Annotated in this window: 55 protein-coding genes and 4 tRNA genes (1 of these 59 running past the window's edge); 29 read left to right on the top strand and 30 right to left on the bottom strand. The window is 43.6% G+C overall.

All coding sequences use genetic code 11. The features are described 5' to 3' along the window. The 3 genes from Aba26S_RS21425 to Aba26S_RS12475 all read left to right on the top strand — a co-directional run. The coding region (locus tag Aba26S_RS21425; protein WP_252322553.1) for a hypothetical protein at positions 1 to 77 on the top strand (77 nt) is incomplete at its 5' end. Then, complete coding sequence (gene rnt, locus Aba26S_RS12470) at positions 62 to 736, top strand: ribonuclease T (RefSeq protein ID WP_052500224.1); 675 nt, start codon at positions 62 to 64, stop codon at positions 734 to 736. The genes Aba26S_RS21425 and rnt, both read left to right, overlap by 16 nt. Next, positions 720 to 789: transfer RNA gene (locus Aba26S_RS12475), tRNA-Glu, on the top strand. The genes rnt and Aba26S_RS12475 overlap by 17 nt, the downstream gene beginning before the upstream one ends. 43 nt (positions 790 to 832) lie before the next feature. Here the strand turns inward: Aba26S_RS12475 and Aba26S_RS12480 are convergent. Both Aba26S_RS12480 and Aba26S_RS12485 read right to left on the bottom strand, forming a co-directional pair. Then, a complete protein-coding gene (locus Aba26S_RS12480) occupies positions 833 to 1,768 on the bottom strand; it encodes a hypothetical protein (protein WP_004657391.1) in 936 nt (311 codons plus the stop codon). Between the two features lie 177 nt (positions 1,769 to 1,945). Beyond that, complete coding sequence (locus Aba26S_RS12485; RefSeq protein WP_043972377.1) at positions 1,946 to 3,556, bottom strand: hypothetical protein; 1,611 nt, start codon at positions 3,554 to 3,556, stop codon at positions 1,946 to 1,948. Between the two features lie 230 nt (positions 3,557 to 3,786). On the opposite strand from Aba26S_RS12485, the gene Aba26S_RS12490 reads away from it, so the two are divergent. Beyond that, positions 3,787 to 4,125, top strand: coding sequence for a hypothetical protein (locus Aba26S_RS12490; RefSeq protein WP_005238340.1), 339 nt, complete (start codon positions 3,787 to 3,789; stop codon positions 4,123 to 4,125). Positions 4,126 to 4,154: 29 nt separating this feature from the next. On the opposite strand, the gene Aba26S_RS12495 is transcribed toward Aba26S_RS12490, so the two are convergent. From Aba26S_RS12495 to Aba26S_RS12515, 5 genes are all read right to left on the bottom strand, one after another. Next, on the bottom strand, positions 4,155 to 5,099 hold the full coding sequence (locus Aba26S_RS12495) for a cation diffusion facilitator family transporter (protein WP_043972379.1): 945 nt from the start codon (positions 5,097 to 5,099) through the stop codon (positions 4,155 to 4,157). A 129-nt stretch (positions 5,100 to 5,228) separates the two neighbouring features. Continuing rightward, entirely contained in the window at positions 5,229 to 8,396 is a 3,168-nt protein-coding gene (locus Aba26S_RS12500; RefSeq protein WP_043972381.1) for an efflux RND transporter permease subunit, read from the bottom strand. Beyond that, positions 8,386 to 9,621 (bottom strand): efflux RND transporter periplasmic adaptor subunit, encoded by a 1,236-nt coding sequence (locus tag Aba26S_RS12505; RefSeq protein WP_043972383.1) that lies wholly within the window; start codon positions 9,619 to 9,621, stop codon positions 8,386 to 8,388. Before Aba26S_RS12505 ends, Aba26S_RS12500 begins: the two co-directional genes overlap by 11 nt. After that, on the bottom strand, positions 9,621 to 11,039 hold the full coding sequence (locus tag Aba26S_RS12510) for a TolC family protein (RefSeq protein ID WP_005238334.1): 1,419 nt from the start codon (positions 11,037 to 11,039) through the stop codon (positions 9,621 to 9,623). The genes Aba26S_RS12505 and Aba26S_RS12510 overlap by 1 nt, the downstream gene beginning before the upstream one ends. A gap of 54 nt (positions 11,040 to 11,093) precedes the next feature. Continuing rightward, positions 11,094 to 11,474, bottom strand: coding sequence for a cation efflux protein, CzcI-like (locus tag Aba26S_RS12515; protein ID WP_202948693.1), 381 nt, complete (start codon positions 11,472 to 11,474; stop codon positions 11,094 to 11,096). 152 nt (positions 11,475 to 11,626) lie between these two features. Between Aba26S_RS12515 and Aba26S_RS12520 the strand changes: the two genes are divergently transcribed. Both Aba26S_RS12520 and Aba26S_RS12525 read left to right on the top strand, forming a co-directional pair. Beyond that, positions 11,627 to 12,319, top strand: coding sequence for a hypothetical protein (locus Aba26S_RS12520; protein ID WP_043972386.1), 693 nt, complete (start codon positions 11,627 to 11,629; stop codon positions 12,317 to 12,319). A gap of 307 nt (positions 12,320 to 12,626) precedes the next feature. Then, complete coding sequence (locus tag Aba26S_RS12525; RefSeq protein ID WP_005238327.1) at positions 12,627 to 13,004, top strand: tetratricopeptide repeat protein; 378 nt, start codon at positions 12,627 to 12,629, stop codon at positions 13,002 to 13,004. A 44-nt stretch (positions 13,005 to 13,048) separates the two neighbouring features. On the opposite strand, the gene ettA is transcribed toward Aba26S_RS12525, so the two are convergent. Further along, entirely contained in the window at positions 13,049 to 14,710 is a 1,662-nt protein-coding gene (gene ettA, locus Aba26S_RS12530) for an energy-dependent translational throttle protein EttA (RefSeq protein WP_043972389.1), read from the bottom strand. A gap of 301 nt (positions 14,711 to 15,011) precedes the next feature. Here ettA and Aba26S_RS12535 point away from each other — a divergent pair, with 301 nt between their 5' ends. Both Aba26S_RS12535 and Aba26S_RS12540 read left to right on the top strand, forming a co-directional pair. Further along, a complete protein-coding gene (locus Aba26S_RS12535) occupies positions 15,012 to 16,289 on the top strand; it encodes an O-acetylhomoserine aminocarboxypropyltransferase/cysteine synthase family protein (RefSeq protein ID WP_005238315.1) in 1,278 nt (425 codons plus the stop codon). A gap of 248 nt (positions 16,290 to 16,537) precedes the next feature. Further along, positions 16,538 to 17,425 (top strand): SDR family NAD(P)-dependent oxidoreductase, encoded by an 888-nt coding sequence (locus Aba26S_RS12540; protein WP_043972392.1) that lies wholly within the window; start codon positions 16,538 to 16,540, stop codon positions 17,423 to 17,425. A gap of 69 nt (positions 17,426 to 17,494) precedes the next feature. Here the strand turns inward: Aba26S_RS12540 and Aba26S_RS12545 are convergent, their stop codons facing one another. Continuing rightward, complete coding sequence (locus Aba26S_RS12545; RefSeq protein WP_043972395.1) at positions 17,495 to 18,592, bottom strand: SDR family NAD(P)-dependent oxidoreductase; 1,098 nt, start codon at positions 18,590 to 18,592, stop codon at positions 17,495 to 17,497. A 107-nt stretch (positions 18,593 to 18,699) separates the two neighbouring features. Here Aba26S_RS12545 and Aba26S_RS12550 point away from each other — a divergent pair, with 107 nt between their 5' ends. Together Aba26S_RS12550 and Aba26S_RS12555 are read left to right on the top strand one after the other, a co-directional pair. Next, positions 18,700 to 19,077 carry a MerR family DNA-binding protein gene (locus Aba26S_RS12550; RefSeq protein WP_043972397.1) on the top strand — a complete coding sequence of 126 codons (378 nt, stop codon included), beginning with the start codon at positions 18,700 to 18,702 and terminating at the stop codon, positions 19,075 to 19,077. A 498-nt stretch (positions 19,078 to 19,575) separates the two neighbouring features. Further along, a complete protein-coding gene (locus Aba26S_RS12555) occupies positions 19,576 to 20,868 on the top strand; it encodes an MFS transporter (protein WP_005238311.1) in 1,293 nt (430 codons plus the stop codon). A gap of 66 nt (positions 20,869 to 20,934) precedes the next feature. Here the strand turns inward: Aba26S_RS12555 and Aba26S_RS12560 are convergent, their stop codons facing one another. Next, positions 20,935 to 21,696: an HD domain-containing protein gene (locus Aba26S_RS12560; protein WP_005238310.1), complete on the bottom strand. Its 762-nt coding sequence runs from the start codon at positions 21,694 to 21,696 to the stop codon at positions 20,935 to 20,937. Between the two features lie 399 nt (positions 21,697 to 22,095). On the opposite strand from Aba26S_RS12560, the gene Aba26S_RS12565 reads away from it, so the two are divergent. Then, on the top strand, positions 22,096 to 23,403 hold the full coding sequence (locus Aba26S_RS12565; RefSeq protein ID WP_043972399.1) for a CitMHS family transporter: 1,308 nt from the start codon (positions 22,096 to 22,098) through the stop codon (positions 23,401 to 23,403). Between the two features lie 49 nt (positions 23,404 to 23,452). On the opposite strand, the gene Aba26S_RS12570 is transcribed toward Aba26S_RS12565, so the two are convergent. Further along, complete coding sequence (locus tag Aba26S_RS12570) at positions 23,453 to 24,337, bottom strand: LysR family transcriptional regulator (protein WP_043972401.1); 885 nt, start codon at positions 24,335 to 24,337, stop codon at positions 23,453 to 23,455. A 107-nt stretch (positions 24,338 to 24,444) separates the two neighbouring features. Here Aba26S_RS12570 and Aba26S_RS12575 point away from each other — a divergent pair, with 107 nt between their 5' ends. Beyond that, on the top strand, positions 24,445 to 25,200 hold the full coding sequence (locus tag Aba26S_RS12575; RefSeq protein WP_043972454.1) for an SDR family oxidoreductase: 756 nt from the start codon (positions 24,445 to 24,447) through the stop codon (positions 25,198 to 25,200). A 49-nt stretch (positions 25,201 to 25,249) separates the two neighbouring features. Here the strand turns inward: Aba26S_RS12575 and Aba26S_RS12580 are convergent, their stop codons facing one another. The 3 genes from Aba26S_RS12580 to Aba26S_RS12590 form a co-directional block, all read right to left on the bottom strand. Further along, entirely contained in the window at positions 25,250 to 25,567 is a 318-nt protein-coding gene (locus Aba26S_RS12580; protein ID WP_043972403.1) for an AzlD domain-containing protein, read from the bottom strand. After that, a complete protein-coding gene (locus Aba26S_RS12585) occupies positions 25,564 to 26,277 on the bottom strand; it encodes an AzlC family ABC transporter permease (protein ID WP_043972455.1) in 714 nt (237 codons plus the stop codon). Before Aba26S_RS12585 ends, Aba26S_RS12580 begins: the two co-directional genes overlap by 4 nt. 77 nt (positions 26,278 to 26,354) lie before the next feature. Beyond that, on the bottom strand, positions 26,355 to 27,185 hold the full coding sequence (locus Aba26S_RS12590; RefSeq protein WP_043972405.1) for an AraC family transcriptional regulator: 831 nt from the start codon (positions 27,183 to 27,185) through the stop codon (positions 26,355 to 26,357). A gap of 312 nt (positions 27,186 to 27,497) precedes the next feature. Between Aba26S_RS12590 and Aba26S_RS12595 the strand changes: the two genes are divergently transcribed. After that, positions 27,498 to 28,421 (top strand): DUF2167 domain-containing protein, encoded by a 924-nt coding sequence (locus Aba26S_RS12595; protein ID WP_043972408.1) that lies wholly within the window; start codon positions 27,498 to 27,500, stop codon positions 28,419 to 28,421. Continuing rightward, positions 28,422 to 29,165, top strand: coding sequence for a hypothetical protein (locus Aba26S_RS12600; RefSeq protein ID WP_043972411.1), 744 nt, complete (start codon positions 28,422 to 28,424; stop codon positions 29,163 to 29,165). 31 nt (positions 29,166 to 29,196) lie between these two features. Here Aba26S_RS12600 and Aba26S_RS12605 read toward each other — a convergent pair whose 3' ends face one another. Both Aba26S_RS12605 and Aba26S_RS12610 read right to left on the bottom strand, forming a co-directional pair. Continuing rightward, entirely contained in the window at positions 29,197 to 29,685 is a 489-nt protein-coding gene (locus Aba26S_RS12605) for a hypothetical protein (protein ID WP_043972414.1), read from the bottom strand. Between the two features lie 107 nt (positions 29,686 to 29,792). Further along, positions 29,793 to 32,144: a Tex family protein gene (locus tag Aba26S_RS12610; RefSeq protein WP_043972418.1), complete on the bottom strand. Its 2,352-nt coding sequence runs from the start codon at positions 32,142 to 32,144 to the stop codon at positions 29,793 to 29,795. A gap of 395 nt (positions 32,145 to 32,539) precedes the next feature. Between Aba26S_RS12610 and ompR the strand changes: the two genes are divergently transcribed. From ompR to Aba26S_RS12625, 3 genes are all read left to right on the top strand, one after another. Then, the gene (ompR, locus tag Aba26S_RS12615; RefSeq protein WP_004657337.1) at positions 32,540 to 33,304 is read left to right on the top strand and encodes a two-component system response regulator OmpR; all 765 of its coding nucleotides are present in this window, start codon (positions 32,540 to 32,542) and stop codon (positions 33,302 to 33,304) included. 17 nt (positions 33,305 to 33,321) lie between these two features. After that, positions 33,322 to 34,779, top strand: a complete 1,458-nt coding sequence (locus tag Aba26S_RS12620; protein ID WP_005238291.1) for an ATP-binding protein — start codon at positions 33,322 to 33,324, stop codon at positions 34,777 to 34,779. 293 nt (positions 34,780 to 35,072) lie between these two features. Further along, positions 35,073 to 36,587 carry an acetyl-CoA hydrolase/transferase family protein gene (locus tag Aba26S_RS12625; protein ID WP_005275734.1) on the top strand — a complete coding sequence of 505 codons (1,515 nt, stop codon included), beginning with the start codon at positions 35,073 to 35,075 and terminating at the stop codon, positions 36,585 to 36,587. A gap of 47 nt (positions 36,588 to 36,634) precedes the next feature. On the opposite strand, the gene Aba26S_RS12630 is transcribed toward Aba26S_RS12625, so the two are convergent. From Aba26S_RS12630 to Aba26S_RS12645, 4 genes are all read right to left on the bottom strand, one after another. Continuing rightward, a complete protein-coding gene (locus Aba26S_RS12630; RefSeq protein WP_043972423.1) occupies positions 36,635 to 37,372 on the bottom strand; it encodes a class I SAM-dependent methyltransferase in 738 nt (245 codons plus the stop codon). A gap of 97 nt (positions 37,373 to 37,469) precedes the next feature. Then, positions 37,470 to 37,545, bottom strand: a tRNA-Phe gene (locus Aba26S_RS12635). Positions 37,546 to 37,685: 140 nt separating this feature from the next. Next, a tRNA-Phe gene (locus tag Aba26S_RS12640) sits at positions 37,686 to 37,761 on the bottom strand. Positions 37,762 to 37,871: 110 nt separating this feature from the next. Beyond that, on the bottom strand, positions 37,872 to 38,249 hold the full coding sequence (locus Aba26S_RS12645) for a GNAT family N-acetyltransferase (protein ID WP_005238285.1): 378 nt from the start codon (positions 38,247 to 38,249) through the stop codon (positions 37,872 to 37,874). 104 nt (positions 38,250 to 38,353) lie between these two features. Here Aba26S_RS12645 and hisB point away from each other — a divergent pair, with 104 nt between their 5' ends. The 5 genes from hisB (at position 38,354) to hisA (ending at position 41,834) form a co-directional block, all read left to right on the top strand. Beyond that, positions 38,354 to 38,947, top strand: a complete 594-nt coding sequence (gene hisB / locus Aba26S_RS12650; protein ID WP_000194096.1) for an imidazoleglycerol-phosphate dehydratase HisB — start codon at positions 38,354 to 38,356, stop codon at positions 38,945 to 38,947. Further along, on the top strand, positions 38,947 to 39,564 hold the full coding sequence (hisH, locus tag Aba26S_RS12655) for an imidazole glycerol phosphate synthase subunit HisH (protein ID WP_043972426.1): 618 nt from the start codon (positions 38,947 to 38,949) through the stop codon (positions 39,562 to 39,564). Before hisB ends, hisH begins: the two co-directional genes overlap by 1 nt. 176 nt (positions 39,565 to 39,740) lie before the next feature. Further along, positions 39,741 to 40,274 carry a DUF805 domain-containing protein gene (locus tag Aba26S_RS12660; protein WP_043972429.1) on the top strand — a complete coding sequence of 178 codons (534 nt, stop codon included), beginning with the start codon at positions 39,741 to 39,743 and terminating at the stop codon, positions 40,272 to 40,274. A gap of 90 nt (positions 40,275 to 40,364) precedes the next feature. Then, positions 40,365 to 41,036 carry a 3'-5' exonuclease gene (locus tag Aba26S_RS12665; RefSeq protein WP_043972431.1) on the top strand — a complete coding sequence of 224 codons (672 nt, stop codon included), beginning with the start codon at positions 40,365 to 40,367 and terminating at the stop codon, positions 41,034 to 41,036. 66 nt (positions 41,037 to 41,102) lie between these two features. Next, on the top strand, positions 41,103 to 41,834 hold the full coding sequence (gene hisA / locus Aba26S_RS12670) for a 1-(5-phosphoribosyl)-5-[(5-phosphoribosylamino)methylideneamino]imidazole-4-carboxamide isomerase (protein WP_005238277.1): 732 nt from the start codon (positions 41,103 to 41,105) through the stop codon (positions 41,832 to 41,834). Between the two features lie 44 nt (positions 41,835 to 41,878). Here the strand turns inward: hisA and Aba26S_RS12675 are convergent, their stop codons facing one another. Next, positions 41,879 to 42,430 carry a helix-turn-helix domain-containing protein gene (locus tag Aba26S_RS12675; protein WP_043972433.1) on the bottom strand — a complete coding sequence of 184 codons (552 nt, stop codon included), beginning with the start codon at positions 42,428 to 42,430 and terminating at the stop codon, positions 41,879 to 41,881. Positions 42,431 to 42,526: 96 nt separating this feature from the next. Between Aba26S_RS12675 and Aba26S_RS12680 the strand changes: the two genes are divergently transcribed. Continuing rightward, positions 42,527 to 43,435, top strand: coding sequence for a DMT family transporter (locus Aba26S_RS12680; protein ID WP_005238272.1), 909 nt, complete (start codon positions 42,527 to 42,529; stop codon positions 43,433 to 43,435). Between the two features lie 58 nt (positions 43,436 to 43,493). On the opposite strand, the gene Aba26S_RS12685 is transcribed toward Aba26S_RS12680, so the two are convergent. Continuing rightward, complete coding sequence (locus Aba26S_RS12685; protein WP_043972435.1) at positions 43,494 to 44,753, bottom strand: monooxygenase; 1,260 nt, start codon at positions 44,751 to 44,753, stop codon at positions 43,494 to 43,496. 12 nt (positions 44,754 to 44,765) lie between these two features. Then, complete coding sequence (locus tag Aba26S_RS12690; protein WP_043972438.1) at positions 44,766 to 46,016, bottom strand: SfnB family sulfur acquisition oxidoreductase; 1,251 nt, start codon at positions 46,014 to 46,016, stop codon at positions 44,766 to 44,768. A 353-nt stretch (positions 46,017 to 46,369) separates the two neighbouring features. Between Aba26S_RS12690 and Aba26S_RS12695 the strand changes: the two genes are divergently transcribed. Then, entirely contained in the window at positions 46,370 to 47,770 is a 1,401-nt protein-coding gene (locus Aba26S_RS12695) for an LLM class flavin-dependent oxidoreductase (RefSeq protein WP_043972441.1), read from the top strand. Between the two features lie 33 nt (positions 47,771 to 47,803). Here Aba26S_RS12695 and Aba26S_RS12700 read toward each other — a convergent pair whose 3' ends face one another. From Aba26S_RS12700 to Aba26S_RS12710, 3 genes are read right to left on the bottom strand one after another with little or no spacing between them, the layout of a single operon-like run. After that, on the bottom strand, positions 47,804 to 48,199 hold the full coding sequence (locus Aba26S_RS12700) for a hypothetical protein (RefSeq protein ID WP_005238265.1): 396 nt from the start codon (positions 48,197 to 48,199) through the stop codon (positions 47,804 to 47,806). 22 nt (positions 48,200 to 48,221) lie between these two features. After that, a complete protein-coding gene (locus tag Aba26S_RS12705; protein WP_005238263.1) occupies positions 48,222 to 48,839 on the bottom strand; it encodes a DUF1294 domain-containing protein in 618 nt (205 codons plus the stop codon). 9 nt (positions 48,840 to 48,848) lie between these two features. Next, positions 48,849 to 49,799: a homoserine kinase gene (locus tag Aba26S_RS12710; RefSeq protein ID WP_043972443.1), complete on the bottom strand. Its 951-nt coding sequence runs from the start codon at positions 49,797 to 49,799 to the stop codon at positions 48,849 to 48,851. Positions 49,800 to 49,900: 101 nt separating this feature from the next. Here Aba26S_RS12710 and hisF point away from each other — a divergent pair, with 101 nt between their 5' ends. Continuing rightward, a complete protein-coding gene (hisF, locus tag Aba26S_RS12715) occupies positions 49,901 to 50,659 on the top strand; it encodes an imidazole glycerol phosphate synthase subunit HisF (protein ID WP_005238260.1) in 759 nt (252 codons plus the stop codon). Positions 50,660 to 50,965: 306 nt separating this feature from the next. Here the strand turns inward: hisF and Aba26S_RS12720 are convergent, their stop codons facing one another. Continuing rightward, positions 50,966 to 51,619, bottom strand: coding sequence for a sterol desaturase family protein (locus Aba26S_RS12720; protein WP_043972445.1), 654 nt, complete (start codon positions 51,617 to 51,619; stop codon positions 50,966 to 50,968). A 115-nt stretch (positions 51,620 to 51,734) separates the two neighbouring features. Between Aba26S_RS12720 and Aba26S_RS12725 the strand changes: the two genes are divergently transcribed. Further along, a complete protein-coding gene (locus Aba26S_RS12725; RefSeq protein WP_043972447.1) occupies positions 51,735 to 52,742 on the top strand; it encodes an AraC family transcriptional regulator in 1,008 nt (335 codons plus the stop codon). A 176-nt stretch (positions 52,743 to 52,918) separates the two neighbouring features. Beyond that, positions 52,919 to 53,608: an aquaporin Z gene (gene aqpZ / locus Aba26S_RS12730; protein ID WP_005238248.1), complete on the top strand. Its 690-nt coding sequence runs from the start codon at positions 52,919 to 52,921 to the stop codon at positions 53,606 to 53,608. 50 nt (positions 53,609 to 53,658) lie between these two features. Here the strand turns inward: aqpZ and Aba26S_RS12735 are convergent, their stop codons facing one another. The 3 genes from Aba26S_RS12735 to Aba26S_RS12745 form a co-directional block, all read right to left on the bottom strand. Further along, a complete protein-coding gene (locus tag Aba26S_RS12735; protein ID WP_016651382.1) occupies positions 53,659 to 53,901 on the bottom strand; it encodes a hypothetical protein in 243 nt (80 codons plus the stop codon). Positions 53,902 to 53,972: 71 nt separating this feature from the next. Next, positions 53,973 to 55,046, bottom strand: coding sequence for a DNA/RNA non-specific endonuclease (locus Aba26S_RS12740; RefSeq protein WP_010589714.1), 1,074 nt, complete (start codon positions 55,044 to 55,046; stop codon positions 53,973 to 53,975). A 158-nt stretch (positions 55,047 to 55,204) separates the two neighbouring features. Next, a complete protein-coding gene (locus Aba26S_RS12745) occupies positions 55,205 to 57,085 on the bottom strand; it encodes a potassium transporter Kup (RefSeq protein ID WP_005238242.1) in 1,881 nt (626 codons plus the stop codon). A gap of 125 nt (positions 57,086 to 57,210) precedes the next feature. On the opposite strand from Aba26S_RS12745, the gene Aba26S_RS12750 reads away from it, so the two are divergent. Then, positions 57,211 to 57,300, top strand: a tRNA-Ser gene (locus tag Aba26S_RS12750). 183 nt (positions 57,301 to 57,483) lie between these two features. Next, a protein-coding gene (locus Aba26S_RS12755; RefSeq protein WP_043972449.1) for an integrase arm-type DNA-binding domain-containing protein crosses the window boundary here: on the top strand, positions 57,484 to 57,671 show its 5' portion. The gene runs 988 nt beyond the window's last position; the window shows 188 of its 1,176 coding nt (coding positions 1-188); its start codon is at positions 57,484 to 57,486; its stop codon lies beyond the right edge, outside the window.

Raw genomic sequence — 57,671 nt, forward strand, 5'->3', positions numbered from 1 at the left:
AATCTTTTGATTACCTAGAAGATCAGAAAATTATCCCACTTCATGCAGGTAAAACACTGCAATGGAGAAAAGTGTGACCCAAGAAGAAAATAAAGCGCCTGTGATCGGACAGCGTTTTCGTGGATTTTTACCTGTTGTCGTCGATGTAGAAACTGCAGGTTTTAATTCGCAAACCGACGCCCTACTTGAAATTGCCTGTATCCCGATTGTCTATGATGAACAAGGACAGTTTGTCCCAGGTCCATCATTTCAAGCACATATCAATCCATTTGAAGGTGCAAATCTTGATCGTCGTTCACTCGATTTTATTGGGATTGACCCATTTAACCCAATGCGTGTTGCAATGGCTGAGGATGAACGAAGTGCTTTACGTCGCATTTTCAAATCATTGAATGAAGTACGCAAAGCCCAACACTGTACCCACGCGGTATTGGTCGGTCATAACGCGCACTTTGACTTAGGTTTCCTGCAAGCTGCAATTGCACGTTCTGGAACCAAAAACCAGAATCCTTTTCACAGCTTTTCGGTGTTTGATACGGTGACCTTAAGTGCAGTCATGTTTGGGCAAACCGTGTTGGCACGTGCCTGTATTCAGGCCGGAATCGAGTTTGATGGTAAGGAAGCACACTCTGCTTTGTACGATACGCAGAAGACCGCTGAACTGTTTTGCTATATTTTGAACAAACTGTCTCCTCACCTTCTTGACAGTTTGGTGACATATCGTCTAGAGGCCTAGGACATCGCCCTTTCACGGCGGTAACCGGGGTTCGAATCCCCGTAGGGACGCCAAATTCTGAAAAAGCCACTGCATTGACAGTGGCTTTTTTATTGCCTATTCAGTTCCAATCCCGACCTGAACTTCTAATCGTCCAGACTGTACACGCAGCCCACGGATCTCGAATTGATCCACCAGTTGCTGGACCAGCTCACGGCTTTCTTGCAAGATATTTAAGCCCGGTAAAATACTAAAATCAGTCAGGTTTAATAACTTATCCACCATCCATGAGCGGTTATTAATGAAATCAATAAAGCCTGCTTCTTCCAGATCGATATACCATAAGCGATGCCCTTCTTTTTGAATGCCGGGCACATCACGGATCAGATGATTAATCAAAAACGGAATTGGTAAGGAGTTAATTAATTCAAAACTGACATTGCCAACACGACGTGCTGCCCAATTGGTCAGGGTTCCGCCATGACGGATTTGTAAATCCAGATGCTCATCAACCTGACGTAAACGTAAATACTTTTCTTGTCCGATACGACATTCCAAGACATTAAATTCAAGTGAAAGACGATATAGAAAACGGCGATAATGCCCATCCAATTCAATATGGAAACGGTCATTCCCACATTCAATTTTAATGTCATCAATTTCGCTACGATCCATTCGCTTGCGAATTTGATTATTGAGCAACATTTCGGGTAGATACAAGGTCAGACTACTTTTGCCCAAAGAGGCTCTTGCCATGGCCAAAGCCACCTGACGTGCTGCTTCACTGGTCTCCGATACCATATCTCGTACGGTATTGCGCACTCCTTCGACACCACGCTTGGTATGATGTGTGACATGATCCAGGGCATCGAGTGCTGCATCTGCCACACCCGCAATATTGCGCGACGTATCACTGGCAAATTCCACCGCATCCTGTGCATGCTGCAATGTTTTATTAATCAGTCGACGTGATAATGATGGTTTCTCGGCAGAAACTTCCGCATCAGCCGGCATTATATCGAACATCGCCTTTTTATCATCTTGTCGATTCAAGATGCTCTCCCTCTTCCCTTTCTTACAGACTCATTTCTTATGAGCATCAATCTGCTTTCTGAACTTATTAGATATTTTTCTGTAGATTAGCATGCTCTGCGCTGTGATTTGCGTATTTTTGTTGCATCGCTTCAAATTATTTGCCACATCAGACCAACAGCAGTTTTAGATAAAATTCTATGGTTCATCAACCTGAATAGATGCTTGTCTATCGTCGGAGCCAAGCATCTGAATTTGCTCTAAACGCAGCACTTTATACTGTTCTAAAATCGATCCCAACTGCCGTACTTGCTCTTGCCCAACACCGAAATTCGATAATTCACGTAAAGCCACCCATGCGGCTTGCATTTGCTCAAACTGACTACCTTTAACCAGTTTTAGCATCATCCAGTCAGCGAGATCGTGCACACGTTTATGCATTTCAAACTGCAATGCAAATAAATGGCTGATTAAAGCTGATGCATCCAATTGTCTCAACAACCCTTGAACCTGGCGAAGCTGTTGAGTCTGTTGTTGCAGATGAGGACTTAAAACCTCCTGATTAAACCAGAATGCAAAAGCAATCATATCTTGAACAACCACATCTCGTTGCATATAAAGTGCATTCCGTTCAGGATGCCGTTTATTCAAACGAATATCACCTAAATAGCTCATCAAACCTTGTTCCAAGATGATCTGAATATGACCTAAATCAAAATCTCGCTTTGGTTCCGAATCAGCCTGGCTCAGTTGATCAAGCAATACCGCATATTGAACAGGGTGCTGTAATAAGCACAAAATCTCTGCATTCTGTTGGATGGCTTGCCATAAACAAGTCAGCGGTAGATCGGCTTGCCCTGTACTGCTCATACCTTGCGCCAGCAGATGCTGCCATGCGGCTTGCATCGTATTTTGCTGATGCAAGCTCGTGAACACACTCTGCCCGGTTAAAAGCTGTGGTGCAGTTGCAATCACCTCCTGACTAAAAGGAAGATGCACTTGCTTAACACCCAAAATGCTATTTAAGGATTTTCCCAGTGAATTCAGACCACGTCCCAAATCCGCCAGCAGAGGGGGATTTGATGTCCGTGTTTGCAGAATGGACTCGGGTAATAATAAGCTGACTACACGTTGTAATCGCTGGTTCTGATTTTTCTGATCAATTGGTTTCAGATGGTGCAACAACAAATGAAGGGCATATTCAACATCACTCAGCTGTGGCTGATATTCAGGCTGATTGCGACTTAATAAACAATCAATATAAGCATAAAAAGCGCTTTCATTGCGTTGTTGCGATTGTTGTGCTGCCCATTCATAGTATTCAATCGCTTGCGTGTATTGCGTCGCCCCGGCATAAGCTTTGGCCAGTGCAATCGCATGTTGTGCACTCGGATAATGTTGTTGGAAATAATGCAAGAGATCAATTTTCGGTTGTTGATCCAGACAGCGATCCAACTGACGCAGATAGCCATTGATGTGTTGCTGATTCGGCTGTTTCACAATGAAATTCAGTCTATAGACCAAACACTGCTCATACCATGCATATTTACGCGCATGCGACTCATAAGCACTCATTAACTCATCTTCAATCAGCTGAATCAATTGGTCAGCATAGAGCATGTCTTCCGCATTCTCATGCCTGAATTGCCATTGTTTGGGTAAAACCACTTTAAATAAACGTAACAGAAAATGCGCACTGAGGTCAGGACTTTGCATCGTCACCAGCATGAGCTTCTCTTGAGCTGACAGATGTTCTTTTCCCTTCTGAATACGCGCTAAACGCAATTTGAGAATCTTGGTGGGTAACATGCGCTTCCTTTCGCATTCTTCAGCCTGCTCAAGTTGCAACTTAGCAGACTGCCCCTGCTTTTGCGAATGGCTTTAGACGAGCTGTCGCAGCGCTTGTAAAGCCAATACGATGCTTGACGCTGGAGTACGATAAACAATAAAAATAAGTAAATTTATGTATTTGAAAGGCTCAGGATTTTTGCTTTCACATAATTTTCGTTAAAATGAACAAAACCGAATAGGAATTCTCTATGCAATATCGTTGCCCCAAATGTCAAAGCGCAAAAATCATGCCTGTCAGTCAAGGGATGAACAGCCCCCGTCCGAATGTACCTAAAAGTTTGGTGCTTTTAGTTCCAGCAATTTTTATTTTGTTGCTCTTGGTGCTGATCAGCGTTGGCATGTGGATTTTTGGCAATGGTGCGGGACAAGGCCTGCAAATTGCGACGGTTGTCGTCTTTGCAATCTGTGTCATTGCAGGCGTTCTGTTCTGGCGTGATCTACCTGATTTTAAAATTTCAATGCAAGCATTTATGCAGGCACAGAAATATTGGAAATGCCGTGACTGCAATCATGAATGGCAGAACTAATAAATATTTAGATAGAGATTCACATCAGCTTAATGCTGATGTGAAAGATCTTGTTCAGCTTTTTCAGCATGTTGATGGGTATGCTGACAGTTGATTTCTGCATCATCTTCAATCTGTAAAGTCACCTCAGCAATGCCATGCTCATGCGATAACATTTCGGTTGCAGCACGATGTAACTGATTACGATCGGCATTTGGTGCAAACAGATGAACAGTCAAATGAATATTCTTTGAGGTAATCGCCCAAACCTTCAACTGATGGATACTTTCCACCCCCTCCAACGACAGTAGATCATTTCTAAGCTTTTCAATATCCACTTCTTCAGGCACGCCTTCCAATAAAATATTGATACTCTGCTTGAGCAGAATCCATGTTCTCGGTAAGACCCAGAAACCAATCGCGACCGCAAGAATGGTATCAACCCAGTACCAGTTGGTGTAATAGATAATGACCGCACCCACGATAACTGCGACTGAACCCAGTGCATCACTCAACACTTCCAGATAGGCACCTTTCATATTCAGGCTTTCTGCCGCGCTGGACATTAACAGCTTCATGGAAATGAGATTAATAATCAGACCCAAGCTCGCCACAATCAACATACCAACACTTTGAATTTCAGGCGGTTGCGTAAAGCGCTGATACGCTTCGTACAGGATATACATGGCCACAAAGAACAACATCGACGCATTAAACAATGCCGCCAGAATCTCAAAACGCTGATAGCCAAACGTGCGCTTGTTATCTGCTGGACGTTTGGCAATTTTAATCGCCACCAACGCAATCGCCAACGCAGCGGCATCGGTAAACATATGCGCTGCATCGGACAGTAAGGCTAAACTTTGCGTTATTAAACCTGCGACCACTTCAACCACCAAGAAGGTTGAAGTCAGTATCAGCGCAATGGTGAGTTTTTTGATATTACCTTCTGTGACTGCTGCATGACTATGGTCATGCCCTTGATGTCCACTCATGTAGGACTCCTTTTATCATTATCAAAGCAAGACCTGTTGCAGTCTTACAGGCAGCCAAAGCGAAAATCGCTTTGGCTGGTTCAGATTCTTCTTAATCAAGTGCTTCATTAAGAAGATAGCATAAACGGATTAAATTGCACTTTCCTGACGTTTGCTCTGTTTCGCTTCATTCATCCAACGATATACCACGGGCAGGATCAGTAAGGTCAGCAAGGTGGATGAAATAATTCCACCAATCACCACGGTTGCCAGTGGACGCTGTACTTCTGCACCCGTACCTGTAGCGATCGCCATCGGAATAAAACCAAGCGATGCAACAAAAGCAGTCATCAGAACGGGACGTAAACGCAATATCGCGCCATGCCAGGTAGCATAATGAACATCATATTGTGCCCGCAGCTCTTTAATAAAGCTGAGCATCACCAAACCATTTAATACTGCGACACCCGAAAGGGCAATAAACCCCACCCCTGCGGACATGGACAATGGGATATCACGTAGCCACAGCGCCACCAATCCACCCGACAGCGCAAACGGTACACCACTAAAGACCAACAAACTTTCTTTAAAATTGTTAAACACAGCCATCAACAGAATAAAGATCATCAACAAGGCCAATGGCACCACAATCTGCATTCTGGCTTTAGCCGAGGCAAGATTTTCAAATTGCCCACCATAACCCAGCCAATAACCGCTTGGTAATTTTTGCTGTGATAACTTCTGTTGCATCTCACCCACAAACGAGCCTAAATCGCGATCTCGAACGTTGGTGGTCACCACGACACGGCGTTTCCCATTCTCACGACTGACCTGAGCCAAGCCTAAAATGTTTTCCACTTTTGCAACGTCTTGCAATTTGATTAATCCGCCATTCGGCAGTTGGATCGGTAACATGGCCAATTGTTGTGGCGTACGCATCACATCATCTAAACGTACGACAAAATCGAAACGGCGGTCGCCCTGTAAAATTTGCCCGACACTTTGACCACCAATACTTGCGGCAACCAAATCTTGGATCGATTTCACCGACAAGCCATATTGCGCCGCCAGTGCATGGTCAATATCCACATTCAGCAACGGTAAACCGTCCGTCTGCTCGACTTTAACTTCGCTCGAACCCGTGATGGTTCTCAGAGTTTGAGCAACTTTTTCAGCCTCTTGATTCAAGACCTGCATATCATCACCAAACACCTTCACCCCAATATCACTACGCACACCCGAAATTAATTCATTAAAACGTAGTTCAATCGGTTGTGAAAACTCACTGTTATTACCCGGGATTTTCTCCACATAAGCCAACATTCGAGTTCGAAGATCATCAATGGTTTCCGACTTATCTGGCCATTGATCACGCGGTTTTAATAACACCACGGCATCGGAAATATTCGGTGGCATCACATCCGTTGCCACTTCGGCTGTACCCGTACGTGCAAAGATTGCTTTAATTTCAGGGAATTCTGCGAGTAATTGCTTCTCAACACTTTCCTGAATTTTGAGTGACTCTTCAATCCCGGTACTCGGCGCACGCATCAACTGCAAGGCAAAGTCACCCTCACTCAGTTGTGGTGCAAACTCGCTGCCGACGCGCGAGCCGATTGCAGCAGTTAAGACTAAAATCGTGATTGCTCCTGCTATCACGACATAACGGAAAGCATAGGCTTTATCCAATAAGGCCTCATAATTGCGCTTTAATGCCGCCATCCAGCGACTTTCTTTCTCTTTCACTTCACCAGTAACAAATAAAGCCACTGCCGCAGGGACAAAGGTCACTGATAAAATAATGGCACCGATCAAGGCCAACACCACCGTCATTGCCATAGGATGGAACATTTTTGCTTCCACACCAGCCAACGCAAAGATCGGTAAATACACCACCATAATAATGATTTGTCCAAAAATCAGTGGACGTCGCGCTTGTTTCGCTGCCAAGAAAACTTCGGTGAAACGTTCAGAACGGGTCAGCAATCGCCCCTTATGATGTTGTGCTTCGGCTAGCCGTCGAATACAGTTTTCGACAATCACCACTGCACCATCAACGATAATCCCAAAATCCAGTGCCCCGAGACTCATCAGGTTGGCACTGATTTTCTGTTCCGCCATCCCCGTCAGGGTAAACAACATCGACAAAGGAATAATACAGGCGGTAATTAATGCGGCACGGAAGTTCCCCAAGAACACAAACAGAATCACAATCACTAGGATTGCACCTTCAATCAGGTTTTTGGCTACCGTTTTAATGGCCTTATCCACTAAATTACTACGGTTGTAAACAGTTTCAATCACTACCCCTTCAGGCAATGAGCGTTTGATTTCCTGCACTTTGCTGTCGAGTGCCTGGGCGATCGATTTACTGTTCTCGCCCATCATCATCATCGCGATACCGAGTACCGTTTCTTCACCGTTATAGGTCGCACCACCAGTTCTCAAATCATGGCCAATCGAAACGGTTGCGACATCAGCAACACGGATCGGCAAACCATTTTTGGTACTAACCGTCACGTTTTCAATATCTTGTACGGTTTTCAGCATACCTGGAATACGCACGGTGAGCTGTTGACCATTTTCTTCAATAAAACCCGCACCGCGGTTTTCATTATTTTCGGTCAGCACCGTTTGCAAATCAGATAACGGAATTTGCAGTTGTTGCAAACGTTTTAAATCAGGAGAAACCACATAGGTCTTGTTATATCCCCCGATGGTATTAATTTCTGCAACACCTGGCACTCGCTGTAATTGAGGACGAATAATCCAGTCCTGAATTTCACGCAAATCCATGGCTTGATACGGCGTCCCATCTGCCTTTTTCGCATTCGGTTCCGCTTTGACTACCCATTGATAAATCTCCCCCAGACCAGTTGAAATCGGTGACATTTGCGGGTCAATATCATCTGGCAAAGCACTCTTGGCTTCCTGCAAACGCTGATTAATCAGCTGACGCGCCCAATAAATATCGGTCCCATCTTTAAAAATCACCGTGACTTGCGATAAGCCATAGCGTGAGATTGAGCGGGTCTGTTCCAGATTTGGAATACCAGACATGGCATTTTCAATCGGATAGGTAATCCGTTGCTCAACTTCAGGCGCAGTAAAGCCACCAGCCTGACTATTAATTTGTACCTGAACATTGGTAATGTCAGGGACGGCATCAATCGAAAGCTTCTGATAGCTATAAATCCCAACCCCGATCCATGCCACCACAAACAGCATGACCCAGATCGCATTGCGGATTGAAAACTGAATAATCCGATCAAATAGGCCTTCCGCAGGCGGAAGCCCCAAATTATCCTTAGTGTCCATGCTCGGCCTCTCCTTTCTCGATCTCAGATTTCAAAAGGAAACTGCCTTGACTAACATATTGTTGCTTTTCAGTCAGGCCAGATTGAATTTCCACCCATTGCCCATCACTTGAATAACTGCCGAGCTGAACAGGTGTTGGCGTGAAATGCATTTGGTCTTTTTCTTGCTTGGCCACAAAAACCGTGGCTTTGCCATCGATCTGCTGAATCGCGGCTTTGGCAACCCGCAACACAGGTTTTTTATCGGTGCCATCTAGCAGCACATTCACCATTAAGTTTGGTCGTAATTCTTTGGCAGGCGTTAACACTTTGGCACGTACCTGCAAACGACCCGTTTGCGTATCTGCTGCTGTGGTTAAGGTCTGAATTTGTGCTTTAAAGCTATTATTGGTTTGCAGTGATTTAAACTCGATCTGCTGATCGGGTTGGACATTGATGTTATTCACGCTCGGTAAAATAAATTCAATCCAGAGTTGATCCAGCTGATCAATCACAAAGAGCTGCTTATCTGCAGTAATTTGCTCACCAACCACAATATCTTTCAGGCTCACCACCCCACTTAACGGTGCGGTCAAGACATAGCGCCCCTGACTGCCACTGGATGCACCCAAGGCAGATAGACGGCTTCGTGCAGCCTGTACCTGAATCTGCGCCTGACGATAGGCATTGTAGGCACGTTGATAATCCTGACGTGCCGAAACACCTTGTTCCCAGAGTTGTTTTTCACGCTGATAGTCTTGTTGGGCAAGCGTTAACGCTTGCTGCGCAATACTTAAATTGGCTTGTTGATCGACTAAATCCGGAATGAATAAGGTAGCTAACACCTGCCCTTTCTTGACCTGTTGACCCAGTACGGCATTGACGCTTTCTACACGTCCAGCAAAGGTTGCTGAAACATGCGCTTGTTGATCGGTATTGGTTACCAATTTCGCAGGATAGGCAAATTGCTGACCCACCTCGCCAACACCCACCTGAGCCAGTTTAACGCCATATTCAGTCATCTGTTTAGGGCTTAGATTTAAACTGCCTTCCTCACTTGTCTTGCCATTGCCTGCCTCACCTTCTGCATGCCCTTCCTCACCCTCTGCATGACTATCGCCCGCACTAGCGGCATCACCACCAGCTTTGTTCTTGCCAGTAAAAAATAGTAATGCACTGAGGACTAAGCCAACCACGACAACCAGAATGACCCAAAACCACTGCTTTTTAGATTTATTTGTCGACATTATTCTGCTCCTACTACAGTGGGAAGGTTATTGGTATCTTTCCAAAGGGTTTGATTAATCTGGTTTAAAGCATCTGTTGAACTCACAACACTTGGCTCAATGCCCAGTGCTAAACTCTCAGCTTCAATTTGTTTTTGCCATGCACTTTTCAGCAATTGCACTTTATTTAAACGCTGGTCTTGCAATTGCATGGTGGCTTGCTGCACATCGGTAATGGCATATTTACCCACTTTAAAACCCAGCAACATTTTTTCTTGTACGCTTTCAGACAGTGGAATTTGCCGTTGGTTGACCAAATCAAACTGTTGTTTCAAACCCATCAATTCAGCGGTAAGTGTCTGAATGGCATTTAAGTTTTGCTGTTTGTAAAACTGCTGCTGTTTGACCAGCAAATCTTGTTTGGCGTTGGCAATCCGCAGAGAATATTGCTGACGGTTAAAAATATTCAAAGGAATCTCGACACCCACTCTGAACTTGTTATCCGTGGAGTTTGTATCTGCACTTTTACTTTGCACCATGCCCAGATTGATCGTTGGATTCGGGCGGTTGGATGCTTTTAAATAATCAATATTGGCTTTTTGTCGCACAATATCGAGCTGAATTGCACGCTCAAATAAATTGTCCTGCAAATAGCTTTGCAAATCTTGTTGCTGCGGCCAAGCATTGGCCATTTCAGCGGAGTAGCGATTGTCGGTACTGCCCCACAAATTTGCCAACTGACGCTTTGCTGTGGCTAAAGCCAGTTCGGTTTGCTGAAATAAACGCTGATTCTCAATATGTGCCATTAACGTACGGTCTAAATCGACCTGTGCGATACTGCCTGCTTTCAGTCTTAAACGTGTCGCATCTAAAGTCGCCTGACTGGTTTTTAACTGTGCCTGTACCACATCATGCTCAAGCTCTAAAATCACCACTTGTGACCAAAGATATTTGACAGCGAGCTCTAGCTGCGCGTCGTAAAGCGCCTGATTAAGCCCCACTTGGGTCGCTTGCACATCGGCGAGTTTGACCGCAGCACGGCGTTGGCCAAAAACATCCAGTTTTTGCGACACACCAAATTCAAGCTCTTTATCCTTACCAGACCTGAAATCCGTTTGCTGGATAGAGACACTTGGGTTTGCCCATAAAGCGGCTTGTTTGACATTGGCCTCGGCAATCCCCTGCTGGGTTTGCCATACCCCCATGCTTGCCTGATGTTGTTTAACATCTTGCAACACTTGCTCAAAGCTCAGGTTACGTTGTACCACCTTGCTTGGTGGTTGATTGGCATCAAGCAACGTCTCTGCTGCAATGGATGGACTCAAAACGGCAGTGCTTAAGGCAATCGCGATGACTGACCACTGCAATGACAATTGAATACGATTTTTCTGCGTATGCTGCTCAATCGCATGGATACGCTGATTTAAACGAAAAGACATATAAAGCCCCGCAAAATAATAAGATTACGGTGGGCTATTTTTCGGCTACCCCACCTATAGCGGGGTCAATACAGGGGGCGGATTTAATCCGATTAAATGTGGGGACTGATATGAATTAGACCAGTAATATTTTTGTTCTGCTTTATGCATCCGCAACATGGGTTCATTCAGTTGCTGTTGAACTTCAGCCACCACCACATGGAAGCAGGAAGGTAAATGATCATGATGATCTTGCAGACTGAGCGGCATCGGTAAGTCAGAGACATCCTGATCTACCACGACTTGCTTTTTCTCTGGTACATGATGCCCGAAATGGTTTAGGCTGCTGTACTCACTTGAGGTTTCATGCGCGCAAAACGCTGCCGCCACATTCCAGAAACTTTGGAACATGAACAGACTCAGCAAGACGGTCACGAAAACAGTTGAGCGTTGCAACAGCACACCCTTACAGTAAATTGCACAAAGGCACTATAGCAGGCTATCGCGATGTAATAAAATTACAAAACAATTTTTAGTCAATTTCTCACTGATTTAAAAAGTTTTTTCGTCGACTTTGATCACTATAATTTTTCTTTGACAGGTATTTTATGTCTAAAATCTTTCCTATTTTGCTGTTGGCTATAGGGCTCAGCCTCAGCGGATGTGCCACCACCCTTCTTTCAACAGCACTTCCCAATGAGACCAGCCGCATTCAAACCGATACTATAAAAACCGACCAGATTATTGCACTGGGGCAAGCCATTCAAAACCAGCAAAGCCAAGGACTGGTGTTTATTGGTCAGGATTTTAATTATTTAATGACGGATGGGAGTGCTGAGCTACTTAAGCTTCTGCATGCAATTCCAGCGCAACAGCGATCTTTCAGCGGCGCATCTCCTTTGCTTCTCACGATGGAAGATCCAAATCATTTTCGTGGCGTCTTACAAATTCAATATAATACCCGCATGGTTGATCTCAATCAGAAGCAAAAGGATTTATTAAAGTCTTTAGGCTTTAGACAAAATTTTGACTTGATTCAAAATCAGCAAACCGCTCCTTATCCTTATATTAATGTTTTTTTCAAAGGCCAGTTGTATCAGCGCTTGGATAACCAAAAAATTCAGCAAAAATTAGCAGTACCATATCCTGTTCGGCTACAGCAAGAAACAACCATTACCACCAAACATCCAGTGAAACGAGCAACTCGTACGGTGTTATATCCTTTAGCCATGGTTTTTGATGTTGTAACCATTACGCCGCTATTAATCTGGTCAGATCTGCGTGGCGATTTTAATAAATAGCTGGAGGTTAATGCTAACGCTCACTTTTGAATGGTTAGCATTATCAGCTCATTCTTTAAAATACAATCATAAGATTTATTTATTATAACTAAAAAGTCTCATTAATTTAAATCAATAAAGACCTTCTATATGAAGAAAAAGTGGATCATACTCCCTGTTCATTCTTTTTTAATATAACGGCTTGAATAAACGTGACCGTGTTTACATTTTAATCTCATTATATACATAAATAAATTAACACAAACTAATAAAAAAGATTTATATTCAAATCACAATAATGAAAAAGCTTGAACTAAAGGAGACTGCCATGAATCTAAATATCGTAAAACAACAATTGCGCTCATGTTTCCTTAGCTTTAAGGAGAATGATGCTGTTCCTGAATCAGAGCGAGAAATTAATAAAGCACAATTCTTCGAAAGTTTAGCAATCAGTGATCACTATAAAGAAGATCACTATACCATTTCCTCTAATGATCGAAATGCAATGTGGTACTTTTTACGTGCCGCACTAAGAGGTAATTCGAATGCCGCATTTAAATTAGGTGAAAGTTACTTACACGGTGAACTCGGTTTAGATAAGGACTATAAAAAAGCCCAATATTGGCTAGAAAGAGCAATGAACCAAGGCCACCCTCAGGCAAAAGATTACCTTTATACTGCATTTAGTGAACTGGCTTTTTCATAAGCTAAAAAAAAACCAGCTTAAAAGCTGGTTTTTTGTTTCAGGTCTTAGCCTGTGATTTTTTTGTACTTGGTCCGTTTTTGAGCGGCATCATCACCTAAACGAGATTGGCGGTAAGCCTCATATTCTGCATAGTTACCTGTGTAGAATTCTGGCTGTTCGTTCTCAAATGACAAGATATGCGTTGCAATACGGTCAAGGAACCAACGGTCATGCGATACCACCATCACAGTGCCTGGGAAGACCAGAATTGCATCCTCAAGCGCACGTAAGGTTTCGATATCCAAGTCGTTCGATGGCTCATCCAGCAAGATCACGTTTGCGCCCATCTGCAAGATCTTTGCCAGTTGTAAACGGTTACGTTCACCACCAGACAATTCACCTACACGTTTTTGCTGATCTTGACCTTTAAAGTTAAAGCGACCGATATAAGCACGTGATGCGATTTCATAATCACCAATTTTCAGGATATCTAAACCGCCAGAAACTTCTTCCCAAACCGTTTTGTTGTTATCCAAGGTGTCACGAATCTGACCGACGTAAGCTACTTTAACTGACTCACCTAAAGTCACAGTCCCCGTATCCGGTTGCTGTTCGCCAGTCATCATACGGAATAAAGTGGTTTTACCCGCACCATTTGGACCAACGATACCCACAATCGCTGTAGGAGGGACAGTGAAAGTCAGGTTTTCATAAAGTAAGCGACCATCGAATGATTTACTGATCCCTTCCACTTCCACAACTTTGTTACCCAAACGTGGGCCAGGTGGAATGTAGATTTCAGATGTTTCATTACGTTGTTGGAATTCTTTAGAGTTAAGCTCTTCAAAACGTTCCATACGCGCTTTGTTTTTCTTTTGCTGACCTTTGGCATTTGAACGAACCCATTCAAGTTCTTTTTTCAATGCTTTAGCAAAAGATTCTTCTTGTTTCTGTTCCTGCTCTAAACGGGCATTTTTCTGTTCCAACCAAGAAGAATAGTTACCTTGGTAAGGAATACCATGTCCACGGTCAAGTTCAAGAATCCACTCAGCCACGTTATCCAAGAAATAACGGTCATGCGTAATCGCCACGATCGTACCAGGGAAGTCTTTCAAGAAACGCTCTAACCAAGACACGGATTCAGCATCTAAATGGTTGGTCGGTTCGTCAAGAAGTAACATGTCTGGCTTAGACAACAATAAACGGCACAGTGCAACACGGCGACGTTCACCACCTGAAAGCAAGGATACATCAGCGTCCCAAGCGGGCATGTTCAATGCATCCGCAGCAATTTCAAGCTGATTGTTCAGGTTGTGGGCATCCCATGCATGGATGATCGATTCCAATTTTTCCTGCTCTTTCGCAAGTGCATCGAAATCTGCATCTGGTTCAGCATATTCAGCAAAAACCTGGTCAAGACGCGCCAAAGCATCCAGTGCTTCACGTACGCCATCTTCAACGTTACCACGAACGTCTTTGCTTGGATCAAGTGGCGGTTCTTGTTCTAAGTAGCCGATTTTGATTCCTGGTTGTGCACGTGCTTCACCTGAGAAATCTTTATCTACGCCAGCCATAATACGGAGTAAGGTTGACTTACCTGCACCGTTCAAACCAAGCACACCAATTTTTGCGCCCGGGAAAAATGATAAAGAGATGTCTTTTAAGATTTCGCGCTTCGGCGGAACCATTTTCGACACTCGGTTCATCGTATAAATATATTGGGCCACGCAGGACTCCTCAATTGAAAAACCAATACATCGCAAATAAAGCGAATAAATAATCGGGCGTATTATACGCTGAAAACCCAATCGACTTGAAGTTAAGTTAGGATTTGTTTATCCCGAACGGCAGATTTTATTTTTCAAGACATTACAGGATCGAATGATTTCACTTTTATCAAAAGATTTTCCATGGGCAGAGCACTGGTTATATCAGGAAAAACGCTATACAGCGCAAAATTTATGCACCATTTTGGATAAAATATGCGCTAGACTCGGTCAGTATTTAACTCACGTAGATGATGTAATCATGACCTATAAAGATGAAACTTTAGCCATTCATGCGGGATATTCACCAGAAGCGACCACCAAAGCCGTGGCCGTGCCGATTTATCAAACGACCTCTTATGCCTTTGATAATACGCAACATGGTGCAGATTTATTTGATCTCAAAGTACAGGGCAATATCTATACCCGAATCATGAATCCGACCACAGCCGTGCTGGAACAGCGTATTGCAGCACTGGAAGGCGGGATTGGTGCCTTGGCTTTAGCCTCTGGCATGGCTGCGATTACATATGCGATTCAAACCATTGCCGAAGCGGGTGACAATATTGCATCGGTATCGACCTTATATGGTGGTACTTATAACTTGTTTGCTCACACCTTGCCAAAGCAAGGCATTGAAGTCCGTTTCTTCGACTATCAAAACCCAGAGGCATTGCGTCAGATTATTGATGATAAAACCAAACTGGTCTTCGTTGAGTCGATCGGTAACCCACTCGGCAATATCATCGACTTAGACGTGATTGCCAAAATTGCACATGAATACGGCGTACCTGTGATTGTAGATAATACGGTGGCCACACCTGCGTTACTCAAACCTTTTGAATTTGGTGCAGATATTGTGATTCATTCACTGACCAAATATATCGGTGGTCATGGCAACAGTATTGGTGGCGTGATTGTCGATAGTGGGAAATTCCCTTGGGGCAAATATCCTGAACGCTTTAAAGCCCTGAATACGCCAGACCCAAGCTATCACGGTGTGAATTATGTCGAAGTATTGGGTGAAGCGGCTTATATTGCACGTGCGCGCGTGGTGCCATTGCGCAATACAGGCGCCGCGATTAGCCCTCTCAGCGTATTTTTGATTCTACAAGGCCTGGAAACTTTGAACTTACGCATGGAGCGCCATACTGAAAATGCCATCAAGGTTGCTGAATATTTAAAACAGCACCCGAAAGTAAAATGGGTGAATTATGCAGGCCTCTCAGATCACCCACAGCATCATTTGGCCCAAAAATATGTGAAAGGTAAACCTTCCGCCATCCTGTCTTTCGGCGTCCAAGATGGATTGGCTGGGGGGACACGTTTTATTGATGCATTACAGCTATTTACCCGCTTAGTAAACATTGGCGATGCCAAAAGTCTGGCTTGCCATCCTGCGACGACCACCCATCGTCAACTCAATGCCGAAGAGCTAAAGTCAGCTGGGGTTAGTGAAGACCTCGTCCGCTTGTCTATTGGGATTGAGCATGTAGATGACCTGATTGCGGATCTTGAACAGGCCCTTGCACACGTTTAATTTGAATGAAATCGATTAGCCCCGGATACGGGGCTTATTTTTTATACAAATACTCAAAAATATTATTTCTTTTTCAACTATTACAACATCTTACTTTAGAGCTTTTACTCTAAAAAAACTATTATTTTTCAGATATTTACACTAGACAAACAAAAAATATCGACTATTATTAGACCAAAATAAATTGCAATGTTAATCGCAATAAGAAAGCATTGTATACAACAGCGTGATTAATGTAGGACACTTACATGAATGCAAAACTCAAAAAACTTTTTCAGCAAAAAGTCGACGGTAAAACAATCATTGTCACTGGTGCATCAAGTGGCATTGGTTTAACGGTTTCAAAATATCTTGCTCAGGCAGGTGCCCATGTCTTATTGCTCGCTCGTACGAAAGAGAAGTTAGATGAGGTCAAAGCAGAAATCGAAGCTGAAGGAGGCAAAGCCTCTGTTTTTCCATGTGATCTAAATGAAATGGAATCGATTGATGCCGTTTCAAAAGAAATTTTGGCGGCGGTGGATCATATCGATATTCTGGTCAACAACGCAGGTCGATCAATTCGTCGTGCCGTACACGAGTCAGTGGACCGCTTCCATGACTTCGAACGAACCATGCAGCTCAATTATTTCGGTGCAGTTCGTCTAGTGCTGAATATCTTACCGCATATGATGCAACGTAAAGATGGTCAGATCATTAACATCAGCTCGATTGGTGTATTGGCCAATGCAACCCGTTTCTCGGCGTATGTGGCTTCTAAAGCAGCGCTGGATGCATTTAGCCGTTGTTTGTCTGCAGAAGTTAATTCACACAAAATTGCGATCACCTCTATTTATATGCCATTGGTCCGTACGCCAATGATCGCACCGACCAAGATTTATAAATATGTCCCGACGCTTTCGCCAGAAGAAGCAGCAGACTTGATTGCTTATGCCATCGTGAAACGTCCAAAGAAAATTGCCACCAACCTCGGCCGCCTTGCGTCAATTACATATGCCATCGCGCCTGACATCAACAATATTTTAATGTCCATTGGTTATAACTTGTTCCCAAGCTCTACCGCCTCTGTGGGTAAACAAGAGAAATTAAACCTGATCCAACGCGCCTATGCACGTTTATTTCCAGGTGAGCATTGGTAGTCTTTTGTCACCAGATTCAATAAAAAACAGCCAATCTTTTGATTGGCTGTTTTTTATTTGCAAAAGACTTTAGCTTACTTGGTTGATCCAGTCCGTAGTTTTACGGATCGCCACCTCTACATTACCGGTTGAGATCTGCCAACGCTGTTTGAACTGCTGTAAATCGGCTTGTTCTAAAGGCTCAGTTCTTAGGAAATCTAACATTTCCGTAGACATTTCTAGTTTCTTCGCCAACCATTGCCACTTTAAAATTAGTTTCAATAAACCGATCGGAACCTGCCGTGTGGGAGCCTTGACTTGCAACTGAGCAGCAATCATGCCTGTCAATTGAGGCAGGCTGAGCTGATGCTCGCTGACCACCAACATCGATTGATTCACTAAATCCTGATCCATCGATGCCTTCACCATGATCTGACACAAATCATCGACACGGATCAGAGGTAGATAATGTTGGGCTGTTGCAGGGATGGCGCTCATTTTTCCCCGCTTTAACAAATCAATCATTTGCGCGATCGGCTGATTTGTGGGTATTTCACCGGACTCCTCATCGCCAACAACTGTTGCTGGATGGATAATGGTCCAGTCAACAGATAACTGTTGCGCCTGCTGTATCCATGCAAAATGAGCTTCTACTTTCGATGCCTCATAGGCACCTAAATGCTGGTAAACTGCGAGCCAATTGGTCTTGTCAGGCCGATCAAGGCAAACTCCCGCTTGTTCTAAATGGCTTTGAATCGTCAACATATAACCCGAAACATGGACAGCGCGTTTTAAATCACAATGCTGATGCACACAATCTAATAAATTCAATGCACCTTTAACATTGACAGTCCTTGCCTGCTGCATACTGAGATTCCATGCAAATAATCCACTGCTATTATATAAGGTGTTGACGGACTTTAATTTGTCCCAATCCTCGCGGCTGATGGCCAAATCCACCTGCGTTATATCACCTTGAATAAAAATCAGTTGATCCAAGGAAATACCCTTTTGACTAAGCCAATGCATAAGTATTGTTTGCTGTTTCGCCTGATTCCGAACCAAGGCAAAGACCGAGTGGCCCTGTTTCAAGAGTTCCAAAATTAAGTAACGACCAATAAATCCTGTTGCACCTGCAACCAAAGCGACTGGTTTATCTTGCTGTATTCTGAAGTTGTTATGATCCATCTCTCACGCTCTTTTGATTGAATATAGGCATAGGCTAAAGGATGGAGTACACTCAATGGTCAAGGGATTTATGCAATTACTTTTTAAAATAACAAAGGATATTCATTATGTTGATTGGACAGTTGGCAAAACAGGCCGATCTTAGTCGAGATACCATTCGCTTTTATGAAAAAATGCAGTTGATCCAGTCGATGACCTGCAATAATGGCTATAAAGATTACCCTGAACAAACCCTACAACAACTCCAATTGATTCGTACTGCTAAAAATCTAGGCTTTGCGCTGAGTGAAATTAAACAGATCTTGGCAATGACGGTACAAGATGAAATTCCTGCCGCACAGCTCCAAACAATCCTTCAGGAAAAGCTCAGCCGGATCGATGAAAAAATTGCCCAACTTGATCAAATCAAAGCAATGCTGCATAAACTGACACAAGGAGAACCATGTCCATTAAGAGCAGACTGTGCTGTTCCAGTACTCAATTAATGACCATAAAAACATGCTTGCATCTCAATAATAGCGATGTCTATAAATCAAAACTTATCCACAGCTTTGCTGCATTAAGCAGCAACTCCCCTACTGCTTTATCCATAAGCCTATTTTCTAAATCATTCGTTTGCAGTCTGATCATCAAATCCAGCTACACTCATCCTCATGCACGGGCTTGAAGCGGAATCATAAAATTAAACTCATCTACATGCTTTCATGACAATCGACGTACATGACACCATATGCTTTACTGAAAAGAATCCCCCTCCCATAACTCAATTAATTGCTTTTTAAAAACATTAAATTCTCAATATTGACTATTTTGACATTCTTCCCCTGTTAAAGAGTCAGTAAAAAATCGTGCCTATTCTCCACATATAAAAATGTTTTCATAAAAAACATACAAAATAGTGCCATTTTCATACTTTTTTAGCGGTATATAACATTCTGTAAAGATTCAGTTACAGAATCTTGCTTGGTTGAAAAGGAACGTATATGAGTCAGACATATAGCAAGGAAGAAAGAACAAGCCGTATCAAGGGTATTGTCGGTGCGGCATCAGGGAATCTAGTTGAATGGTTTGATTTCTATATTTATGCAGTTTTTGCGGCTTATTTTACCCATGCCTTAACTGCACCAGATATGGAACCAACTACCAAAGCCATTTATGTTTGGGGGGTGTTTGGTGCCAGCTTCTTTATGCGACCAATTGGGAGCTGGTTGTTCGGACGGATTGCTGACCGTCAGGGCCGTAAGCAGTCGATGGTCATTTCGATTTGCTTGATGGCACTCAGCTCATTCCTCTTTGCCGCTTTACCGACCTATGATCAAGTCGGAATGTGGGCACCGTTTTTACTGCTTATGGTGCGTTTATTACAGGGTCTCTCTGTCGGTGGAGAGTACGGTGCTGTGGCGACCTATATGAGTGAACTGGGTTTAAAAGGACAACGCGGCTTCTTTGCTTCCTTCCAGTATGTCACCTTGTCAGGGGGGCAGTTACTGGCCAGCTTGCTGGGAGTAATCTTGCTTGGTTTCATGACTGAGCAGCAATTGAATGATGGTGGCTGGCGTATTCCATTTGTTATTGGTGGTATGGCGGCATTGCTTTCGTTAGTTGCACGAAGCCGCTTAGAAGAAACTTTATCGCATGAAGATGCTGAGCGTGAAGAATCGGGCAGCTTAATCGCTTTGCTGAAGCAGCACTGGAAAACCTTCTTATTAGTGGTGGGCTATACTTCTGCAGGTTCACTGACCTTCTATGTGGTCACCGTGTACTCAAAAACCTATCTCACCAATATCGGCATGGATGGCAAAACCGTTGGTTTCATCATGACCACGGCCTTGTTTGTGTTTATGTTGGCTCAACCGCTATTTGGTATGCTTTCTGACCGTATTGGCCGTCGTGCATCCATGCTGGCCTTCAGCTTACTCAGCGCCATCTTTATCTATCCAGTGATGGTGACGGGCATGCGTAGCTTTGCCGATTCGCCAGTCATGATCACCTTATTGTTGATTTTCCTGATGATGTTACTGAGCTTCTATACCTCGATCAGTGGTCTGGTCAAAGCTGAAATGTTTCCACCACATGTTCGTGCTTTGGGCGTTGGTTTTTCTTATGCGGTCGGTAATGCCTTGTTTGGCGGTTCTGCTCCCTCGGTGGCCTTATTGTTCAAAGATGCAGGCATAGAAAATACCTTCTTCGTCTACGTGATTATTATGCTGTTGATCTGTTTCTTCTGTAGTTGGGCAATACCGAAAAAACCTGAATATCTGGAACATGATCATTAACTCAAGCTCCTAAAACTCCAACCACTTTTGCTGTAGCAAAGGTGGTTTTTTTATATGCGGTATTCATCATGCATAAGGGTTTAACTTCACCAAGTGTTTTAAACCACTATTTACCAACATTGCGGTCCGAGATTTTGGACGTCTTTGTCCTTCCTGCTGGGTAAATTCAATCATGTTTTGACTGAAATCCAGGCGCGGATACTGCTGCTGTAATTGTTGTCTGAACAGGCTGGAAAATTCAAAACCGCGACTGCCAATCACATCACAACTGGCAGCCTGTTGCAGTAAATGTGCCTCGACCCCTTCATCCAATGCGACATAAGGATTCATATGCAGGCTGATTGCGTCAAACAATTGATCTGCGCGTAAGTCTTGCCAGCCTCGTTGAATTGACCAGTCTTTTGCAGCATATGCCCCTTGCCCGGCAAAACAGCGACAGTTTGCATGATACTGATCATATTGCTTCGTCATACCCAAATCATGCAATAAACACGAAACTGCCAATAATTCATCATCGCGTTTTAATTGTTGCATCTTGGCAAATGCAACGGCATAACACCATGTGCGCAGACAATGATTTTGCAAAGCCTCTGCGCTGCAAGATTGCATTAACTCCAATGCCTGTTGTACCTCTAAGCTATCAGGTAACTTTAGATCGTCCAGATTCAATTGAAACTGTGATGCAGGCCTTATACGGTGCGACAAGCTATACATGTTTATGCTCTGTTTGAGCACAGGCAACAGACTATGGCGCAGTAGCGCCATGCGATCTTTTAAGGATAAATCACCCGAACTTTGCACCATCCAGGCTTGTCGGCCAATCCGCATGTTCATCTCACTGGATAAATTAGAGCATTTACTCTAATTTATCCAGTCCTCAAAAGTCAAAGTTTTAATCGCTTTTATCCTGAGCACATGTATGAGGTCGTTCATCTTGATGAAGACTATTCTTTAGCTGCCCTGTTGCCTTAGGGTGATTTTATGCAAGAGTCCAAAATAGAATTAATATTTCTTTATTTATCAAGTATTTTTAAATTTCACCTACCACTATTATTTATTAAAATTTAAATGATCTGGCGATTTATTCGCCTTTTCGTTTAATTTTCCTGCTTAAATTTAAGTTTAAATTAAGTTTTTATGCATAATGGACGGCGCTTCATTTTTTTATTTTTGGTGTATTTTTAACACTTTTTTATGGCAAGAGGTTACAACTTAAGGGAGTAAATAATGCTTACGCTGATAGGTATTCTAATTATTGTGACGATTGTCGTGCTGCTCATGTCTGGTAAAACCAGTCCTATTGTAGCCATGTCGATTGTTCCACTGATTGGCGCTTTAATTGCAGGCTTTTCGATTAGCGATATTTCCGGCTTCTTTGAAGCAGGGCTATTAAAAGTCAGCAAAGTGGCCACCATGTTTTTATTTGCCATTTTGTTTTTTAGTATTTTAAAAGAGTTACATGTCTTTGATCCAATGATTCGAAGCATGGTGCGTATGACACGCGGTAATGTGGTGATTGTTGCCGTCATGACCACCTTAATTGCGGCTGTTGTGCATCTGGATGGTTCAGGTGCAGCCACTTTTCTCATCATTATTCCCGCATTACTTCCACTTTACCGCAAATTAGGGATGAGTCCTTACCTGATGCTATTGCTAATGGCAGGCAGCATGGGGGTGATGAACATGGTTCCGTGGGGTGGTCCTTTAGGACGTGCCTCAGCCGTTACAGGAATTGAAGCAGCAGAACTCTGGCGTAGCCTGATCCCGGTTCAGGTGGTTGGGGTACTCGGTATGATGGGCTTTGCTGTTCTGATGGGGCTTCGTGAAAAAAAACGGATCTTGGCCGCCCAAGCTTTCGGCACCACGCCATTTGAACAAGATTGTATGGCCGCAGATCTTGCAGAAGATACACAAGAACAAGTAAAGCCTAAAAAGTTCTGGTTTAACATTGCCTTGGTTATTCTTGCCGTGATCTGTCTTGCATTTGGTCTGTTCTCAGCCCCTTATGTCTTTATGATTGCCTTATCGCTGGTTTTACTGGTGAATTTCCCCAAACCTAGAGAGCAAATGGCTGTTATTAACCGCCACGCGCCACAAGCACTTAGCATGGTTGCCATTATTTTTGCTGCTGGTGCCTTTTTAGGGATTCTCTCCGAATCTGGTATGTTGCAATCGATTGCACTGGATCTGATCAAGATTTTGCCAAGTACATGGGTAGGTAGTCTACATATTCTGGTGGGTATGCTCGGCGTTCCAATGGACTTATTTACCAGTACCGATGCCTACTATTTTGCCTTGCTCCCGATCGTACATGAAGTCACCTCAACAGCTGGAGTTTCTGCTCACTCGGTGGTTTATGCCATGGCTATTGGCAATAATGCGGGAACCTTCGTCAGCCCATTCTCACCCGCCACTTGGCTGGCTATGGGGCTGGCAGGAACGGATATGGGACGTCACTTACGCTATTCCTTTGGCTGGATCTGGTTATTTAGCTTTTTCACCTTGGGTGTGGGCTTCTTGCTTGGCCTGTACTAATCGTTGTAACCGTCAAAAAGCATACTCAGGTATGCTTTTTTATGTCCGACTAAAGTTGGGCTTTTAATAATCCATCGAGCCAATCAATAAAATCTTGAAGATATTTGGGACGATATTGGCGATCCGTCAGTAAAATATTGACGGGCAACTGCAAGTTTGGAATATCCATAAATAAGCGCTGTAACTGACCTTGCTGAACATAGGCAGCTGCATCAAATTCAGGAATTTGAATGATGCCAATACCGGCTAAACCCGCTTGAATATAAGCTTCAGTATTTTCAATCAACAAGCGATACGGCAGCTTGATCCGCTGGTCCTGAAAGACCAGTTCACTAAATTCACGATAATGCTTGGCAACATGATAATCCACAGCGAAATGCTGCTGAAGCTCATCTACATGCTTTGGTTCACCAAACTCTGCCAGATATTGCGGCGAAGCCACCGTCCAGATCTGAGTGTGGGTAATGGGCCGAATCAATAAATACTCATCCTGCACCTGCCCCACACGTACCACACAATCAAGCTGTTGCTCGATCAAATTGGAGAAATCATCACTACCGTTGATCAGCACTTTGACCTTGGGATAACGCTGATAAAAAGAAAGTAAATGAGGAAGGAGAATCTGGGTAACCATTCGTTTTGGCATCCCGATACTGATCGTGCCCTCTTGGCTGCGTGCCTGACGTTTAAAACGATTCAACTCTTTTAACTGCATGACCAGACGTAATGCCTCGTCATAAAATAAACTTCCTTCATGCGTTAATGCCACCTTACGGGTGGTTCGATAAAACAGCAGCACTTCATATTCTTTTTCCAATGCCTGTATGGCATAGGTTACGTTCGAACGCGGCAATCCGAGTTGTACTGCAGCTTGTGCAAAAGACTGTTTCTCTGCAACCAAACAGAAAATTTTTAAACGATCAATCTTGTCCATTTTATTATTCAACTTTGTTGCACAATCAGTTCCATACTAACAACTATTTCAAACAAATAAATTGGATTAGGATGATTTTCATGCCAAAACAACATGAGAACAATCCGATGTCACAACATCAATTAAAGGGCAAAACCGTCTTGATCACGGGTGGTGCTAAAAACCTTGGTGGACTAATTTCACGTAAATTTGCCGAACAAGGTGCAAATTTATTGATTCATTACAATAGTGCTGCCACGCAAGCCGACGCGGAACAAACCTTAAAAGACGTACAAGCATTTGGGGCAAAAGCGATTTTGGTCCAAGCCGATTTAGCTGACATTCAAAATATCGAACAACTCTTTATTACCGCCAAAGCCGAATTTGGTGGCATCGATATTGCCATTAATACTGTAGGGCGAGTGCTGAAAAAACCATACCTAGACACTACCGAACAAGAATTTGATGGCATGAATGACATCAACAACAAAATTGCCTATTTCTTTATTCAATCGGCTGGCCGTCATCTCAATGCGAACGGCAAAATCTGTAGTATCGTGACCAGTCTGCTTGCCGCCTATACAGGGCTCTATTCAACCTATGAAGGTCTAAAGGCACCGGTCGAGCATTATACTCGTGCTGCATCCAAAGAGTTTGGTGCGCGTGGTATCTCGGTAACCGCCGTCGCACCCGGCCCAATGGATACCCCGTTTTTCTATGGTCAGGAAGCACCTGAAGCCGTGGCTTACCATAAATCGGCGTCCGCCTTGGGTGGACTGACCAAGATCGAAGATATTGAACCTTTAGTTCGCTTTCTAGTCACAGATGGCTGGTGGATTACAGGCCAAACCATTTTCGCCAATGGCGGTTATACCACACGTTAATTTTGAGACTTACTCATGCTTGGGCATGGCTTGCCACTGCCCAAGTCGACTAAGGCAGCCAAAAGACCAAGGCATAAAAACAGGCCAGACTAAGGAAAATTGTCAGCAAGGTATGCTTGACCTTATAAGCAATCACAATGGTTAGAATTGTGGCAAGAAAATACGGGTTCAATAAAGTCTCACGAAAGCTACCCTGCTCATCCATAAACACAATCGGGGTCGCAATCGCAGTCAACAAACACGGTGCAGAATATTGTAACGATTGCTGAAACCATTTCGGTAGCCGTAAAGGGATATTCGGTTCCAGCAGCATATAGCGATTCATAAACACCACGATTGCCAGAACAATCAGAAGAGACCAACTCATGCTGTACGCTCCCGAAGATTCTGTAAACAGGTAGCCGTCAACATTCCAATCACGCCCGCCAAGATCGCAGCACTTTTGATGCCTAAGCTCAGGAAAACCAAGGTTAAACCCACAGAGACCAACACACCCACCAAGGTATTCAGGTTTTTAATAAAAGGAATCACAATCGCAATAAAGGTGGCAACAATAGAAAAATCCAGATGGTATTGATGCAGATTGGGCACAGAGGCCGCCAACAGGATCCCGCAAACACTAAACAGTACCCAACACAGATAGAAGCAACTGCCTGCTCCCAATAAATAGTAAATATAATGCGGCTGCTTTTTAATACTGACCGCGAACAGCTCATCCGTCAGTAAAAAGCCCAACAGTAAACGATGCTTTAATGGCTGTTTGGCAATGTCTTCACGTAAATACAGCGCATATAAATAATGCTGGGTGGTGATCAGAAATACGGAAATGATAATCGTGAGCGCGGGCGTTCCGGCCATGACCAAACCTAGCGTCATTAATTGCGCTGCACCTGCAAAAACCAAAGCGGACATGCCAATCGCTTGTGCCGTGGTGAGTTCCGCCTGTATCGCCATGGAACCCGCAAGCAAACCCCAAGGTAGAACTGCAAAGCATAGAGGCAGTATTTTAATCACACCGTTTAAAAATGCCCGAGAGGCGGTCATTGGCGTGTTATCTGTTATGGTCTCACTTAACATCAACATCACAATTTTTCATACAAGATCAGCAAACTATGCCAAAATTCGATCAATCAAAATTGTATAAAATTGCTGTTTTATTTGAGATACGCGATATATCCCCCGGGGGTAATGCCAAAAGTTTGACGAAAATGTCGGCTAAAATGACTTTGATCCGAGAAACCACATTGCTGCGACACTTCGGACAAATTCAGCCCTTGCCTTAAGAGTCTCTGTGATTTCTGCAAACGAGCCTGTATCAACCATGCATGCGGAGATAGTCCCACATATTTTTTAAATTGACGTAGAAAATGCCACTGGCTCAGATTGGCGATCGCAGCAAGTTCAGCCAAGGAAAATTCTTGTTCAGGCATACTCGCCATCAACTCTTTGATATTGAGTATGCGCTGCTTGGCGTTACTCAAATCCACGATTTGCGGTTTGACTTGGCTATACTTCGACACCAGCCATGCAATCGTAGACAAGAATAAGGTCTGCTTTAATAAGGTATTATTCTGTTGTTCCAGTAAATCAAACAGTAAACGAAATTGTTGCGCTAAACCTTCATCATGGAGTACTGCCTCTCTAAACCAAGGTGCTGTGCCGTGCACGGTAGTTAAATCACGTGTCAGCTCATAAAAGACTTCAGGGGTTGGATAGATTGCGCGATAACGCCAGCCTGTTTCTACCGCCGAAGATCCAGTATGCACTTCATCGGCATTGACCAGAATAATATCGCCCTGTGGTGCCACATGATTGCCCCCTGTGCGGTAGAAGCGTTGTGCACCCTCTTCAATTACACCGATGCAAAATCCTTCATGAACATGCCGTGAAAATTCCTGCTGATAGTAGCTAGCTTTCAGCATTTCCAGACCACCCAGTTCCTCTAGGTGTAAATAATCGACTTGTTCACGAGGTCTACGCGACATCACGACCTCCTTTAAATTTTTGCATCAAATCAGGTTAACCCAATTGAATCAGATTTATAGAATAAAATTGCTGTTTGTTCAAAACAAAGATCAATGGGGCTAAATAAACGCCGATGGCACACTCTGCATTTTTAAAGTTAAACCGATTCATTTAAATAAGGCCTCTATTTTAGATCATCGAAATCGCAGTAAATTAAACAGCAAAGCGTCGTTTAAATAGATTTAATTCTTAATCAAAATATTCTAAAATCCGCGCATAATTTATGCAATAAATTGTAATAAAACCAAAAGTTAAAAAATTGAGAGAAACAGATGTTAAATCCTTTGCACCCTAAAAAATTAATCCCTTTAAGTTATGCCATTGCACTGAGCCTTTCAGTAGTAGCAACCACAACCTTTCCAGCTGATGTATATGCTTCAGCATCCACAGAACAAACCAGCACAAATTCAGCTTCATCACTACATGCTGAACAAAATCCAATGGCCACATTAGATTGGCATTTAGGACCCAAGAAAGAAAATGTCGCTAATGTCGCAACCTTAAATACACTGAAAGACGAAGGATTTTTAGATCCTAAAAATGCAGATAAATTCCTAGAGTTAACAGGTAATTTAACCACAGGCAGCACTAATATTTTAGTCGCGCCTGATGATTCATGGTGGGCAACCTTTGATTTTGATCCAGCAGGATATGTGAAAGATGATGAGAAAATCGATGCCGATGCTTTATTAAAACAGATCAAAGATTCTGATGAATCTTCAAATGAAGAACGCGCACGTTTAGGTTATCCAAAACTGTATACCTTGGGTTGGGCCGTACCTCCCCATTATGACAACCAGACCAAACGTCTGGAATGGGCACTCAAAATCAAAGATCAGGACAATAACCAAGCAATTAACTATACCATTCGGATCTTGGGTCGTACCGGTGTAACCAGCGCGACCTTGGTGTCTGATGAAGAACATTTAACGCAAAATATTGGTGCGTTTAAAACCAGTTTAAAAGGCTTTGATTATAATTTTGGTGAGAAATATGCCGAATATCGTGAAGGCGATAAAGTCGCTGAATATGGTCTAGCCGCATTGATTGCAGGCGGTGCTGCAGTTGTCGCCACCAAAAAAGGCTTCTGGGCCGCCATTGCAGCCTTCTTTGCGGCTGCATGGAAATTTATTGCCGTGGGTGCGATTGCAGTCGGTGGCTGGGTTCGTTCTTTATTTAATAAAAATAAATCTTAAATGCACCTCGCTGTTGAACTACTGCTCACGATTGGGATAGTCGGGTTCTATATCTATGACTCGGCTTCTCTCTATTTTTATAATGAGTTCAATCTTCACAAAGGGATGCGATCTAGATTTAAATCGGAATTGATTTCAAGACAAATCAATGTCTTGCATAAATATCTGTTTATTCCAAACCTACTGTTATCGCATCAACTACTTTTTAAATGTGCATGGAAAATTAAAGATCCTGAGCCCAGTATTCATGCCCATGATCTGCTCCACATCAAAAATATCAGCCAGATATTAAAACCACTGCAAGGAATTAATATCTTGATCTTTATTCTGACCATTATTGTTTTGCCCTTATTGATGATATTTAAAGCAAACTATCTTGCAGTTGCGATCATCTTAGTGCTTATTTATAGCCTCAATCTTATTTCAATCCTTGTGGTGATGATAAAACGAAAAAGATTACAGCTCTCTAATTTTAAAATCATGCAGCTCTTATTGGATGCCTTATTATGCCCACCGTTTGCTTTAAACCTATTAAGAAAAATTAGTTTAAATTATCAGGCCAAAACGGATGGTATATTACTCGCCGCCCAAATACTCGATTTGCAGCAATATCAACGCCTATTGGATAATATTTTGCTGGATATCCAAGCATTAAAAATGGCGTCAAATGAACAGAACATCACGCAACTCGAACTAAGAGAACAACAACTTCTCCAGTTAAAAGCGTCAATTGAACAGCAATAAAATCCTCGCTCTGGAGGTCTTAAGCCACGGATTACTTTAATGATGCCGGAATATCAACGCGTCTTACCTCTTGACCATATTTGAGTCCTGAGTCTTTTTCCATGCGATAACAAACTTTGACATTGTCATAGGCATCTCGATAAGCATAGACACTGCCTTGAATGCACAATTGTGGCTGTTGAAGCGAAAATTGAATCAATGCAGGTTTCCCGTTTAATCCGCCTTTCTCATCTTTAAAGCCCAAGATTTCATCGCGTAATGGAAACACGATCCCAGTTTCGGCATCAATCACAACATAACGAATCGCTTGAGCCGATCCAACATTCAACAAAATTTTGGTTACATCAAAGTTTGGAGACTGCTTTGCCAAGGCGGATTTATATCGAGCAATATTTTGTTTGGAGCAAAAGTTAAAATCATCATAATCAAAGCGACAGTCAGCGGTTGCACGATAAGGAGCCTTGGCCAGTGCAGCACAACTTAAGCTTGAAAGTAGTAATAAAAGCAATATTTTTTTCATTTTCTGACCCTTTGATATGTTATGGCGAATAGCCTTTCTTCTATTCAAAAAATTAAAATAAAATCACTGAAAAAAAAGCCTCCGAAGAGGCTTTTTTAATATCTTGGTTATTTAGAACCTTTAATCCCTGCTTGTAATAACAAGGCACCTAAACCACCAATTTTTTGCTCTTGTGGTTTTTCAGATTTTGGCTTGTGCTGTTGCGGACGTTTATCCCCATCTTTACGTGGCGGACGTTGACCTTGTGGCTTACGCTCTGAACGTTCAGTACGATCTTGCGGTGGACGCTGCGAGCGAGCCGCCTTGGCTGGTGCAGCACCTTCGGCACGCATACTCAAATTCACGCGGTTACGTTCCACATCGACCTGCATGACACGGACTTGTACGATTTGACCTGGTTTGACCACTTTATGTGGATCAGCTACAAATTCATTTGCCAATTCAGAAATATGCACCAAACCATCTTGATGTACGCCCACATCGACGAATGCACCAAAGTTGGTGACATTGGTCACTACACCTTCAAGCTGTAGGCCTTCAGTCAACTGCGCAACTTCGGTAATGTCTTCACGGAATTTTGCAGTACGGAATTCTGGACGTGGATCACGACCCGGCTTTTCCAATTCAGCTAGAACATCTTGAATGGTTGGTAAACCAAATTTGTCATCGACAAATTCATCGGCTTTGACTTGGCGAATGATCTCAGTATTACCAATAATGTCTTTCACCGTTGTCGCTTTTGCTGCAACAATTTTTTCGACCAAACCATAACTTTCAGGATGAACGGCTGAAGCATCTAATGGCTCTGAACCATTTTGAACACGCAAGAAGCCCGCAGATTGTTCAAAAGTACGCTCACCTAAACGGGGTACTTTTTTCAATGCCTGACGGTTATCAAAACGACCATTTTCTTTACGGTATTCAACAATTTGCTGAGCAATCGACTTATTCAGACCCGCAATATAGGCCAAGATCGCAGGTGAGGCAGTATTCACGTCCACCCCCACGGCATTCACACAGTCTTCAACCACCGCATCCAGTGTTTTTGCCAGACCAGTTTGGTTGACGTCATGTTGATATTGACCCACACCAATTGATTTTGGATCGATTTTTACCAGTTCTGCCAACGGATCTTGTAAACGGCGTGCAATTGACACTGCACCACGAATCGATACATCCAGTTCAGGAAGCTCTTGTGAGGCCAGTTCACTTGCCGAATAAACCGATGCACCCGCTTCACTTACGGTAATACGCGTCAATTTGAGATCAGGATTGGCTGCCATCATTTCTGCAACCAATGCTTCGGTTTCACGACTTGCCGTTCCGTTACCAATCGCAATAAGTTCCACGTGGAACTCTCTGCATAAACGTGCAAGTTCCGCAAGTGAACCTTCTTTATCTTCTTTTGGTGCAAATGGATAGATGGTGCTATGTGCCAAGACATCGCCAGCATCGCTCACCACAGCAAGCTTTACACCTGTACGAATACCAGGGTCCACACCTAAGGTAGTACGGCTACCCGCAGGTGCTGAAAGTAATAAATGACGTAGGTTTTCAGCAAACACATCCATGGCTTCAGCTTCAGCAGCCAAACGTTTGTCGGTTAATAATGAATGTTCGATTTGTGGACGAATCTTACCCAACCAGAATAGTTTTGCGGTCTGTTTTAAATAATCCTGACGGCTTTGGGGTTGAGTTTGTTCAAGATTATATTCAGTCTCAATGCGAGCTAAAGGCGCTTCATCTTCGCCATCCACTTTCAAGCCCAAGACATTTTCTTGACGACCACGCAACATCGCCAACAAACGATGTGATGGCACTTTGTTCAGGTTTTCTGAAAACTCGAAATAATCACGGAACTTTTTGCCGACTTCTTTTTTCTCATCAGAAGCCACTGTACTTTTCAATACCGCAGTTTTAGCAAAAGTTTGTTTTAATTCAGTAGTTAAAGCAATATTTTGTGCCCAGTCATCAATCAGGATATGCTGAATTGCATCAAGCTGGCTTTCAACATCTGGATACTCTTCGTGGCTAAAGCCAGCCAAAGCTTCAGTTGGATCAACTTGCTCGCTAATAATTTTCTCAGCAATCGCACCCAGCCCTGCTTCTTTCGCTTTAAATGATTTACTGGTGCGTTTTGGACGGTATGGCGCATAAATTTCTTCTAATGCATTTTTGGTTTCTGCTGCATTCACACGCGCTAATAAATCATCGTTTAATTTATCTTGTTCTTGTAAAGATTGGATTACCTTCTCACGACGCTCATATAAATCACGTAAATAAGTTAAACGTGTATCGAGTTGACGTAATTGCGTATCGTCTAAGCCTTGCGTGACTTCTTTACGGTAACGTGCAATAAAAGGAACGCTGGCACCTTCATCAATTAAACGAATAGCAGCTTCTACTTGGTTTGGACGTACGGCAAGTTCATTTGCCAACTGCTGAACTAAGTCAGTCATCGTGATTGATTCCACAAGGGTTAAGTCTAAAAGCACTGATTATAAAGTTCATGGCTATAAAATCCACCATTGTTTTTTTGAATATTGTGTTTTAATCCTGTTTAACTTTTATTCAGCCTAGCAGAATTGTCGATTCAGTACCCAGCGCGCGCAAAAATCTCAGTCCTCAATCTTTTATGCAAATCTTTGAATGTTTCTAAAATACCAAGTTTTTTTCGCCTAAATATTGATAAATAGGTTGATTGTCATCATTTTGCCTGTATATATTTGGTATCTATCTCTTGATTTTATTGGCAATATTTGTTGCTTTATAACATAGCCAAAACTGTGCAATGAATCGTATACTTCTTTGCATTGCTGAAAGACGATGACAATAAACGATAAAGGAGCACATCATGAGTTTAGTTGTACCTGCTGAATCGACGGAAACCGTACACCATGAGACAGACCGAGTCGAACGCATTTTAGTGGTCGATGACGATGTGCGCTTGCGTACGCTTTTACAACGCTTCCTCGAAGATAAAGGTTTCGTGGTAAAAACTGCTCATGATGCAACACAAATGGACCGTTTACTGCAACGTGAACTGTTCTCGCTTATTGTGCTTGATTTCATGCTTCCCGTCGAAGATGGTTTAAGCATTTGCCGCCGTTTACGCCAATCCAATATCGATACACCAATCATTATGCTCACCGCTCGCGGTAGCGACTCTGACCGTATTGCAGGTTTAGAGGCAGGTGCTGACGATTACTTACCAAAACCGTTTAATCCGAACGAATTGCTGGCTCGTATCCGTGCAGTATTACGTCGTCAAGTTCGTGAAGTTCCAGGTGCACCAAGCCAACAAGTTGAAGTGGTCAGCTTTGGCCCCTGGTCTTTAGACCTATCCACGCGTACATTGACCCGTGAAGGTCAGGTGGTTACGCTAACAACAGGCGAGTTTGCTGTTCTGAAAGCTCTGGTTCAACATCCACGTGAACCGTTAACACGTGACAAACTGATGAATTTGGCACGTGGCCGTGAATGGGGTGCAATGGAGCGTTCAATTGACGTCCAAGTCTCTCGTTTACGTCGTTTAATTGAAGATAACCCTGCTCGTGCGCGCTATATCCAAACCGTTTGGGGTGTAGGCTACGTTTTTGTTCCAGATGGCGCAGAATAAGCTTAGGAAATTAAACGTTGAAACTTGAACCCATTGATCCACAAGAATTTACTGACTTCGCGGCTTATTCAGAAAGGCCTCGAACCCAATGGGAACGTTTTTTAGATAAAATCAAACCACGTTCCGCAGCCATGCGTACCACCATTTTGGTACTGTTCATGGTGTTCTTTAGTCTTTTTATGTCCTTGTGGTTCTTTTGGCGAACCCTCTATCTTCCAGAACTGCAGCAACATGCCCGTTATCTGGCGATTGAATTAGAACTGGTCAATAATCCAGACATCCGTATCCTGCATCGTGATAATGAAGTGGATGTCGACACGTGGCTCAAAAATCGGATTGGTATTGAATATATTACCGATCCAGCCGAATTCCCAAAAGTTGAAGACAAATTCCTCGCAGAACTGTTTACCAATCAGATTGAACAGAAGCTAGCTAACGAACTTGGTGTCAAAGACGTTACTGTTTATTTTAAATTTAAACCGATTCCTCGAATCTGGATTCAAACCCCGGAAATGAATGGTAACTGGGTACGAGAACCATTAAAAACCTATACCAACTATAGTGTTGAGCTGATCGCAGGTTGGCTCTTTGGTGTCCCAATTGTCTCTTCCATTATTATTTTAATTTTGGTTCGTCAAATGAACCGACCTTTGCGTCGCTTACAAAATACGGCCAATAATTACAGTAAGACAGGTAAAGCACCTTATTTAGATACCAATCATGGTCCACTCGAAATCCGTCAGGTGAACCAAGCCTTTAACCACATGGTCTATACGCTAGAGCAAACCGAACGTGATCGTCAGATTATGCTGGCAGGGATCTCGCATGACTTACGCACGCCACTTACGCGGATTCGTTTAACTGCTGAAATGCTCCCCGATGAGTTTTTCCGTGAAGGGCTGATTTACGATGTGGATGATATGGATGCAATTCTGAATCAGTTCATTTCCTATATGCGTGATGGTTCAGATGAAGAACTCACAGAGACCAATCTGAATACCCTATTGCAAGAACTGGTGGTGCAATTCAAACCACTGGATATTCGTTTTGAAGCACAAGAGTTACCGATCATTCCTGCACGTAGCTTGTCTTTAAAACGCCTGATTGCCAATCTGGTCAATAATGCCAAACGTTATGGTGCAGAACCGATTGAATTATCGGCCAGTCATGTCGACGACCATATTCTGATTACGGTAGCCGATCATGGCGAAGGGATTCCACCCGATCAGGTAGAAGAGTTAATGCAACCTTTTGTTCGTGGCAACTCAGCACGAACAATTCAAGGCAGTGGCCTGGGCCTAGCCATCGTGAAACGTATTGTAGATATTCATCAGGGGCAGATCAGCATCCGTAATCGTGATCAAGGTGGCCTAGAGGTGGTAATTTCTCTACCGATTCATGCTGCGACGCCTAGCGATGAACCACAAAATAATGCGATTGATAAGATCAAGCAAACCCTAACGGGGCATTTTTAAAGTTAGCTGATCAGCCGCGTCTGTCATGCCTGTTCGACTAAAGTCTGCAATCCAATGAATGCCGGATTGATAGCTTTGATTCGGTTTGCTGCTGATTCAAATCAAACAAACGCCCTGCCCTAAAGTGTCTTTCCTGTATAAATTCAAGCAAATATCACACAGAAAATAAGCAACTGAAAAGCAGGTGAATAAAGCGTATGCAGCTGTATTAGACCTTAGCCTTATTTCAATTCACTTTTCATGTTTTAGCGCTAAAATCCATAGCCAATGAAAAGCAATATTGAGAATGGATGATGTCTTTAAGTCGTATTCGTCTTGCAGCACTGCATGACAAAGTGATGAGTGCAGAGCAGGCAGCTCAGTTTATTAAAAATGATATGACGGTCGGTATGAGCGGTTTTACCCGTGCGGGCGAAGCCAAAGCAGTCCCACAAGCCTTGGTTGAACAAGCTAAAAAAAATCCGTTAAAAATCACATTAATTACCGGTGCAAGCCTCGGCAACGACTTAGACAAACAATTGACGGAAGCAGGTGTGCTTGCGCGTCGTATGCCATTCCAAGTCGACAATACCTTACGTCGTGCCATTAACAACGGCGAAGTAATGTTTATTGACCAGCATTTGTCCGAGACCGTTGAACAAATGCGTAATCAACAATTGAAACGCCCAGATGTGGCCGTGATTGAAGCAGTTGCGATTACTGAAGACGGTCACATCGTCCCAACTACCTCTGTCGGTAACTCAGCGAGTTTTGCCATTTTTGCCGAAAAAGTCATTGTTGAAATCAATACCTCACTCAGCGAAAACTTTGAAGGCTTACACGATATTTACATCCCCACTTATCGCCCAACCCGTACCCCGTTGCCTTTAACGCAAGTAGATGATCGTATTGGCTCAACAGCGATTCCAATTGATCCAGCAAAAATCGTGGGTATCGTCTTTAACGATACAGCTGATTCACCTTCAACCGTAACGGCACCTGATGCCGAGACTCAGGGTATTGCCAACCACCTGATCAAGTTCTTTGAACAGGAAGTCGCTGCAGGTCGTTTAGCGAAAAACCTTGGCCCATTACAAGCAGGAATTGGCTCAATTGCCAATGCAGTGCTTACTGGCCTGAAAGATTCAAATTTTGAAGATCTGGTCATGTATTCAGAAGTTCTTCAAGACTGTACCTTTGAATTGATTGACGCAGGTAAGATGAAATTCGCTTCTGGTAGCTCTATTACTTTATCGGCTCAATGTGGCGAACGTGTTTTTGGCAATCTTGAAAATTACAAAGACAAATTGGTGTTACGCCCGCAAGAAATTTCAAACCATCCTGAAATTGTGCGTCGTCTAGGCATTATCGGCATTAATACTGCACTTGAGTTTGACATCTATGGCAACGTGAACTCAACCCACGTTTGCGGTACCAAAATGATGAATGGTATCGGGGGGTCAGGTGACTTTGCCCGTAATGCACATCTTGCCATCTTTGTGACCAAATCGATTGCCAAAGGCGGTGATATCTCATCGATCGTGCCCATGGTGAGCCATGTTGACCACAATGAGCATGATGTTGACATTTTAGTGACTGAAGTCGGTCTTGCTGACCTACGCGGCTTAGCACCCCGTGAACGTGCGCGTGTGATTATCGATAACTGTGTGCATCCACTGTATCAAGGCGCACTCAACGATTACTTTGACCGTGCGTGTGAACGTGGCGGGCATACCCCACACATTCTACGTGAAGCACTGTCTTGGCATGCCAACTTTGAAGAAACAGGTCATATGTTAGCACGTGTGGATATTGCTAAATCGGCATAATCCCCTCTCTTCATAAAAAGCATGCTTCGGCATGCTTTTTTATTTTCCTATCCTGAAGTAGTTAGGCGCCCGACTCTGAGCAAAATTGGAAAGGTGACTCCAATGGGTTGCTGTTGCTGTAACAGCCCCTGTAAGCTCAGCAATGGGCTCTCATGCTGTTGATCTTGGTAATGCTTTACCGCAGACCAGGTATTTAAATAATCCCACAACTGCTGTCCTGTCCAGCGTAATTCAATCTGAAACGCCGGCATTGAAACTTCCTCAAAAGGAAATGGAATCGATTGATAATGCTCATCAATATAGCGCCGCTCTGTATCCCAGAAGCCGTTTAAGGTCTGATAATAAAGCTGTCGTATCCGATCATTCAAAAGCGCGTCATCAAGCGCTAATAAGCCATAACCAATCACTGCAATCACGCCTTCTGGTTTGAGCGTTCGTTTCACTTGTGCGTAGAATTTTTCAAAGTCAAACCAGTGAATCGCCTGCGCAACGGTAATCAAGTCAAAATAATGGTCTGGAAAAGTGCACTGCTCCGCCGCTTGCTGTAAATAGCTAACATTACTTAAGGCAGGCGCTTGATCGAGCTGGTTCTGGCTCAGGTCAGTTGCAATCACCTGTTGAAAATACGGTGCAATTAGCCGCGTTAATTGTCCTGAACCTGCGCCACAGTCCCACGTACAGTCAAAACCTTTGAGCTGTTTAATTAAGCTGTCTATGAGCGATTGTGGATAAGTCGGTCGCGCCTGTTGATAAAGTTCACTTTGCGCCGAAAACAGATCTTTCATGCGATGTTATTCTTCAATTCTTCTACTTGGCCCCAATATAGCAAAATATTGAAGCAATAAAAAAAGCCCCAAACTTTCGTTTGAGGCTTTTTGAATATGGTGGCGAGACCCAGGATCGAACTGGGGACACACGGATTTTCAATCCGTTGCTCTACCTACTGAGCTATCACGCCAATGGGGTGTATTAAGCCGTATCTCAGGGCAATAGTCAATAATTATCATGAGCTTTTGATTTGAATGCACATTTTTCACGCAATCAATTTTAAGGCAAAAAAAATCCCTGATGGGATCAGGGATTGAAAATACAAATTTATGGTGGCGAGACCCAGGATCGAACTGGGGACACACGGATTTTCAATCCGTTGCTCTACCTACTGAGCTATCACGCCAAAGTGGGCGTATTAAACAATGTTTGCCTAAGCCCGTCAAGCAAATTTGTGGGTTTTTCTCTTAAACGCTTAATTTTGCTGCAAAGGAGCAAGTAATACCCGATTAAGGCTTAGATTTTGCCAATATGCGATAAACAGCGATGGATGGCCCCACAACCCGGTTCAAACTGTTTAACCCCTTGCTCTTCTTCCATACGGCATACTTCTTCAACCAAGCGTTCTGCCACCCCACGCCCGCGATTGGCAGGATGTACCACAATATATTCCAAAACACGGCTTTCACCTTGTCCTGTTGCCCAAATTGCACCTATAATTTTGGTGTTAAATTCAGCGGTATAAACTGTGGTATATTGCTGTAGATTTTGTTCAAGTTGTTCCATTGCATCTTGCCCATCGCCAAACTCTGGGCTGGTATCGTAAAGTCGCTCGAGCTGAGTACGAATCCCTGAATCTTCCAGAGAACTGTAAGCATGTACGGTAATAGGCATTGATTAACCCTCCTGAGCAAACTATGATGCTGTCACTTTTTCGTCACAGCGAAACTATCGGTTTTTAATTCAATCATTTTTGACGTTTTTTGAGGAACGTGTCCATGACGCAACGTATCAGTGAAGTGGTAAGAAATACCAACGAAACAAAAATTCGAGTTCGTCTCAATCTCGATGGTACTGGTCAAGGCACACTCAACACTGGAGTTCCATTTTTAGACCATATGATTGATCAAATCAAGCGCCATGGTCTATTTGATATCGATATTCATTGTGATGGCGATCTGGAAATCGATGACCATCACACCGTTGAAGATTGCGGAATTACCTTGGGACAAGCCTTTGCACAAGCTTTGGGCGATAAAAAAGGCTTACGTCGCTATGGTCATTTCTATGCACCGCTAGATGAAGCATTGTCTCGTGTGGTGGTGGATCTGTCTGGTCGTCCAGGCTTATTCATGGATATTCCATTTACCCGTGCCCGGATCGGTACGTTTGATGTCGATTTATTTTCAGAGTTCTTCCAAGGTTTTGTCAATCACGCACTGATGACATTGCATATTGATAACCTAAAAGGCAAAAACAGTCACCACCAGATTGAAAGTGTATTTAAAGCCTTGGCACGTGCATTGCGTATGGCCTGTGAAATTGATCCACGAGCAGAAAACACCATTGCTTCAACCAAAGGTAGTTTGTAATGACCCGGATTGCTTTACTTGATTATGGCATGGGTAACCTGCACTCTGCGGCAAAAGCGCTAGAGCATGTCGGGGCGACAGTAGACGTGACCAATGATCCTAAACTCATTGCCAAAGCTGATAAGATTGTGTTTCCAGGTGTAGGCGCAATGCGTGACTGCATGCAAGGTATGCGTGAAGCAGGTATTGATGAGGTGGTGCGTCAGGCAGCCTTCAACAAGCCTGTTCTGGCAATTTGTGTAGGTATGCAAGCCCTCCTGCAAAGCTCGGAAGAAAATGGCGGTGTTGATGCGCTTGGTATTTTCGATGGTGTGGTTAAACATTTCCCTGAAATTCCGAATTTAAAAGTGCCACACATGGGCTGGAACCAAGTGCATCAACTTGATCCAAGTCATCCGATGTGGAATAACATTGAGCAAGATGCGCGTTTCTATTTTGTGCACAGCTATTATGTCGAGCCTAAAGATGTAGCTGTTACCGCTGCAACTTGCGATTATGGTCTAAATTTCTGCACCGCGATTCACAAAGACAATTTGTTTGCGACCCAGTTCCATCCTGAAAAAAGTCATACCGCTGGTTTGCAGTTGTTAAAGAATTTTGTGGAATGGAAGATTTAACTTTCTACTAGAACCCAAAACCATCGATCCAAAATCAAGCCAATCAATATTGGCTTGATTTTTTTTTAATTCTTCTTTTCTATTTATTTTCAATACTATTTTGCTTATCATGCAAGCGATTTGAATAAAAACCAAACAGCGTATCCTTAAAAAATTAATCAATATAGGAACTTAAAATGACCGCTAATTTTCAAGCCAATGATTCAGGTTTTAGCGCAAATGGGCGTTTTGGCAGACTCTCTTATTTAGGCTGGAATATGCTCCTTGGACTTTCCATGTTGGTCCTTGGTATTATTGCTGCGTTCTTCATGCCTGCGTTTAGTAATTCTTCTACAGGTATTTTGGTCTACCTCTTAGGTGGCGTTTTTATCATTATTTATATCGCCGTCCTCTACTACAGTTTTATTTTCTCTATCCGTCGCCTACATGATCGAAATCAAACAGGATGGTTATCACTTTTAATGCTGATTCCACTGGTGAATTTCTTGTTTTTTATTTATTTAAGTTGTGCAAAAGGAGATGAGAATACAAATAATTATGGCGCTCCCCGTATTACACAGGGCTGGGAAAAAGTTTTAGCCTGGATCTACATCATCCTGATTCCAATTAGTATGTTAATTCTCGCGGCGACTGCCATTCCTGCTTACCAAAATTACATCCAGAAAAGTCAGCAACTGCAATTTGAACAGCAACATCCTTATGCCGAATAAATATTTCGCAGGGCAATAAGCCAAGTATTCTCACTTGGCTTTTACATTTCCATAAAACCGTTTAAGCTCAGATAAATGACTTGGTTTTAAATGCAGATGGATACCCCCAAACACCTCCCCCTCCCCGTAACCAAAGAATACATCCGTAGTTTGTCTGTATTTGCAAACCTCGCCACTGAAAACATTCTGGTTATCCAAACCCTTGAGCAATGTCTAGCACTGCAAGCTGAACTCGATGCCATCCAGATCTTTGGTTTCGACACCGAGTCTAAACCCACCTTTAAAGTCGGTGAACAATCGACAGGCCCTCACCTGATCCAGCTTGCCACACCGCATAAAGCTTATTTGTTTCAGGTTAGCGCTGAAATTTTGGATTTTCTTCGTCCCATTCTCGAAAATGAACAACAACTCAAAGTCGGTTTTGGGTTGAAAAATGATGCTCATATCTTTCGTCGTAAAGGCATTCATCCCAATGCCATGATTGATCTGTCCAAGAGCTTTGCAAGTTTTGGTTATCGCAGCCAAGTCGGTACTCAAACGGCAATCGCTCTGCTTTTCCAGCGCTATTTCGCCAAGAGTAAAAAAATCAGTACATCCAACTGGTCGCTTAAATATCTGAGTCCGCAACAAATCCATTATGCCGCAGCAGATGCCTACGCTGCGCGACTGTGCTTTGAGCAACTGTATCAGCAACAATTGCTGACGCCTCAATTACAACAACAAATCATGCAAATACTGGCAGGTTCAGCAGACAAGGCTTAGCGATTGATCAATACTTTGCTAATATGTAGCCAATTTAAACTCTATGATGATGCAAGGAGCGAAAGCATGCTAATCATCCCAGCAATTGACCTGAAAGATGGTAAATGTGTCCGTTTGAAGCAAGGACGTATGGAGGACGATACCGTTTTCTCTGAAGACCCTGTAGCAACTGCACAGCATTGGGTGGATGAAGGCGCACGTCGTTTACATTTAGTCGATTTAAATGGTGCTTTCGCAGGTACGCCAATTCACAAACCCGTGGTCGAAGCAATTGCACGTGCACAACCTGAACTTCCAATTCAGATTGGGGGTGGTATCCGTTCGCTTGAAACCATCGAACACTATTTGGAAGCAGGCGTTTCTTTCGTGATTATCGGAACCAAGGCGGTGAAAGAGCCTGAGTTTGTTGAAGAAGCATGTAAACGCTTCGCAGGCCATATCATTGTTGGTATTGATGCCATCAATGGCATGGTGGCAACCGATGGTTGGGCCAATGTTACTGATGTAAAAGCCACTGACCTTGCCAAACGTTTTGCAGATGCAGGTGTCTCCAGCATCGTGTATACCGATATTGCACGTGACGGCATGATGCAAGGTGTGAACGTGGAACAAACCGTGAACCTGGCCAACTATTCAGGTCTGCCTGTGATTGCTTCTGGCGGCGTCACCAATCTAGATGATGTACGTCATTTAAAAGGCAAAAAAGGTATTTTAGGTGCCATTACTGGTCGTGCTATCTATGAAGGCACATTGAACCTACGTGAAGCACAATTATTGCTGGATGAAGACCGCCTCTAAGCAGTTTGGTCTATGAAGTTACCTACACGGGTAACTTCTTTGCCTTAATACAGTACATTGCGAATAAATTTTAAAGGCTGTTTCGAACGGTTGGCATAACAATACTGAATAGAGCTCTCAAATAAAGTCGACTCGCCAGCCTGAAGCACACGATTTTCATGTTCAAACGAAATCGTCAACTCTCCCTCCACCACATAAATCAACTCCTGCCAACCTTTTTGATCTGGCTCAGCCTGATAGACCTCACCCACAGCCAGCGACCATGTCCATAATTCAGCCTGTGTTCGAGTCGGCACCGCTGCCAAAAGTGTGGCATGGCTTTCAGCTTGTTGACCTTGCCAAGCCAAGGTGTTAACAACGGCAGATTCACTCAGCTCAGATGGGCTGACCAACTTTTTAAAGTCGACGGCTAATGCAATCGCAATTGCATCAAGCTTAGCCAGACTAATATTGACTTGACCGGTTTCCAGAGCGGCTATGGTACGGCGACTCACACCCGCTCGATCTGCTAAATCTTGCTGGCTGAGCTGACGTTCCGTACGAAAAAGACGAATATTCTGCCCAACATATTGCAATACGGTCTCTGAATGACTCATTCATTCCCACAGAGAAAATAAAAAACATGCGCAATATATTGCACAAAACCAATAAGCAATGCAATATGTGCAGTATATTGCACTTTACTCACAAGGATGGCTACATTGACCGCTTTATCTCAATCTCCTAAAGCCGCACAACTCGCACTTATTTTGATTACCATGATTTGGGGTGGCACTTTTTTAGCCGTCCAATATGCCCTGAATTTTAGTAGTCCGATGTTTTTTGTCGGCTGTCGTTTTGCAGTCGCGGCTTTGGCAATCTTTCTAATCTCGATTAAATCCATGCGTGGCCTAACCCTAAAAGAGAGCTTGGCAGGTACCGCCATCGGGATTGTAATTGCGATTGGCTATGGCACTCAAACCATTGGCCTACAAAGCATTCTGAGTAGCGAATCCGCCTTTCTCACTGCGCTGTACGTGCCCTTAGTGCCCATTTTAATGTGGGTGATCTTCCAAAAGATGCCGTCTATGATGACTTGGGTCGGCACGGCACTGGCCTTTACCGGTTTAATCTTGTTAACAGGTAATGGCTTTTCCAGTATTAACTTTAGTTATGGTCAAGTACTGACACTGATTTGTGCTTTTGTGATTGCACTCGAAATTATCCTGATTGGTTATTTCGCGGGGAAAGTCAATCTAAGACGGGTCACGGTGATTCAGTTGGCCGTGGCCTCATTGCTTTCATTTGCCAGTATGCCTTTGGTAGGTGAACACCGTATCCCTGATTTTTCATGGGAATTGCTGATTATTGCCGTGGCATTAGGCTTAGCCAGTGCGTTAATTCAGTTTGTGATGAACTGGGCACAGCGTATGGTCGATCCAACCCGTGCTGCGATTATTTATGCGGGTGAACCGGTTTGGGCAGGTGTCATCGGGCGTATTGCGGGGGAACGTTTACCCTTATTGGCCTTATTTGGAGGATTGTTGGTGGTACTGGGCGTATTCGTCAGCGAATTAAAATTTAAATTCTTTGCGAAGCAACAACTGCCAGAAAATAAATAAATAAATATCGGAAAACGCACAATAGTTTTCATTCAATACCACTACTGTGCGCTGATCACTAAACCGGGACTTGTTTTTGATTCGCCGCAACAGGACTATTGCCAATCTGCCAGACATAAGGCAAAGGTGCCTGATTCACTTCCCAGTCTCCAATCACTTTCTGTTTATACACCAATGGATTGTGTGAAGCGATCACACGCGCATTGCGCCAAAAACGGTCTAATTGCTTGTCGGTGCTACTGGCCGATGCCCCCAAGGCATTAAACAGCTCAGTGCTCAAATTGAGTACCAATTCCGCAATCACCACCTGACCTTGCGCCGATACTAATTCAGCATGCTCATTGGCCGCTAACTCCAGCTGTTGATCATTCTGAAAATGCTGTAAATATGCTGCATCTAAGGCTTCCGCAGTGTTAAGTGCAATAGTTTGCGCCGCATAAGCCTGTGCAGAAGCTTTACCAATCACTTGCAGGATTTGAGCATCGTCACGGACCAAACTGGCATTGCCATGACTATAGATTCGGGTTCGTTGACGCACTTCCTGCTTAAAGTTCTGTACTGCACTTTGCGCAATACCCGCCAGAGTGGCTAGATGAACCACTTGATAAAAGGCAGTTTGGTATTTAAAGCGGTTTTCAAACACCAGAATATGATCTCGAGCAATCTCTACATTGTTTAAGCTCAGTGTACCGCTGCCCGTAGTTTTTTGCCCAAAGCCATCCCAATCATCCACAACATCAATGCCTTCAGCTTGAGTAGAGACTGCAGCAATCACATGCTGATGAGTGGTTTCATCCAAAGCGAACAGATCAATCCAATCCGCAAAAATCGTACCTGTAGAATAATACTTCTGACCATTGATACGGAGCATGCCATCTTGCGCTGCCGTGACACGAGTCGCCACATCCCCGATTTCGACTTGACCAATTTCGGTCCATGCATTCCCCACGATTTCACCACGGACAAAGCGCTCAAACCATAAAGTCTGAGCTTCAGTTTTCTGAGCATTTAAACGGTCTTCGACAAAGGCAAAATGACCGCGTAAGGCCTGCACTACATTGGAGTCGGCCTGAGCTAGTTCAATTAATAACTGGAACAGTTGCTTTTGCGAAACCCCATCACCACCAAAAGCAACTGGCACTCGTACCGCACCAAAGCCTGCCTGTTTTAACCATTGAATCGGTTCATAGGGCAATGTTCGGTTTTTTTCCCGTGCTAAAGCACCTGCTGCAATGCGCTGAAAAATCGGACGGAACTTCGCCGCCACCTGTTCATAATGTGCACCCAAGGCAAGATTTTGATTACTTTGACTTGTCATAATATTGCCCTCTTAGCTCCAGGCGTGACGTGGCAGCGCCACACCATTTAAATAATAATTCCCCACCAGATTAAACTTCCAACGTACGGGATCATGTAGGGTATGGGTTCGTGCATTACGCCAATGCCGATCCAGATTCAACTCCGATAAGGTGGAACGGGTACCAGACAGCTCAAATAATTTATTGGCCGCCAACAATGCAATTTCAGTGGTCAGCACTTTCGATTCAGCCGTCAGTAAGGTCGCTTCGGCTACAGTGTCTTCAGTCGGATCTGCTAAAGCACGATCAATGGCTTCGCCTGCCAAGGCTAAAACCGCCTCTGCTGCACGCAGTTTAATTTTCAATTCACCGATATTGCTAATGGTATAAGGGTCTTGGCTGGCATGTTCCACACCTGAGTCAATCCAAGGGCGGGCATGCTCGCGCACATAGCGAATGGTTTCTTCAATGGCCCCGCGTGCAATCCCCGCATCCACAGCAGATTGAATAATTTGCGAAATGGCACCTGCTGCGGTGGGGCGTTCAAAAGCCTGATAAATCGGCACCACATATTTTAAATCGACTCGCACCTGATCCAGCTGCACGCTGCCACTGGCGGTGGTGCGCTGACCAAAACTGCTCCAGTCATTCACGATGGTCAATCCAGACGTATGTTGCGGCACCAGTGCAGCAAATACTTTGCCATCATCACTGACCGCAACCACAGGAATCCAGTGGGCCAATAAAGCCCCCGTGGCAAAGAATTTCTGACCATTAATCACCGCATAATTATCATGAAATTCGATTTTGGTGGTCAGATCTGCCACGGTTTTCGAGTTTTTCTCAGAAAATGCATTGCCTAAGCGCTTACCTTGCAGCACTTGTGTAAAGAAGAATTGCTGCTGTTCTAGTGAGGCATCCAAACGGATATGTTCTAAGAAGGCCCAATGATTTTGGGCAATTTGCCCTAAAGATGAATCTGCACTGGAAATAATGGTCACCACCTCAGCAAGAGTTTTATAACTCACCCCTGCACCCCCGAACTGTTTCGGAATATTGATGCCCCACAGACCAGAGGCTGAATATTGCTGGATTTCTTGCAAGGGCAGCTTGCGTTCATGGTCACGCTTTGCCGCATCTTTGGCAAAAGCAGCCGCTACCCGATGCGCCACAGCAATCGCTTCTTGATCAGAAGCAATCACATGTGCTGGCGTATTATTCAAGTAAAAATCTTGTGGAATACTCTGTGCATCTTCCAGTTTTATTTCTATTTTTGAGGTCATTATAAATACTCATTTTTCAGTTATAAAAATAAACTAGCACTATTTTTATTGCCTATTTATAAGTTAAATTTAGAAACAAATCTTTTTATTTTAAATAACCTTCATCTGCCACTTATTTTTAAAAATATTCATTTAAAATCAATAGATAAATAACATTTATAGAACTCCCCTCCACCAGAGCGCCCTCACTTTTATACAAAAACAACCTTTTGAATTTAATTGGAAATAACCACAAAAATAAAAGATCGGCATGCAATCCAAAATATTCATGATAAACATTGATTTTTTTATGATTAATCAATTCGATCTTTTTTAATTAACATCAATAAAAAGATTTAATTTAGTAAAGACCAATGACCAAGAAAATTAGATTTAATGCCTTTGAAATGAACTGTATTGCACATCAATCACCTGGATTGTGGCGTCACCCTTTGGATCGCTCAACTGAATATAAAGATCTTGAGTATTGGACCGATTTGGCCAAAATCTTAGAGCGTGGCAAGTTTGATGGTGTGTTTATAGCAGATGTTTTAGGCATTTATGATGTTTACCATCAATCCGCTGAACATGCGCTCACAGGTGCTGTGCAAGTTCCGGTCAATGATCCTTTGCAAATCGTGCCTGCTATGGCAGCCGTGACCCAACATTTGGGCTTCGGCCTCACCACCTCGATTTCTTTTGAACACCCATATCCTTTTGCACGGCGCATGAGTACCTTGGATCATCTGACCAAAGGTCGTATCGGCTGGAATATTGTCACTTCCTACCTTGAAAGTGGTTCAAAAAACTTAGGGCTTAAAACCCAAGTCAGCCATGATCAACGTTATGACATCGCCGATGAATATTTAGAGGTTCTCTATAAGCTTTGGGAAGGCTCTTGGGAACAAGATGCGGTGTTGCGTGATAAAGAGCGCGGTATTTTTGCAGACCATCGTAAAGTCCATCCGATCAATCATCAAGGTCAGTATTTTAGCGTTCCCGGCATTCATATTTGCGAACCGTCACCGCAACGCACCCCTGTACTCTATCAAGCAGGTGCCTCTAGTCGCGGCCAGTTATTTGCCAGTCAAAATGCCGAATGTGTGTTTATTTCTGCCCCCACTAAAGCTGCCGTGAAAAAACTGGTACAAGGCATTCGCTCCAACCTAGTTGAACAAGGCAAAGATCCCCATTCGGTTTTGATCTACACCATGCTGTCGATTGTGGTGGATGAAAGCGATGCCAAGGCCCAAGCAAAATTTAAAGACTATCAGAGCTATGCCAGTTATCACGGTGGACTCACTTTAGCCTCGGGCTGGTCGGGTGTCGATTTTTCGCAATTCCATGCCGAAGACAAAGTTGAATATATTCATACCGATGCGATTCAATCGATGCTCGATTCTTATGTCAAAGCCGACCCCAATCGAGTTTGGACCATTGAAGAGATCGCCAAATTTATTAGTATCGGTGGCAATGGTCCGATACTGGTCGGCTCGGCTGCAACTGTGGCCGATCAACTGCAAGCATGGGCGGAAGAAACCGATATTGATGGCTTTAACTTGGCCTATATTTTGGCGCATCAAAGCTTTGAAGATGTGGTGGAATATTTGGTGCCTGAGTTGCAACAACGCGGTGTCTATGCAACTGAGTATGCTGCAGGAACACTACGTGAGAAACTGTTTGGTCAAGGTCCGCTACTGACAGAACCACACCGTGGGGCAGGCTATCGCTCTCTTTCAACAACGAAAGCCGTCAATCATCCAGAACTCGCTTAGTGCTTTACTGCCCCAAGCGAGTGCTGATCGATGTTAGTCTTGATACATCGGTTTATTGTCATTTAAGGCAATCAAGCCACGGATGGCACGATACACAATCCATACCCATGCCCCAAAAATCACGGCAAAGGCGAAAGTGGTTGCAGAAATCGCCACACCAGCAAAGGCAGTCTCATTGTCCCCTGTCAAGAACAGGAACGAGAACGGAATAAAGGCAATGATATTCCAAGCCAAATACCACCAGAAGGTGCGGATTTGCCAAGTAAAGTGACTTTCAAAAATTGAACCTTGTACGTCACTGCGTTTGACATAGTTGATGATCAAGGCAATGATCGCCAATAGACCACCGGTAAAAATCGCAATGATATAAAGCACATACAACACTAACGTTAACGTACGGTTTGGATCTTGATCAACGGAATAATTCATTTTTATTTATCTCCAAACTCCGTCAATAGAACACATTGAGCGGAGAAATTAGCCAACATATCAACAATATATGGAAGACTATGGTACAGAAATAAATCTTACCAAACGGTTGTTTTTGTGTTTTATGTCTCAGTTTTTGCTGCGCAAGCCAACCCCCACACCATCCTCCCAAAGAATCCACGATATGCAAAGTTTGTTCAGGAATACGCCGATTGCCCAATTGTGCCGCCTCTTTGTCTTGGGCATACAACCAATAACTCAATACATTCATCAAGCTGACAAACAATAAGGTATACGGCGGCAGTAATTTGCTAAAGCTCGCAATCACCATAAAGACGATATAAATCACTATCGCAATCTGCATCGCTGACCAAGGTTTAGAAGCCGTTGGCTTTACAGCTTTGGCTTTATGTTCGAACACTTGCGATGCTTTAAGATAAGTCGCCTGCTGAGCACGATAACGACCACGCTCGTCCAGAATAACCACATACTCCACAGCACAGCCCACAAGCGGTCGTGGCCCCGTACGAGCAAAGTCTTTAATATGAATAAAAACACGGTCTTTATGCGCATCATTCGGTTGAATAAAACCATAACCTTTGTCATCAAACCATTCAACTAAGCGACCTTGATCTCGCATCTCTGTTTCCTAAACTGTGATTCGTTGTAAACGGTCTTGCAACATCATACGCATTTGCAGCGGATCTTTTTGCAAAATGTCATCGCCAGTACGGCCCTGCTCGGCATTTTTCTGTGCCACTTGTAAACGCATGCTCCAGAAACGGCACGCCGCCATCGCCAAGAAAATGTTTAAACAAGCCAGCTCATCAGCGGTGAGCTGACGAATGCGTTGATAAGCCGAGAGAAAAGCATCTGCCTTGGCTTGATCTAAATGGGCTTGCGGATAGGCCGTACAGAAGTCATTGATACTGATCGCAATATCAAACAACCATTCATCCTGATTTAATTCATAAAAATCAAGAATACCTTGCAATTGATCGCCTTCAAACAGCGTGTTATCCCGAAATAGATCCGAATGAATAAAACCCGTCGGACGATCAGGATGCTGTTGCGTGATCTGTGCAAACTGCTGGAACACCTGTGCCAATAGCGCCTGATCTTGCGCATTCATTTGCGGCTTGAGCTGGGTTGCAACCTCTGACCAGTACTGGTGATTACGATTAAAATCACGTTCTAAAGGAAAGTCCTGCAAAGCCAAATGCAATTTTGCCTGCGCCTGTGCAATCGCCTGAATTTGAACAAGGCTGGCATCTTCAGGATGCTCACCCATCAAGCGTGGCGCAATTTGCGCAGGCTTATCGGCAATAGTATGAATGGCCTGAGCACTATGCTTTAACGGCACCGCCACAGGCACACCTGCCTGACCCAAACAATCCAGTACAGGTACCAGTTCACCTGCACCTGCAGCATCTAATTCTTCAAAAACCGTTAAAACATAGTGTTTCTGTGATTGATCCACCAAAAAATAATTGGTGTTTTGAATACCGCCTTGGATTGGAATCAGGTCAATCACCGCTAAACCATAAGGCTCAGCAAAGGCTTGAACTTCTTCTAAACTCAACGGGGTATAAACCGACATGGAAAACCTGCAAAAAATAGCTGTGAAGTTTGATAGAATACCTGTTCCCTCCATGAAGGTGTAGCACCCCTTTCTTTATTGGCGATTTTTTGGAAAATTTTATGCTCGCAAAACGTATTATCCCTTGCTTAGATGTTGATAATGGTCGAGTCGTCAAAGGCGTTCAATTCCTTGATATTCGTGACGCAGGCGACCCTGTCGAAGTGGCGCGTCGATATAACGAACAAGGTGCCGATGAAATTACCTTTTTAGATATTACTGCTACCCATCATGGACGCGACACCACATATCGCACAGTAGAACGTATGGCAGAAAGCGTTTTCGTGCCATTAACCGTCGGTGGTGGTGTCCGTAAAGTTGAAGATATCCGTTTGTTACTCAATGCTGGTGCCGATAAAGTCAGTATCAACTCGGCAGCGGTGTTTACCCCAGAGTTTGTGCAGGAAGCTTCACAACGTTTTGGTGCACAATGTATCGTCGTGGCGATTGATGCCAAAAAAACGGGCGAAGACAAGTGGGAAATTTTTACTCACGGTGGTCGTAAACCAACAGGCATCGATGCGATTGAATGGGCAGTAAAAATGGCCGACTTCGGTGCAGGTGAGTTGCTGATTACCAGTATGGATGCCGATGGTACCAAAGCGGGCTATGACCTTGCCTTAATGCGTCAGATCAACGATCGCGTCAATATTCCAACTATTGCCTCAGGCGGTGTCGGAAATTTACAGCATTTGGCGGATGGCATCTTAAAAGGTGGCGCAGATGCGGTATTGGCAGCATCTATTTTCCACTTTGGTCAACATACCATTCCAGAAGCGAAACAATATCTGGCTGCACAAGGCATTGAAATGCGTCTTTAATAAAATGAACCATCAAAAGCCTCTCACTGGAGAGGTTTTTTTATTCGAACATTGCTTGATGCAGACAAAAAAATACCTTGCTGAGCAAGGTATGGAAACTGCGTTATACAACGCTAGAGGGTAAACATCACACGGTCAATTTGAACAAATTCTGAGCACTTAAAATGCTTGAGCTAAATTAGCGAGAAAATGCACAAAGATATTGACATCAAAAACCAATTTTATTGACAATTTACGACATGAGCTTTTTTGCCATGAGGATGCGTCAATAAAAACAAGGCTTCCCTCGATTATTGCTCCTTAAATTCAGGCGACTGATTCTTGTGCTTCCGTCGGCGGTGTTGTCACGCTCGGCGCCTCGACCAATTTTGGCTTTTGTTCTACCCATTTTACTGGAAAAACGGCTTCCACCGCTTGGGCCAGTGCTTTAGACAACACTGCTGGCAGTGGGATACCCAGTGGATTGGCCTCTTTGAGATCTGCAGAAGATACCACACGCGTCCCCATCACATAATCAAACCATGGACGGGTTACACACCAGTTGGCATCCTGATTGGAGTTCATATGATGATCATAATGCCAAGGAATGGTGCGTTTGGCCCAATCAGGTTCCAGATGCGCACGACGATGTACATAATAATAATTGCCTGCACTATACAGCGCCGCCAAGGACATGCCTTTCGAGAAAGGATAAAACGCCACACTGGCTACCCCTGCCACCACCGCCAATGACATGATTTCATTACGGGTCCGCCAATGCTCGACCCCTTCCACATAGCAATCATCCGAAAACTGCTGTTTACGTACTTCCCGATGATGCGCCCAATGCGACTCCATGCTCTTTGGCACAGGGCTATAACGTGGCTGCCCAGAGCGATGTACCCCGTGCAAAATATATTTATGTGCAAACCATTCAAATGCATTGGCAACTGCCAAACCTGCAATAAAACCCTTGATCATGGTTTTCTCCCAATGTTTCCTTATTTTTATTCAAGATATAAATTTTTGTAGGCGAAGTATTGACGATACGATATATTTATATTGACAAAACACGACAATATCAGGAGTGGACAGGATGTCTCAACTCAAGAACTATACTGGCTCTGTTTTTGGGGGGTTGGGGCATTTATTAAAAGCCTATTGCGAGGCAAAAAACATTGCGATTCCTGAACAATTACAACAGGTTCAGAATCAGGAACGCTTTGATTATGTGATCTGGCGTGACCTGCTCGAAAACCTGAATCAGCACCATCCAAAAGTTGGTTTAGGCCTAGAAATCGCAGAATATGTACAACCCAAACATTTGGGGATCATTGCCTATCTGGCCCTGTCCTGTGAAAATCTCGGTGAAGCTTTGGCGCGTTATCATGATTTTCATCGCCTGATTTATGATGGCAGCCCGCTGGTGGTCGAGTTTAGTCATCCCTATGGCTCTATCCGTTGGGAAGCACCTGAACCACATCCGACCCAATTGACCGATGAAATTGCAATTGCACTAATGGTGCAGTTTCTTAAACTGTTTATGTCAGGTGACCGAATTCATCTACATGAAGTCCATTTTGTGAATGCCGCGCCTAAAAACATGAGCGTCTATGAACAATATTTCCACTGTAAAGTTCGTTTTGAACAGCCGAAAACCCAATTATTGATCCCAGTCAGTGAGGCGTTTAAACCCTTACGTACAGGCGATCATACCTTACAACAACTGCTCTTACAGCAAGCCCATGCCTTGCTGGACAAGCTGCCGAATTCCACCCAACTGGATCAACGCCTGCAACATGCGATTTTGACTGGACTACAAAAAAACCAATATCAACTCGATTTTATCGCTGAAAAACTCGGCCTGTCCGTGCGTCAGTTACAGCGTCATTTACAGCAACAACACAGCACCTTTCAGGAACGGGTACAGCAAGTACGCTTTATGCTGGCGACTGAATATTTGAAAGATCCTCATCTGAGTTTGCAAGAAATTGCGCTACTGCTCTGTTATTCTGAACAGAGTGCTTTTCAACGTGCTTTCAAGATTTGGACGGGACAAACCCCGCAACAGTGGCGAAACAACAACACAACTTACAATTCTTAATAAAACAACTTAAGAACTAACGGTTTCGCAACTGATCGATTTGATTGCACGTTTTATATAAGAGCCTATATACCTATGTGAATTAGTTCACAATTTTTTCACAAGGGTTAAACATATCCATAATAAATTTTGGATGCTTGCTTTTTTATTTTTTTAGAATTGGTGTGGTGATAACAATGAACAAATATTTAGCAGAGTTTCTCGGAACCTTTTGGCTTGTTTTCGGTGGTTGTGGTAGTGCTGTACTTGCAGCTGCATTTCCAGAACTTGGGATTGGTTTCTTAGGTGTTGCATTTGCGTTTGGTTTAACTGTTTTAACCGGTGCTTATGCATTCGGTCATATTTCTGGAGCACATTTTAACCCAGCTGTCAGTGTCGGTTTATGGGTCGGTGGGCGTTTAGATGCCAAAGACTTGGTTCCATATATTATTTCTCAAGTCATTGGTGCAACTTTTGCAGCATTCGTGCTGTACATTATTGTACAAGGTCAAGCTGGCTTCGCAGGCACAGGAGGTTTTGCAACCAACGGTTATGGCGAACTCTCTCCAAACCATTTCTCTATTGCATCTGCGTTCCTGATTGAAGTGGTACTGACCGCGGTATTCTTAATCATTATCTTATTATCTACGCATAAAAATGCACCTGCTGGCTTTGCCCCAATCGCGATTGGTTTGACGCTCACGGTGATCCATTTGATCAGTATTCCTGTGACCAATACCTCGGTCAACCCTGCGCGTAGTACAGGTGTGGCTTTCTTTGCTGAAACCGCTGCTCTCGGTCAACTTTGGTTGTTCTGGGTTGCGCCAATTATCGGTGCCATCATTGGTGCGGTGATCTATAAAGTGGTGAGTAGCGAGAAAGACTAAGCTCGAAACAGCCCATAAAAAAACAGCCTGTAACGGCTGTTTTTTTTTATTTATAGAAAAGGATTTTCAATATCCTGTTCAGGCTGACGTTCAATCTGTTCAGGCAAATCTTGCTGCTCTAATGCAGTAACCACATCATTGATAAAATTTTGCAGTGCCTTCGCAGTTTTTAGACCGGCCTGATCTTTGGTAATCTGCAAATTACCATAGAGACTGACACAATCGACCTGATTTTCTAAGGTCAGATCATAGATCGCAGACGACTCATCGCCCTGTTCAAACGGTTTAAACATGTTTTTCTCTCATTGTTCTTGTCTATCCCACAACATGAGCCAAGCACGCGGACATTGCAAGATGTTCTACATTATCTCAACATTTGTAAAAAATACTGCACCAAGGCATTCACCAGCTGGTTGATCAAGGCTTGTTTGGTCTCTTCATCAATTTGCGGGAATTTACTGTCAGGTGCCTCGGTTGGCTGTGAGCTAAATTCACGCTGCTGCGCTTGAATGGCATCGGTCTTGGCTTCTTCCGCACATTGACTTCGCCCATCCCAATGCAAATAGCTAATGTCTTTGTTCGGCTTCACTTGCTGCGCAGATACTGGCAGCTGGTACACATTACGCTTTTGCTGCTCAGTCAGTTGTGGAAATAGGTTGATGCCCAGTTTTTCTTCGAGATAGCAAACACTGACCACTTCGACCTTTAAAGAATTATTGTTTGGCGCGTAATAGGCACCAATAATGCCCTGCTTGGGTAAATATACCGCTTTATAGACCGCTGTCGGGACAATCACCCCTTGACCAATGGTTTTCAGGCGTTTGCCTTCAAATACAGGACCTGTCAGGACGTAGGCATCTTTATGCTGTTTGGTCACCATCGAACGCACCGCTTCTTCTAATTTGCGCCAGACTTCCTGATTGTTTTTCGGTGCTTGTGGCACCATATTGGCTAAAGAAAAGCTGTCATATTGTGATGCGGTATTACTCATATCGCCATTCGGTGCCATATGACCACGGTCGTAGCCCGAACCACGATAATCCGATAATAAAGCACGATGTTGCAGCTTCACCCGTGTTTCTTCATGGAAATTGTCTTCACGTTTAATTTTGACACTAAGACGTTCAGGGGTCAGATACTCTGCTGACCATAATGGTGTTTTGGAAAGACCAGAATACATCACACTAAAATCATTAAAACACAGTGCATAGCTGTCTTTTTTCAGGCTGTCTCTGCTCAATAACGGTGGAACGTCACGATAAAACTGTTTTAAACATGCGCTATTACTAGATTGAAATGGCATCAACTTCGAAATTTTTTCACTGCCAAATGCGATCGCAAAACTGCCTGTTGCGACCAATGCCAACATCATCTTTCCAACATGTTGGCTCAAAAATGCAAATGGGCTTTTACTCTTTCGGGTTGGTTTCTTTGCCATAACTACATCAAAATCAATATGAACGCGCAGCTTAACAACTCAAAAGCCCTGTGTACATTGAGTTTCAGCCCAGAGCGACACTTTATGTCGCAAATCTGTACACTCAGGCAACAGACAATAAAAAAGGCACCCGAAAGTGCCTTTTGATCTGTTTTTATTTAAATTTCAATCTGGCTACCCAGTTCCACCACACGGTTGGTCGGAATCTGATAAAAGTCACTGACCGGGCTGGTATTACGCTGCATCGAGATAAACAGTTTTTCACGCCACGGCGACATGCCATCCCCCACGGTATGCACGATACGGTCACGCGAAATAAAGAAACTCATTTGCATCATGTCAAACTCAAAATCCATTGCTTGATAGGCTTGCGCCAAAGCAACTGGAATATTCGGCTGATCTTTAAAACCATAATACACATAGATGCGATAAAAATGCTCATCCAGTTTTTCAACTTTCAGGCGATCTTCATCAGTCACATACGGAATATCTTGAGTATAGACCGTCACCATCACATTACGCTCATGCAGCACCTTATTGTGTTTGATGTTATGCAACATCGCATGCGGCACAATGTTTGGCGTACCCGTCAGGAAAATCGCCTCACCCGGTACAAAATGGGTTTCTTTGCTCATCCCAATACTCTGGATAAATAATTCAATCGGTAAGGCATTGGTTTCCATGCGGTTGTAGACAATTTCACGACCACGTTTCCATGTCATCAAGATGGTAAACACGGCCACACCGATCAAGATTGGCACCCAGCCGCCTGACAGGATTTTTAATGAGGTTGAAGCAACGAAAACTAAATCGATTGCAAGGAACGGCACCGCAAATAATGCCACTTTCCATACTGGCCAACGCCAAACCCCATAAGCCAAAGTCGAGATCAAAATCGTACCGCAGAGCATGGTCATGGTCACGGCTACACCATAAGCACTGGCCAATTCCGCACTGCTTTCAAACAGTAAAATCAGGATCACCACCGAGATGAAGAGCACCCAGTTGATGAAAGGCAGATAGATCTGACCTTGTTCCACATCTGAAGTGTGGTGTACGGTTAGGCGCGGCAAATAACGTAACTGAATAGCTTGGTTTGCCATCGAGAATACGCCCGTAATCACCGCTTGAGATGCAATCACGGCTGCGGCTGTTGCCAAACCGATCATTGGGAATAAAGCCCAATCAGGAACCAGTAAATAGAACGGGTTTTCAATGGCTTTGGCATCACGTAACAGCAATGCCCCTTGCCCTGCATAATTCAGTAATAAGCAAGGAAGAACCACACAGAACCAGGCCAGTTTAATCGGCACGCGCCCAAAATGGCCCATATCGGCATACAGTGCTTCACCACCAGTCATGGTCAGAATCACTGCGCCCATGGTGATAAAGGCAACTGTTGGTTGATCAAAGACAAAATGGAATGCCCAATAAGGGTTAATCATCATCAACACATATGGGGTTTGAATGATGCTCCATAGCCCAATCAGACCAATGGACGCAAACCATAATAAGGTAATTGGCCCAAAGAATTTGCCCATGGTGGCGGTACCATGCCGTTGTACCATAAACAGTGCAGTCAGGATGCCTAAAGCAATCGGCACCAACCAACGATCTAAAGCAGGCGTCACCAGACTCAGACCTTCAATCGCTGACAGTACAGAAATGGCAGGGGTAATGATCCCGTCACCAAAGAATAGCGATGCACCGATAAAACCCAATGCAATCAGGAAGATTTTATTTTTGTTGCTAAAAACGGTCGAGCGCAGGTTCAGTGCAAGCAAGGACATGATCCCGCCTTCGCCGTTGTTGTCTGCGCGCATGATCATCGACACATATTTAAAACTGATGGTCAGGTTCATACACCAGAAGATCAGGGAAAGAATACCTAAGATCGATCCTTCGCTGATATCAACATGTCCTGTGACAAAGCATTGCCGTATCGCATAGAGGGGACTGGTTCCAATGTCTCCAAATACCACCCCTAATGCTGCCAGCGTCATCGCGGGCAAAGCGGCTTTTTTTGCAGTACTTTGCATATTATGTCGTCTTCAAAATAGAACGTTATATGGCGCAATATTATCACTAGCCAAAAAGTTTTTCTGCAAATCTGTTCGACTACAACTTGGCAGCGTGCATTTTTTTCGTTACTATCGCACACCTTGGTGAGGTGTCCGAGTGGCTGAAGGAGCACGCCTGGAAAGTGTGTATACGTTTGCGCGTATCGAGGGTTCGAATCCCTCTCTCACCGCCAAGTTTACTTTCCATGATATCTCATGGAGTCTTAAAAGCTTAAATCTAAAGGATTTAGGCTTTTTTTATTGCCTTATGTTTTCCAATTAACCCTATTGAATCCTGAGATAGTTGGGGGTATAAATGGGGGTATAATAAATTACCCCTATTTTTATACCCCCAAATTTCTACGGGAAGCGTTGCAATGCTTACAGATGCTCAGGTCAGAAAGATCAAACCATTAGAAAAAAAGACCAAATATTCTGATGAAAAAGGTATGTATCTGGAAGTCACACCGTCAGGTGGTATGCATTGGCGTATGAAATTTCGCTTTCAGAGCAAAGAAAATATTTTCAGTATTGGTACATATCCAGACACCACACTTGCTCAAGC

Source organism: Acinetobacter sp. NBRC 110496, assembly GCF_000876115.1.
Taxonomy (GTDB): Bacteria; Pseudomonadota; Gammaproteobacteria; order Pseudomonadales; family Moraxellaceae; genus Acinetobacter.

What these genes read in the sequence shown, in the direction of transcription:
- rnt (WP_052500224.1), top strand. Translation starts at nt 62, where the DNA reads ATGGAGAAAAGTGTGACCCAAGAAGAAAATAAAGCGCCTGTGATCGGA.
- Aba26S_RS12485 (WP_043972377.1), bottom strand. Translation starts at nt 3,556, where the DNA reads ATGTTACCCACCAAGATTCTCAAATTGCGTTTAGCGCGTATTCAGAAG.
- Aba26S_RS12490 (WP_005238340.1), top strand. Translation starts at nt 3,787, where the DNA reads ATGCAATATCGTTGCCCCAAATGTCAAAGCGCAAAAATCATGCCTGTC.
- Aba26S_RS12495 (WP_043972379.1), bottom strand. Translation starts at nt 5,099, where the DNA reads ATGAGTGGACATCAAGGGCATGACCATAGTCATGCAGCAGTCACAGAA.
- Aba26S_RS12500 (WP_043972381.1), bottom strand. Translation starts at nt 8,396, where the DNA reads ATGGACACTAAGGATAATTTGGGGCTTCCGCCTGCGGAAGGCCTATTT.
- Aba26S_RS12505 (WP_043972383.1), bottom strand. Translation starts at nt 9,621, where the DNA reads ATGTCGACAAATAAATCTAAAAAGCAGTGGTTTTGGGTCATTCTGGTT.
- Aba26S_RS12510 (WP_005238334.1), bottom strand. Translation starts at nt 11,039, where the DNA reads ATGTCTTTTCGTTTAAATCAGCGTATCCATGCGATTGAGCAGCATACG.
- Aba26S_RS12520 (WP_043972386.1), top strand. Translation starts at nt 11,627, where the DNA reads ATGTCTAAAATCTTTCCTATTTTGCTGTTGGCTATAGGGCTCAGCCTC.
- Aba26S_RS12525 (WP_005238327.1), top strand. Translation starts at nt 12,627, where the DNA reads ATGAATCTAAATATCGTAAAACAACAATTGCGCTCATGTTTCCTTAGC.
- Aba26S_RS12535 (WP_005238315.1), top strand. Translation starts at nt 15,012, where the DNA reads ATGACCTATAAAGATGAAACTTTAGCCATTCATGCGGGATATTCACCA.
- Aba26S_RS12540 (WP_043972392.1), top strand. Translation starts at nt 16,538, where the DNA reads ATGAATGCAAAACTCAAAAAACTTTTTCAGCAAAAAGTCGACGGTAAA.
- Aba26S_RS12545 (WP_043972395.1), bottom strand. Translation starts at nt 18,592, where the DNA reads ATGGATCATAACAACTTCAGAATACAGCAAGATAAACCAGTCGCTTTG.
- Aba26S_RS12550 (WP_043972397.1), top strand. Translation starts at nt 18,700, where the DNA reads ATGTTGATTGGACAGTTGGCAAAACAGGCCGATCTTAGTCGAGATACC.
- Aba26S_RS12555 (WP_005238311.1), top strand. Translation starts at nt 19,576, where the DNA reads ATGAGTCAGACATATAGCAAGGAAGAAAGAACAAGCCGTATCAAGGGT.
- Aba26S_RS12560 (WP_005238310.1), bottom strand. Translation starts at nt 21,696, where the DNA reads ATGCGGATTGGCCGACAAGCCTGGATGGTGCAAAGTTCGGGTGATTTA.
- Aba26S_RS12565 (WP_043972399.1), top strand. Translation starts at nt 22,096, where the DNA reads ATGCTTACGCTGATAGGTATTCTAATTATTGTGACGATTGTCGTGCTG.
- Aba26S_RS12570 (WP_043972401.1), bottom strand. Translation starts at nt 24,337, where the DNA reads ATGGACAAGATTGATCGTTTAAAAATTTTCTGTTTGGTTGCAGAGAAA.
- Aba26S_RS12575 (WP_043972454.1), top strand. Translation starts at nt 24,445, where the DNA reads ATGTCACAACATCAATTAAAGGGCAAAACCGTCTTGATCACGGGTGGT.
- Aba26S_RS12580 (WP_043972403.1), bottom strand. Translation starts at nt 25,567, where the DNA reads ATGAGTTGGTCTCTTCTGATTGTTCTGGCAATCGTGGTGTTTATGAAT.
- Aba26S_RS12585 (WP_043972455.1), bottom strand. Translation starts at nt 26,277, where the DNA reads ATGTTAAGTGAGACCATAACAGATAACACGCCAATGACCGCCTCTCGG.
- Aba26S_RS12590 (WP_043972405.1), bottom strand. Translation starts at nt 27,185, where the DNA reads ATGTCGCGTAGACCTCGTGAACAAGTCGATTATTTACACCTAGAGGAA.
- Aba26S_RS12595 (WP_043972408.1), top strand. Translation starts at nt 27,498, where the DNA reads ATGTTAAATCCTTTGCACCCTAAAAAATTAATCCCTTTAAGTTATGCC.
- Aba26S_RS12600 (WP_043972411.1), top strand. Translation starts at nt 28,422, where the DNA reads ATGCACCTCGCTGTTGAACTACTGCTCACGATTGGGATAGTCGGGTTC.
- Aba26S_RS12605 (WP_043972414.1), bottom strand. Translation starts at nt 29,685, where the DNA reads ATGAAAAAAATATTGCTTTTATTACTACTTTCAAGCTTAAGTTGTGCT.
- Aba26S_RS12610 (WP_043972418.1), bottom strand. Translation starts at nt 32,144, where the DNA reads ATGACTGACTTAGTTCAGCAGTTGGCAAATGAACTTGCCGTACGTCCA.
- ompR (WP_004657337.1), top strand. Translation starts at nt 32,540, where the DNA reads ATGAGTTTAGTTGTACCTGCTGAATCGACGGAAACCGTACACCATGAG.
- Aba26S_RS12625 (WP_005275734.1), top strand. Translation starts at nt 35,073, where the DNA reads ATGTCTTTAAGTCGTATTCGTCTTGCAGCACTGCATGACAAAGTGATG.
- Aba26S_RS12630 (WP_043972423.1), bottom strand. Translation starts at nt 37,372, where the DNA reads ATGAAAGATCTGTTTTCGGCGCAAAGTGAACTTTATCAACAGGCGCGA.
- Aba26S_RS12645 (WP_005238285.1), bottom strand. Translation starts at nt 38,249, where the DNA reads ATGCCTATTACCGTACATGCTTACAGTTCTCTGGAAGATTCAGGGATT.
- hisB (WP_000194096.1), top strand. Translation starts at nt 38,354, where the DNA reads ATGACGCAACGTATCAGTGAAGTGGTAAGAAATACCAACGAAACAAAA.
- hisH (WP_043972426.1), top strand. Translation starts at nt 38,947, where the DNA reads ATGACCCGGATTGCTTTACTTGATTATGGCATGGGTAACCTGCACTCT.
- Aba26S_RS12660 (WP_043972429.1), top strand. Translation starts at nt 39,741, where the DNA reads ATGACCGCTAATTTTCAAGCCAATGATTCAGGTTTTAGCGCAAATGGG.
- Aba26S_RS12665 (WP_043972431.1), top strand. Translation starts at nt 40,365, where the DNA reads ATGCAGATGGATACCCCCAAACACCTCCCCCTCCCCGTAACCAAAGAA.
- hisA (WP_005238277.1), top strand. Translation starts at nt 41,103, where the DNA reads ATGCTAATCATCCCAGCAATTGACCTGAAAGATGGTAAATGTGTCCGT.
- Aba26S_RS12675 (WP_043972433.1), bottom strand. Translation starts at nt 42,430, where the DNA reads ATGAGTCATTCAGAGACCGTATTGCAATATGTTGGGCAGAATATTCGT.
- Aba26S_RS12680 (WP_005238272.1), top strand. Translation starts at nt 42,527, where the DNA reads ATGGCTACATTGACCGCTTTATCTCAATCTCCTAAAGCCGCACAACTC.
- Aba26S_RS12685 (WP_043972435.1), bottom strand. Translation starts at nt 44,753, where the DNA reads ATGACAAGTCAAAGTAATCAAAATCTTGCCTTGGGTGCACATTATGAA.
- Aba26S_RS12690 (WP_043972438.1), bottom strand. Translation starts at nt 46,016, where the DNA reads ATGACCTCAAAAATAGAAATAAAACTGGAAGATGCACAGAGTATTCCA.
- Aba26S_RS12695 (WP_043972441.1), top strand. Translation starts at nt 46,370, where the DNA reads ATGACCAAGAAAATTAGATTTAATGCCTTTGAAATGAACTGTATTGCA.
- Aba26S_RS12700 (WP_005238265.1), bottom strand. Translation starts at nt 48,199, where the DNA reads ATGAATTATTCCGTTGATCAAGATCCAAACCGTACGTTAACGTTAGTG.
- Aba26S_RS12705 (WP_005238263.1), bottom strand. Translation starts at nt 48,839, where the DNA reads ATGCGAGATCAAGGTCGCTTAGTTGAATGGTTTGATGACAAAGGTTAT.
- Aba26S_RS12710 (WP_043972443.1), bottom strand. Translation starts at nt 49,799, where the DNA reads ATGTCGGTTTATACCCCGTTGAGTTTAGAAGAAGTTCAAGCCTTTGCT.
- hisF (WP_005238260.1), top strand. Translation starts at nt 49,901, where the DNA reads ATGCTCGCAAAACGTATTATCCCTTGCTTAGATGTTGATAATGGTCGA.
- Aba26S_RS12720 (WP_043972445.1), bottom strand. Translation starts at nt 51,619, where the DNA reads ATGATCAAGGGTTTTATTGCAGGTTTGGCAGTTGCCAATGCATTTGAA.
- Aba26S_RS12725 (WP_043972447.1), top strand. Translation starts at nt 51,735, where the DNA reads ATGTCTCAACTCAAGAACTATACTGGCTCTGTTTTTGGGGGGTTGGGG.
- aqpZ (WP_005238248.1), top strand. Translation starts at nt 52,919, where the DNA reads ATGAACAAATATTTAGCAGAGTTTCTCGGAACCTTTTGGCTTGTTTTC.
- Aba26S_RS12735 (WP_016651382.1), bottom strand. Translation starts at nt 53,901, where the DNA reads ATGTTTAAACCGTTTGAACAGGGCGATGAGTCGTCTGCGATCTATGAT.
- Aba26S_RS12740 (WP_010589714.1), bottom strand. Translation starts at nt 55,046, where the DNA reads ATGGCAAAGAAACCAACCCGAAAGAGTAAAAGCCCATTTGCATTTTTG.
- Aba26S_RS12745 (WP_005238242.1), bottom strand. Translation starts at nt 57,085, where the DNA reads ATGCAAAGTACTGCAAAAAAAGCCGCTTTGCCCGCGATGACGCTGGCA.